Here is a 55575-nt window from a genome sequence, read left to right as displayed (position 1 = left end):
CTTGAGCTCGTCGGCCTTGTTCTGGGCCTTGTCGTCGGTCGCCATGCGTGGACCTCCTCCACGACGTCGCGCACTGGCCGTGCGCCGGACAGGGCCGGACGGGACCGCTGCGCGGTCCCGCTCACCCGGGACCTACCCGAGGGCCCCCGGGGCCAAACCCGGCGTCCGCTGTGGACGCTCACCACACGTCGGCGATCGGGTGCGCCGCCGGGTTGGTCCACCCGGAGCGCGGCACCGGTGGCAGGGCGCGCAGCAACAGCTCCCGGGTGTCGGCGGGGTCGATCACGTCGTCGATCTCCAGGTGCATCGCGGTGTTGAGCGCGCTGCCGTTCTCGTACATCGCCGCGACGAGCTCGTCGTAGCGCCGCTGGCGCCGCTCCGGGTCCTCGATGGCTTCCAGCTCCTTGCGGAACCCGAGGCGCACCGCGCCTTCCAGCCCCATCCCGCCGACCTCGCCGCTGGGCCAGGCCACGGTCAGCGCGGGCTTGACCATGCTCCCGCCCGCCATCGCCATCGCGCCCAGCCCGTAGCTCTTGCGCAGCACGACGGTGGCCATCGGCACGGTGAGGTGCGCGCCGTGCACGAACAACCGGCCGAAGTGGCGCACCGCTGCGGTCTTCTCCGATTCCGGGCCGACCATGAACCCCGGCGTGTCGCACAACGAGACCACCGGCAGCCCGAACACCTCGCACGACCGCAGCAACCGCGCCACCTTGTCGGCGCCGTCGGCGTCGATCGCCCCGCCGAGCACCACCGGGTTGTTGGCGATCAGACCCATCGGCCGACCGCCGATCCGGACCAGCGCGGTGACCGCGCACCGGCCGAACCCGGGCCGCAGCTCCAGCACCGACCCGGGATCGCAGAGCAGGTCGATCGCGGCGTGCACGTCGTAGGCGCGCTTGCGGTCCTCGGGTACCACGTGGCGCAGCAGGCGCTGGTCGGCGGCGTCGGCGCCGAGCAGGTCGCCCTGGAAGTAGCCGAGGTAGCGCCGGGCCACCGACACCGCCTCCGCCTCGTCGGCGACGGCCACGTCCACCACGCCGTTGGCGGTCTGCACGTCGATCGGACCGATGTCCTCCGGGCGGTGCACGCCGAGCCCACCGCCCTCGATCATCGCCGGACCGCCCATGCCGATGGTGGCGTCCCGCGTGGCGATCACCACGTCGCAGGTGCCCAGCAGCGCGGCGTTGCCCGCGAAGCAGCGCCCCGCGGCGATGCCGACGGTGGGCACCCGTCCGCTGAGCTCGCCCAGCGCGAGGAACGACGGGGTGTTCAGGCCGCCGCCCTTGGGGACGTCCACATCACCGGGCCGGCCCCCACCGCCCTCGGCGAACAGCACGACCGGGTAATCGCGCTGCCGGGCGACCTCCAGCACCCGGTCGGTCTTGCGGTGGTTGTAGTAGCCCTGGGTCCCGGCCAGCACCGCGTAGTCGTAGGCGAGCACCGCGCAGGTGCTGCGCTCGGGCCCGAAGTGCTCCCCGTTGACCCGGCCGACGCCGGTGACCATGCCGTCGGCGGGGGTGTTGCGGAGCAGGTCGTCGAGCTCGCGCCGGGAGCGCTGCGCCGCGACGGCGAACCGGCCGTACTCGGTGAAGCTGCCCGCATCGACGAGATCGGCGACGTTCTCCCGAGCCGTGCGCAACCCCAGCGCGTGCCGCTTGCGCACCGCCTCGGGTCTGCTGCCGTCGGCGAGCAGCTCCGCGCGGGCCCGCAACCGGGCGAGGTCGGGCCGGACGTGGTCCGGATCGGGGGTGTCGTCGACCCGCTCGGCCACCGCCGGGTCGTCGCTGCCCAGCACCAGCGCGACCGGGCACCCGGCCTCGACGAGCTCGCCCTCCCGGTGTTCGATCCGCGCCACCCGGCCACCGCGGTCGGCCCGGACCGCGTGCTGCATCTTCATCGCCTCCAGGACCAGCAGCACCTGGCCGGGCGCCACCGGGTCGCCCTCGGCGACCTCGACGGCGACCACCAATCCGCTCAGCGGGGCGGCCACCGCACCCGGTTCACCGCTCGGCACCGGTCCCGGTGCGGCGGGTACCAGCGCGGCGAGGCGCTCGTCGGCGGTCCCGGTGCGCCAACGCCCCTCCGCGAACTCGTCGGAGCCGAGGATCGCCCGCTGCACCGCGAGATTGGTGTCCACGCCCTCGATCCGGGTCTCGCCGAGGGCCCGCAGCGCCGACCGGCGGGCGGCGGCGAACCCGGTCGGCTCGTGCACCACGACCTTGGCCAGCAGCGAGTCGAACCCGGGGTGCGTGCGGTGTCCCGCGCGGGCGGCCGCCTCGACCCGGATGCCGCGCCCGGTCGGCAAGTCGAACCGGGTGAGCGCGCCGGAGCGCGGAAGGACCTCGCCGTCGGCGGTCATGGTCTCGGCGTTGACCCGGATCTGCACCGCGCTGCCCCGGGGTTCCGGCACCCGCTCCGGGGCCAGTCCGACCGCCGCGAGGCCGGCACCCGCCGCCAGTTCGAGCTGGGTGCGGACCAGGTCAAGCCCGAGCACCTCCTCGGTGACGGTGTGCTCGACCTGCAACCGCGGGTTGACCTCCAGGAAGAAGAATTCCTCGCCGGTGACGAGGAATTCCGCGGTGGCCAGGCCCCGGTAGCCGGACCCGCCGAGCAGCCGGGTCGCCGCCGCCAGCACCCGCCGCCGCACCTCGGGGTCCAGCCCCTCGGCGGGGGCCACCTCGATGAGCTTCTGGTGCCTGCGCTGGACGCTGCAATCCCGGTCCCACAGGTGCGCCACCTCGCGGCCGTCGCCGACGAGCTGCACCTCGACGTGCCTGGCGCCGGTGAGCAGCCGTTCGACGTAGAGCTCCCCGGAACCGAAGGCGGCCCGCGCCTCGGCGCCGCAGGCGCGGAACGCCGCGGCCAGCTCGTCGGCGTCGTCGACCACCCGCATCCCGCGACCGCCGCCGCCCGCCACCGCCTTGATCAGCACCGCGGCCGGCGCGACGGCGTCGAGGAAGGCGCGCGCGTCCCGCTCGGTGGCCGCGGCGGTGCCGGGCAGCACCGGCACGTCGAGCTCGGCGGCCAGGGCGCGCGCCTTCGCCTTGTCGCCGAACAGCTCCAGCAGGTCCGGCGCCGGTCCGACGAAGGTCAGCCCGGCGCGCGCGCAGGCGTCGGCGAGCGCGGCGCTCTCGGAGAGGAACCCGTAGCCCGGGTGGACCGCGTCCGCACCGGCCCGGCGGGCGGCGTCGACGACCGCCGCCACGTCGAGGTAGCCGGCCGCACCGGTGCCGGGCAGCGCCACCACCTCGTCGCAGCCGTCCAGGTGCGGGGCGTCGGCGTCGTCGGCGGTGTGCACGCCGATCGAGCGGATCTCCAGGACCTCGGCGGCCCGGCACACCCGGCGGGCGATCTCGCCACGGTTGGCGACCAGCAGTCGACGCGGCGACCTCACGCGTCCTCCTCGACGAGTCGGCGGGCGCGGTCGAGCAGGTCGCCCTTCTTGACCTTCCCGGTGGCGGTCATCGGCAGTTCGGCGACGATCTCGAACCTCGGCACCTTGTAGCGGGCCATGTTCGATTCCGCCCAGCCGCGCAGCGCCGCCGCGTCCGGCTCCGCTCCCGGGACCGGCACGACGAAGGCGAGCGGCCGCTGCCCCGTCGCCGGATCGGGCACCGGCACCACCGCCGCGCCGAGCACGTCGGGGTGCCGGGCGAGCAGCGCCTCCACCTCCGAGGGGAACACGCTCATCCCGTTCACCTTGATCATCTCCTTGTCCCGGCCCAGGTAGTGCAGGCAGCCGTCCTCGTCGACCAGCCCGATGTCACCGGTGCGCAGCCAGCCGTCGCGCAGCACTTCGGCGTCGGCGTCCGGGCGGCGCCAGTAGCCGGTCAGCAGCGACGGGGTGCGGATGGCGATCGCACCGCGCTCGCCCAGCGGCAGCGGTGCGCCGTCCTCCGGGTCGACCACCGCGAATTCCGTGCCCGGCACCGGAAGGCCGCAGAACACCGGCTCCGAGCGCAGGTCCCGATCGTCGTCGGCGAACCCGTAGGTGAAGGTGTCGGCGGTGTGCGTCTCGGTCATCCCGTAGGAGGCCTCGCGCAGCACGCTGTGCGCGCCGACCCGGTCCGACCACCGGCGACGCAGCTGCGGAGTCAGCTTGCGCACGAACGACATCGAGCGCGGGTTGTCCACGCTGGACAGATTCCGGGTGGCGAACTCCGGGTGCTCCATCAGCTCGACGTAGTTGTCCACCGTGCCCACGACGTCGGTCACCCGGTAGCGCTCGACGGCGCGCAGCACCGCGGTGGCGTCCCAGCGGTTGAGCAGCACCACCGTGGCGCCGTGCACGATCGGCACCAGGATGCCGAAGTCCTCCCCGGCGATCCAGAACACCGGCACGTAGCCGAGGTAGACGTCGGGGCCGTCGTCGCGCCGCGGCGGACGCGCGGCGCGCGCGGTCACGGCGGTGTAGAGCATGTGCCGCTGGGTGTGCTCGCAGCCCTTGGGCATCCCGGTGGTGCCGCCGGTGTAGTTCAGCGCGGCCAGGGCGTCGAGGTCGGCGTCGCGGTGCGGTGCCCGCGGCGAGGCGGACACCCGGGACCACTGCTCGCCGGGCGGAGCCCGGTGCAGCGCAGGCGGGACCGGGATCGCCGGATCGGCCGGGACGAAGTCGGCCGGGGAGGTGGCCAGCACCTCGCGCAGCGGGGTGTCGGCGCGGACCTGCTCCACGAGCGGGAGCAGCTCGGTCGCCGCGACCAGCACCTCGACCCCGGCGTCGCGGAGTTCGTGGCGCAGTTCGTGCTGCTGGAACATCGGGTTGACCGGCACGTGCACCGCGCCCGCGCGCAGGATGCCGAGCATCGCGACGGTGAACTGGGGGCAGTTCGGCAGCAGCACGCCCACCCGGTCGCCGGGGCGGACCCCGACGCCGAGCAGCCAGCCGGCGAACCGGTCGACCGCCTCGTCGAGCTCCGCGTAGGTGATCTCGGTGCCGTAGTAGACGATCGCCGGGTGCGCCGGGCGCTCCCGGGCCCAGTGCCGCAGGTGGTCGGTCACCGCGATCTCGCCGAGCGGGTGGACCACCTGCCGCGCGATGCCCTCCGGCCAGCTCCGGCGTTGCCGTTCTCGCAGGTCGTCGAGGTAGCGCTCCACGTCCATGCCGGTCTCCTCCCGCCCGCGCCGCTGCGGCATACCGACCAGTCGGTCGCACGGCACCAGCGTTGTTCCGCCAGGGCGGCGTGTCAACACACGGATGGACCAGTCCGCGCCGATCGGGAGGGGGCTCAGGGCTCCAGCGGGTAGAGCCCGGGCAGGTTCACCACGATGGCCTCCTGCGTGCTGCGGGCGATCACCACCACGGCCTGCTCGTCCGGATCCGGGTTCTCCTCCCGGTGCGGGACGAACGGCGGCACGAAGACGTAGTCGCCGGGCCCGGTGCGGAGCCGGACCTCCTCGGTGCCGTCGTGGAAGACGAACTCGGGATGGCCGCTGACCACGTGGATCGCCGTCTCCGACTCGCCGTGGTGGTGGTCGTCCGAGGCGGTCGCGGGCGCCACCCGCGTCTCGCCCATCCAGATCCGCTCCGCCCCGACGAGGTCACCGCTGATCGCGGCCAGCCGCCGCATCCCCCCGGTCTGCGCGGTGCCGGTGTCCAGGTCGGCGGCGCGCACGTGGTGCAGCCGGGAGCGCAGCGGTGCCGCTCCCGCCGCCGGGAAGTCCGGGTGGAACGCGTCGGCCATGGCATCCTCCTCGTGTGGTCCGCACCGCACCGGTAGCACAGCGGCGGGGCGCACCGGAAGTCCCGGTGAACCCGGCGCTCGCGCCGAACGGCCCTCCGGGGTGGTGCGCCGCGCTCGCGGGCTACCGTGGGACCGTGCTCCTCCCCGACCGCCGCGCGGGTGCCGCGTGATCGAACGGATCCTGCCGCCCGAGGTCCGGGTCGCCGAGGCGCGCGAGGACCCGCCGGACGTGGCGCTGTTCCCGGCCGAGGAAGCGCTGGTCCGCCGCGCCGTGGACAAGCGCAGGCGGGAGTTCGGCACCGGGCGGTGGTGCGCCCGCCGCGCGCTGCGCGAGCTCGGCGTCGCCGACGCGCCGCTGCTGCGCGACGAGCGCGGGGCACCGCGCTGGCCGGACGGCGTGCTGGGCAGCATCACGCACTGCGACGGGTACCGCGCCGCGGCGGTGGTCCGCGCCGGGCGCTGGCGGGCGCTGGGGATCGACGCCGAGCCGGACTCCCCGCTGCCCGGGGGCGTCGGCGAGGTGATCGCGCTGCCGGAGGAGCGCCGCGCGCTCGCCGCGCTGGGCACCGATCTGCCGTGGGACCGGATCCTGTTCAGCGCCAAGGAATCGGTCTACAAGGCGTGGTACCCGCTGACCCGCGCCTGGCTGGAGTTCGAGCAGGCGCGGGTCGAGCTCGACCCGGGGGCACCTTCCGGGCCGAGCTGCTCGTCCCGCCCCCGGTGGTCGACGGCGAGCCGCTGACCGGGTTCAACGGCCGCTGGCACCGGGAAGGCGGCGTCGTGGTCACCGCGGTGGTGCGCTGATCCACCGCTTCGCCAGGTCGATGGCCTCGAAGGTGATCTGGTGGCCGCCCTCGTGCCAGTGCTCGGTGACCTCGGCGCCGCGGCCGCGCAGCACCGCGACCAGGTCGCGGGCCGCCACCATCGGGGCCATCGGATCGCGCTGGCCGCCGGAGAGCAGCACCCGGCTGCCGGACAGGTCCCGCTCCGGGGAGTCCGGCAGCGGCAGCATCGCGGAGAACAGCACCGCCTCGTCGAGCACTTCGGGCCGCAGCAGGGCCAGGGCCGCCGCGATGTTGGCGCCGTTGGAGAAGCCGACCGCCACCACGCGGCGGTCGGCGACGCCGTGCTCCTGCCGCGCGGCGGTGACGAACTCCGCGAGCTGACCGGTGCGGGCGACCACGTCCTCGTGGTCGAAGACGCCCTCGGCGAGCCGGCGGAACCAGCGCGCGGCGCCGTTCTCCGACACCGGACCCAGCGGAGCCAGCAGCGGCGAACCGGGGCTGATCTCGCGCGCGAGGCGGACCAGGTCGCCGGGGCCGCCGCCGGTGCCGTGCAGCAGGAGCAGCAGCGGGGCGTCCGGGACGCCGTCGTGGAATTCGTGGGTGAGCCCGCTCATCCTCGCTCCAAGTCGTTCTCGCTCGGCAGGTCCAGCGTGGGCAGCAGGTTTTCGATCTGCTCCCGGTTCGGCTCCAGCCACGGCGGGAGCTTGAGCGCGCGGCCCAGCTCCAGCAGCGGCTCGTCGGCGGTGAAACCGGGCTCGTCGGTGGCGATCTCCAGCAGCGTGCCGCCCGGCTCCCGGAAGTAGATCGACCGGAAGTACTGGCGGTCCAGCACGGAGGTGACCTCCACCCCGTCGTCGACGAGCTCGGCGCGCCAGCGCCGCTGGGTCTCCTCGTCCGGTGCCCGCCAGGCGACGTGGTGCACGGTCCCCGCGGCGACCAGTCCGCGCGGCGCGTCCGGGGACACCTGGACGTCGACGAACGCACCAGGCCCGCCGTCGCCGGCGGCGAAGCGCAGCCGGTCGCCCTCCTCGGCGACCAGCCGCAGCCCGAGGTCCCCGAGCATCCCCGCGGTGGCCTCGTCCCGGTGCACCGAGAGGGTCACCGAGTGCAGGCCGCGGATCGCGTGCTCGGCGGGGACGTGCCCGTTGTCCCACGGCACCCGCGGGTCGCCCTGCGGGTGCGCGACCAGCGCGAGCGCGAGACCGTCGGGATCGCGGAAGCCCAGGGCCTCTTCGCCGTCGCGAGCGGCGACCTCGCCCACCTCGATGCCCAGACCGGTCAGGTGTTGCTTCCACCAGCCCAGCGAGTTCGCCGGGACCGACAGCGACGTGGTGGTCGCCTGCCCCGCGCCGCGGCGTCCGCTCGGCGCGTCCCGCCACGGGAAGAAGGTGATCAGCGAACCGGGCGCGCCCGCCTCGTCGCCGTAGTACAGGTGGTAGGTGCCGGGGTCGTCGAAGTTGACGGTCGTCTTCACCAGCCGCAGGCCCAGCGCCCGCAGGTAGAAGTCGACGTTGCGCTGCGGGTCGCCCGCGATCGCGGTGACGTGGTGCAGCCCGCTGGTGGCGATGGTCATGGTGGACTCCTGCGATCGGTCGTCGCGGACGCGCGGCCGGCCCCTCGTCGGTCGCGCACCCGGATCGGGTCGCGGCGCGGTCGGCGTTCAGTGTCGCCGCGATGACGACGAGCCGCTCGGCCCGCACCGCGGGCGATGTGGCTCCCGCCCGCCGCGCCCAATCACTTTCTAGAAAGAGATTACCCAGAATTTATCTTCCATGCAAGAGTTTCGCGTGGGAGCTGTTAGACTTCCGGGACGCACGAGACGCGGCGGAGGGAGCAACCGTGGGTGAGCCGGACGCGCGGACCGATGACGACGAGATCGTCACCTGGTGGGGTCTGGTGATCGAGGGTTACCACGTCACCCAGGACCGGCTGATGCGGGAGATCGACGCCCGCTTCGGGCTGGCCCCCGCCTCCTTCGACATCCTGATCCGGCTCGTGCGCACCCCCGAGCAGCGGATGCCGATGACCCGGCTGGCCCGCGAAGCGGCGTTGAGCAGCGGCGGGTTCACCAAGGTCGCCGACCGGTTGGCCACCGCCGGGCTGATCCGCCGCGAACCCTGCGAGACCGACCGCCGCGTCACCTACGCGGTGCTCACCCAGCGCGGGCGGGAGCGGGCCGAGGACGCGCGGCAGCTCTGCGCCCGGGTGCTGCGCGAGAGCGTGCTGGACCCGCTCGGCGAGGACCGCGCGGCGGCGCTGGCCGACGCGATGCGCACCCTGCGCGGCGCCAACGGCTGACCGGTGTCCCGACTGGACGTTGCGTCCCACCGGTGATCGGATGGTGTCCGGTCGGCGCGCGCCACTCCGCCGACCGGAGAGGACGACGATGGCGACCGAACGGATCCTGATCACCGGTGCCTCGGGCACCATCGGCCGGATGCTGCGCGAGAGGTTGCGCGCACCCGGCCGGACGCTGCGGCTGCTGGACAAGGTCGCGCCGCCGGAGGGCGGGCCCGGCGAGGACGTGGAACCGATGGCCGGCTCGGTGACCGACACCGCGCTGCTGACCGAGGCCTGCCGGGACGTCGACGCGGTGCTGCACCTGGCCGCGCTGCCGGTGGAGAACACCTGGGAACGGATCCTCGCGGTCAACGTGGACGGCACCCGCGCCCTATTGGAGGCCGCGCGCGGCGCGGGCGTGCCGCGGGTGGTGCTGGCCTCCAGCAACCACGCCGCCGGGTTCCATCCCGCGACCGGAACCGACCTGCCCGCCGAGGCCGCGCCGCGCCCGGACACCTACTACGGGTTCAGCAAGGCGGCCACCGAGGCGCTGGGCAGCCTCTACCACTCCCGGTACGGGATGGACGTGCTCTGCCTGCGCATCGGGGCCTACGGCGACCGGCCGGACGACGAGCGCGGCCTGTCGATCTGGCTGTCCCCCGAGGACGGCGGGCGGCTGTTCGAGGCGTGCCTGAGCACGCCCTCCCCCGGGTTCCGGGTCGTCTGGGGCGTCTCGGCGAACACCCGGCGCCTGGTCTCCCGGGCCGAGGGCGAGGCGATCGGCTACCACCCGCGCGACGACGCCGAGGTCTTCGCCGACCAGGTGCGGTTCTTCCCGCCCGGCACCGAGCGGGACTTCCTCGGCGGGACGTTCACCACCGCAGCCCTGGGCGAACCGATGTGATCGGCGAACCGATGTGATCCGGCCGGCTCCGGGGTTCCCGCCGGAGCCGCCGGGCACGAGCATCAAGTCCCGCGCCGACAGCGCCGCGCTGCCGACGAGGCCCACGCACGAAGCTGGAGGAACGACATGCGCGAAGCGGTCATCTGCGAACCGCTGCGGACCCCGATCGGCCGGTTCGGCGGGGTGTTCACGACGGTGCCCGCCGCCGAACTGGCCACCACCGCGATCCGGGCGCTGCTGGAGCGCACCGGGCTGCCCGGCGACGCGATCGACGAGGTGGTCCTCGGGCACTGCTACCCCACCAGCGACGCCCCCGCGATCGGCCGGGTGGCGGCGCTGGACGCCGGGCTGCCCGTCGAGGTAGGCGGAACCCAGGTGGACCGGCGGTGCGGCTCCGGGTTGCAGGCGGTGCTCGACGCCGCGATGCAGGTGCAGACCGGGGTCGGCGACGTCCTGCTGGCAGGCGGCGTGGAGAGCATGAGCACCGCGCCGCTCTACACCACCGAGGCGCGGTGGGGCGTGCGCGGCGGCGGTCTGGAGCTGCACGACTCGCTGGGGCGCGGCCGGGTGACCGCGGGCGGCGAGAACCACCCGGTGCCGGGCGGCATGATCGAGACCGCCGAGAACCTGCGGCGCGAGTACGGCATCCCCCGCGCTGAGCAGGACGAGCTCGCCGCGCGTTCCCAGCAGCGGGCGGCGGCGGCCATCGCCGACGGCCGCTTCGACGACGAGATCGTGCCGGTGGCGGTGCGCTCGCGCAAGGGCGAGACCGTGGTCGACGCCGACGAGCACCCGCGCCCGGACACCACCGCGGAGTCGCTGGCGGCGCTGCGGCCGATCATGGGCGGGCAGGACCCGGAGGCCACCGTCACGGCGGGCAACGCCAGCGGGCAGAACGACGCCGCCGCGGTCTGCGTGGTGACCACGCCGGAGCGGGCCGCGGAGCTGGGCCTGCGCCCGCTGGTCCGGCTGGTGTCCTGGGCCCGGGCCGGGGTCGCGCCGCGCACGATGGGCATCGGCCCGGTGCCCGCCACCGCGACCGCGCTGCGGCGCGCCGGGCTCGAACTGTCCGATGTGGATCTGATCGAGCTGAACGAGGCGTTCGCCGCGCAGGTCCTCGCCTGCACCCGGGAGTGGCGGCTCGCCGAAGCCGACTTCGACCGGCTCAACGTCAACGGCTCCGGCATCTCGCTGGGGCACCCGCTGGGCGCCACCGGCGGCCGCATCCTGGCCACCCTCGCGCGCGAGATGCACCGCCGCGACGCGCGGTACGGCCTGGAGACGATGTGCATCGGCGGCGGGCAGGGCCTGGCGGCGGTGTTCGAGCGGATCTGAGCCGCCGGGCCGCGCTCCGGTCCGCGGTGCGGGTGCGCCGCGGACCGGAGCGCCCGGTCAGTCGAAGAGCACGATCTGCCGGGCGACCTCACCGAGCTTGAGCTCGTCGTAGGCCTCGTTGATGCCCTCGAGCCCGACCGTGCCGCTCACCATCGAATCCAGGTCCAGCTTGCCCGCCAGGTACATGTCGACGTAGCGCGGCATGTCCACCCGGAACCGGTTCGAGCCCATCGTCGAACCCTGGATCCGCTTCTCCTGCAACAACGACGGCCCGTCGATCTCCACCTTCTCCCCCACCGGGATCATCCCGATGATGGTGGCGGTACCGCCCGGCCGCAGCATGTCGAAGCACTGCTGCGCGGCGCTGGCCACGCCGACCGCCTCGAAGGAGTGCTCCACGCCTCCCGCGGTGAGCTCGCGCACCGCCGCCACGGCGTCCACCTCGGCGGCGTTGATCACGTCGGTGGCGCCGAACCGCCGCGCCAGGTCGAGCTTGCTCGCCACCCGGTCGATCGCGATCACCCGGCCGGCGCCCGCGATCACCGCGCCCTGCAACGCGGAGAGCCCGATGCCGCCGCACCCGACCACAGCCACCGTCTCGCCCGGCCGCACCCCGGCGGTGTTGATCACCGCGCCGGCGCCGGTGGTGACCCCGCACCCGATGAGCGCGGCCTTGTCCAGCGGCATGTCCTCCCGGATCTTCACCGCGCCGTGCTGGTGGACCAGCATGTACTCGGCGAAGCTGGAGGTGAAGAGGAACTGGTGCACCGGCTGCCCGTCCCGGCTCAGCCGCGGCGGCGCGGACGAGGGACGCAGCACGCCTTCCTTCGAGCAGAGCTGCGGACGTCCGCTCAGGCAGTAGTCGCACCGCCCGCAGAACACCGACAGGCAGGTGATGACGTGGTCGCCGGGGGCGAACCCGGTGACCCGGTCGCCGACCGCCTCCACCACCCCGGCCGATTCGTGCCCGAGCACGACGGGCAGCGGGTACGGGTACTTGCCCTCCATGAAGTGCAGGTCGGAGTGGCACACCCCGGCCGCCACCGTGCGGACGAGGATTTCATCGGGAGCCGGGGAATCGACGTCGATCTCGCCGATCACGAGCGGTCCGGGGGCGGATTCCAACACTGCGGCCTTGCACTGCATGGCGGTCACTCCTGGTGCGGGAGGGCGGTGGACCGGGGTCGGCGCGAAGATGATCTCGTTTTCCCCCTTCTAGCCCGGTCCCACCCGCCCTGTCAACACGCTGCCCGCCCGCCGGATCCGTTGCGGGAGCGGGGATCCGCGGCGCTACCGGAGCACCGCCCGCGCGGCTATCCCGCCGCCGACGACGAGCAGCAGCGCCGCCAGCGCCCAACGCCGCCCGTCCCGGACGTCGTCCTGCGCCGCGGCCGCGTCGTCCTCGGCCAGCAGCGGGATCGGCGGCGGTGGGGGCCGCCGCACCGGTGTTTCCGGCGGGGCCGGCGGCGCGGTCGGCACGGCGGGTTCCGACCGGACCGGGACCGCGGGCCGCGGCGGCACGGGTGACGCGCTCTCCGGCGGCGGTTCCGGCGCGGGCGGTTCCGGCGCGGGCGGCACCGGCGTCGGCGGAGGTTCCGGCGCCGGTGCAGGTTCCGGCGGCGGTGGTTCCGGCGGCGGAGGCGGTGGACCGGGCGCCCGCGGCAGGCAGCCCGCGGCGTCGGAGTGCAGCACTCCCGCGCGGGTGGCCAGCCGCGTCGTCGTGCCGTCCGGGGCGATCCGGTGCAGCGCGGCGCGTCCCGCGCGGTGCACCACCACGTACAGCGACCGGTCCGGGCCGATCACCAGCGCGCCGTAGCCGCCGCGCGCGAGCCCGTCGAGCCGGGCGCGGACCGACACCGCGCCGTCGTCGGCCAGGCGCACCAACGCGGTCCCCGAACCGGTGCGGGCGACGCCGAGCAGGGCCCCGTCGACCGGGTCCACGGCCAGGTCGTGCAACCCGCCGACGGCGGGCCGGAGCCGGTGCGAGGCGACCACGTGCAAGTACCGCGGCGAAGCGGGATCGACGTCGACCACGTGCAGCGCGCCGCGCCCCACGAGGTACCAGCGGTCGCCGCGGATCGCGCCACCGGTGGGCACGAACGACGGAGCCGACCGCAGCGCACCGAGCTCCTCGGCGGAGCCGTCCGGCCGCCAGGCGACCACCCGGCGGCCCGGCGCGACGGCGTACACCCGGTCCTGCGCCGCGGCGTGGCCGAGCGCGGTCCAGCGCCGCGGGGACACCCGCAGCACCGCGCCGTCCCCCGCCGGCAGCTCCACCCGGGCCAGCACCGTGGTGTTCGGCGTGCCGATCGCGAACACCGCGGTGCACGGCGGTTGCGCCCGCGCGGCGCCCGGCAGGGCGCAGGTGGGCACGAGCACGGCGACGACCAGCGCGGCGCGGCTCAGCCGCCGGGGCATCAGGAGCGCCCGAGCCGGTCCAGCGCCCAGCGGAAGGCGTCCGGATCGATGCTCGACCCTCCGCTGAACGGGTTCTGGAGCTGGTGGATGGCGAACAGCATCAGCGCCAGCGCACCGGCCAACGTGGACACCAGGAGCACGTGCGGCCCCAGTCGGGTACCGCCGAAGAGGTTGGGCAGCACGACGCACACCACGCTGCCGAGGATGAGCACGAACCACACCACGGCCACCACGCCTTCGTCGAAGGCGCGGGTCAGCCGCTCCTGCCGCTCCTGGTAGACCTGCCCGAGCTGGTCGGCCGCCTCGGTCTTGCGGCCGTCCTGCCAGTCGCCCTGCGATCCGGCCGCCAGGACGGTGGCGCGGACCCGGTCGAGCTGCGCCCAACCCGGGCCGGTCACCTCACCGCCGATCCGCATCACCGGCCACTCCTGGTCGATCACGGTGCGGGCGTACCGGGCGCTGAGGTCCCGCACCTGCTGCCCGGCGCCCGGTTCCAAGGCGTCCACCGCCCACGCGACCGAGACCAGCGCCTGCGCCTCCCGGTACGTCCCGTCGCGGGCGTCGGAGACCGCGTCGAACAACTTCACCAGCACGAAGGCCAGCACCACCGCGTGCAGGCCGTTGACGATGGTGAACACCTGGCCGGCCGCGTCGTTGTTGCTGCTGCGCCCCTCGTCCTGCCCGATCCGGCGCACCAGGTAGCCGACCGCCCCGGCGATCAGGGCCGCGCCGAACACCCACAGGGCGCCGACGAGGTAGGTGCTCATCCCGACCCCCCCGCGCCGCCTTCCTCGAACGCGGGCAGCGCGCCTCCCGGCGGTTCCGGGATGAGCAGCTCGCCGATCTCGCAGCCGAGCACGGCGCAGATCACGTCGAGGTCGTCGAGCTTGATGCTGGCCGGGGTCTTGGCCCACAGCCCGGACATCTTGCCCGCCGAGATCACCAGCCCGCCGCGGGCGAGCCGGTGCTGCAGATCGGTCGCCTTCCAGATGCCCCGCTGCGCGGCCGCCAGCCGGAGGTTCCACCTCACCGCGGCCACCCCCCGCCGGCCGCCGGACCGCTCCGTTCGCGGCCCGCGCACCGCACTCCCCTGCGGACAGACAACTCGACCACCTCGTTGCGCCCCCGACAATTCACCGGCAGACCGGCAAATAGCAGTTGAATCGTTTTGCACGACACTACTGCGGCGGCGCCGCCGAGTGGATAACCCAATTCGTCGATTTCCGCGGGTCGACCAATACGCTCGAACGGACCAGCGGAGCGCGGAATATGCCGGTCCGCCCCTAAAAACCGCAGGACGAGGCACCTCGGACGGACACATGGCGTATCGTCCGCGCCGCACAAGAGGTTGTTCAGGTGAAATCCCGAGCCGCCCGGACAACCGGCTTAGACCGGCGGGGCGAACCACCACTTTCGAGTGACTGTACGGCCCCGATCACGGGTGCTAGCGTCGCTTCCGACGAACGGGAAAAGCACCCGCCGAACAATTGGCGAACAGCAGATTCCGACCATTCCCCTTTTCATTAATTGACGCGGTAGTAGCACCGCGCGCCCTCCCCTGCCTGACGACACATGATTGGTGGTATCGGCGTGACCTCGATCGACCCGCTCAACAGCACCGAAGCGGAGCAGCAGCAGTCGAGCCTGAGCACGGCGGCAGCCCGGAACCTGGCCACCACGACCAAGTCCGCACCGCAGATGCAGGGCATCACCTCGCGCTGGCTGCTGCGGATGCTGCCCTGGGTGCAGGCGGCGGGCGGCACCTACCGGGTCAACCGGCGGCTGAGCTACACCCTCGGCGACGGCCGGGTGACCTTCACCAACACCGGTGCCGACGTGCGGGTCATCCCGCAGGAACTCGGCGAGCTGCCGCTGCTGCGCGGTTTCGACGACGACGCGGCGCTGACCGCGCTGGCCGACCGGTTCGTGCAGCGGGAGTTCGAGCCGGGCCAGGTGATCGCCGAGGAGGGCCAGCCCGCCGAGCAGGTGTTCCTCATCGCGCACGGCAAGGTCAACCGGATCGGCCGCGGCGAGTACGGCGACCGGACGGTGCTCAGTGTCCTCGCCGACGGCGAGTACTTCGGCGCCGACGTGCTCACCGGCGCGGAAACCACCTGGGACCACACCTTCAAGGCCGTCACCCGGTGCACCGTGCTGACCCTGCGGTACCAGTCCTTCCAAGAGCTCAACGGGCACTCCGAGGCGCTGCGCGAGCACATCCGGCAGGCCCTCGACAGCCCGCGCCGCGCGCACAACGACCACGGTGAAGCCTCGATCGACATCTCCTCCGGGCACAGCGGCGAACCCGCGCTCAGCGCCACCTTCGTGGACTACGAGCTGGCCCCCCGGGAGTACGAGCTCAGCGTGGCCCAGACGGTGCTGCGGGTGCACAGCCGGGTCGCCGACCTCTACAACCAGCCGATGAACCAGGTCGAGCAGCAGTTGCGGCTCACCATCGAGGCGCTGCGGGAGCGCCAGGAGGACGAGCTGGTCAACAACCGGGACTTCGGGTTGCTGCACAACGCCGACCTGCGGCAACGGGTGCACACCCGCAGCGGCCCGCCCACGCCGGACGACATGGACGAGCTGCTCGCCCTGGTGTGGAAGGAACCGGGCTTCTTCCTGGCGCATCCCAAGGTGATCGCCGCCTTCGGCCGGGAGTGCAGCAAGCGCGGCCTCTACCCGCACGCCGTCGACCTCGCCGGTCACCAGGTGCCGTCCTGGCGCGGCGTGCCGATCCTGCCGTGCAACAAGCTGCACGTCAGCGACTCGCGCACCAGCTCGGTCCTGCTGGTCCGCCCCGGCGAGGAGAACCAGGGCGTCGTCGGCCTGCACCAGACCGGCATCCCGGACGAGTACCGGCCCGGCCTGTCGGTGCGGTTCATGGGCATCAACGACCAGGCGCTCATCTCCTACCTGGTCAGCGCGTACTACTCGGCCGCCATCCTGGTGCCGGACGCGGTCGGGGTGCTGGACCACGTCGAGATCGGGTTGGAGGGCTGATCGGGCCGCGAGCGACGAGCAGCCAGCGCGAACGAGCCCAGTGAGGAGTCCAGTCCAGTGACCTCGACAGAGATCGACGAAGCCGAGCAGCACGCATCCAGCCTGAGCACCGCGGCGGCGCGGAAGCTGTCCTCCACCACCAAGACGACACCGCAGATGCAGGGCGTGACCCCGCGCTGGTTGTCGGCGATGCTGCCGTGGGTGGAGGTGGAGGCGGGCACCTACCGCGTCAACCGGCGCCTGACCTACGCCGTGGGCGACGGCCGGGTGACCTTCGCCGGCGGCGCCGCCGACCTGCGGGTGGTCCCGCAGGAACTCCGGGAACTCCCGCTGCTGCGCGGCTACGACGACGACTCGGCGCTGTCGGCGCTCGCCGACCGGTTCGTGCGGCGGGAGTTCGAGCCGGGCCAGATGATCGTCGCCGAGGGGCAACCGGTGGAGCAGGTTTTCCTCGTCGTGCACGGCAAGGTCAGCCGGCTCGGGCACGGCGAGTACGGCGACCGCGCGGTGCTCGGCGTGCACGCCGACGGCGAGTACTTCGGCGCCCAGCTGCTGGCCGGCGAATCCGAGTGGGCGCACTCGTACCAAGCGGTCACGCACTGCACCGTGCTGGCGCTGGGGCGCACCGGCCTCGCCGAGGTCACCGACCAGTTCGCCGGGCTGCGCGCGCACGTCGAGCGGGTCCGCGACGCCCCGCCCGGGGCCCGCAACAAGCACGGCGAAGCGGCGATCGAGATCAGCTCCGGCCACTCCGGGGAACCGACGCTGCCGAGCACCTTCGTCGACTACGAGCTGGCCCCCCGGGAGTACGAGCTCAGCGTGGCCCAGGCCGTGCTGCGGGTGCACAGCCGCGTGGCCGACCTCTACAACCAGCCGATGAACCAGATCGAGCAGCAGCTGCGGCTGACCATCCAGGCGTTGCGGGAGCGCCAGGAGCAGGAGCTGCTCACCAACCGCGACTTCGGACTGCTGCACAACGCCGACCTGCGGCAGCGGATGCCGACCCGCACGGGTCCGCCGACGCCCGACGACATGGACGACCTGCTGTCCCGCCGACGCGGCTCGCGGTTCTTCCTCGCCCACCCCAAGGCGATCGCCGCCTTCGGGCGGGAATGCAGCAAGCGCGGGATCTACCCGGACACCACCGAGGTCGGCGGCAAGCGGGTCGCGGCGTGGCGCGGTGTCCCGCTGCTGCCCAGCGACAAGATCCCGATCAGCGAGCGGGGCACCAGCTCGATCCTGTGCATGCGCACCGGGGAGGACGACGAAGGCGTCGTGGCCCTGCACCAGACCGGCATCCCCGACGAGCACGAGCCGGGGCTCAACGTCCGGTTCATGGGGATCGACGAACAGGCGGTCATCTCCTACCTGGTCAGCACGTACCACTCCGCCGCCGTGCTGGTCCCGGACGCGCTCGGCGTGCTCGAACGCGTCGAGATCGCCCGCTGAGGTCGCGGTGCCCGCGGTGGGCCACCGCGGGCACCGCACCGATCCGGCACGCAACCCCATCGGCGAACGCAGTCCGAAAGAAGGAAGTCATGGCCACCACGCAGCAGGAAACGAACAGCGGTTCGGATGCCCACGAGGCCCTCTCCCGCAGCCGCGCGATGGTCGACCCGGCGCTGCGCTCCGCCGTGGACCGGTTGCCGACCAGGATGCAGACCATCGTCGGCTTCCACCTCGGGTGGTGGGACGAGCACGGCAACCCCATCCGGGCGGACCGGGGCAAGACCGTCCGCCCCGCGATGGTGCTGCTGTCCGCCGCCGCCGTCGGCGGCGATCCGGCGGCCGCGGTACCGGCCGCGGTGGCCGTCGAGCTGGTGCACAACTTCTCGCTCCTGCACGACGACGTGATGGACGGCGATGTCACCCGCAGGCACCGGCCGACCGCGTGGACCATGTTCGGCAGCGGACCGGCGATCCTGGCCGGGGACGCGCTGCTGAGCCTGGCCACCGACGTCCTGGCCGCCAGCGGGCACCCGGAGGCCACCAGCGCGGTGCGGATGCTCAACACCGCCGTGCTGAGCCTGATCAACGGGCAGAGCCAGGACCTGGCGTTCGAGGACCGGCGGGACGTCGAGGTCACCGAGTGCCAGCGGATGGCGCGGGACAAGACCGGCGCGCTGCTGGGCTGCGCGTGCGCCCTCGGCGCGCTGTTCGGCGGCGCCCGCAACGGGCAGGTCGCCCGGCTGCGCAGCTTCGGCGAGCGGCTCGGGCTGGCCTTCCAGCACGTCGACGACCTGCTGGGCATCTGGGGCGACCCGGCGCTGACCGGCAAGCCGGTCTTCTCCGACCTGCGGACCCGGAAGAAGACCCTGCCCGTGGTCTCGGCGCTGAACTCCGGGTCGCCCGCCGGGCAGCGGCTCGCGGCGCTGTACTTCAGCGATCAGCCGCTCTCCGGCAGCGATCTGGCGCGGGCGGCGGAACTGGTCAGCGTCGCGGGTGGTCGGCTCTGGAGCCAGAAGCAGGCCGACGAGCTGCTCACCCGGGCGCTGGGCGACCTGCGGGCGGCGGAACCGGTGGCGCGTCCCGCCGAGGAGCTCAGCGCGCTGGCCCACCTGCTCACCCACCGGGACCACTGACCCCGACGCCGTCCGGGCGCACGGCGCGCGCGGCGATCACCGGATGGGGTGAGCTTGCCAGCGGCTGATCATCCGCTGCCCCAGACTTCCGGCGGAGCACCCCCGCCGGAAGGAAGTTCCCGTGCGCCTGCGACCCGCCCACGCATTGCCGTTGACCGGGGCGTTCACCGCTCTGGTGCTGGCCGTCGGAGCCCACCCCGGCGGCGGCGCCCCGGAACGGCCGACGACGCCCACCCCGGTCGCCGCCGCGGTGGACCCGGGACGCCCGCCCGTCGACGCCGTCGCCCTCCGCTCGCAGGGATCCGAAGGCACCGCCGCGATCGACGTCGTCCGGCTCCCCGGGCCGGACGTCCCCGGGCCGGAGATCGCCGGGCCGGTCGACGTCACCGGCGGAAAGACCTCCGCGGTGCCGCCAGGCAACACACCGGGGCCGACCGGCACGCCGCCCGCCGGGGAGGGCGACCCGAGCACGCCGCTGGCGCGGACGGGCAGCGCGACGGGCGGCTGGCTGCCGCTGGGCATCGCGCTGCTCGGGCTCGGCGGTGCGATCGTGGCCGTGCTGCGCCCGCCCCGGGACCGGGACGTCGACCACCGCTGATCCACTCCCCGCCCGATGGCCCCCGCCGGAATCGTCGCCGAGGACGACCTTGGTCCGGCGTGGCCGAAGGGCTAAGGTTCGGTCAGACCATTTGACGGCCGAACCGGTGAGGACGAACATGCGGTCGCAGAACCACGCCGACGCCGGACCGCGCCCGGTGCGCGGCGCGGCACCGAGCTCCGCGGCGGACGGCGGTCGTCGGGATGGCTGAACCGGTTCCGGTGCGACTGGCCTACGGCGAGACCGGGCTGGACGTCGAGTTCCCCGCCGACCGCACCACGGTCGTGCGCCCCGAGTACCACCCGGGGCTCGCCGACGAGGCCGCCGCGCTGCGGGCCGCGCTGCGCGAGCCGGTGGCCGGTCCGCCGCTGCGGGACCGGGTCCGCCCGGGGCAGACCGTGGCCGTGTCGGTGTGCGACAGCACCCGGCCGCAGCCCCGCCACCTGATGATCCCGGCGCTGCTGGCCGAACTGGACGGCATCGTGGACCTCGCCGACGTCGTGCTGCTGGTGGCCACCGGCACGCACCGGGCGAACACCGAGGCCGAACTGCGCGCGATGTTCGGCGACGAGGTGGTGGACGCCGTGCGGATCGTCAACCACGACGCCCGGGACCGGGAGTCGCTGGTGTGGTGCGGCCGCCACGGCAAGGACGTGCCGGTGTGGCTGCACCGCGAGTGGGTCGAGGCCGACGTGCGGATCACCACCGGGTTCGTCGAGCCGCACTTCTTCGCCGGGTTCAGCGGTGGCCCGAAGCTCGTCGCGCCGGGGCTGGCCGCCTTGGAGACGGTGCTGACCCTGCACGACGCGGCGCGCATCGCCCACCCCTCCGCGACCTGGGGCGTCACCGAGGGCAACCCGGTGCACGACGACGTCCGCGCCATCGCCGAGGGCACCGGCGTGGACCTCGCCTTCGACGTCCTGCTCAACCGGGAGCACCGGATCGTCGAGGCGTTCGCCGGGGACCTGCTGCCGATGCACCGGGCGGCCTGCCGGGCCGCGCAGCGGCTGGCGATGCGCCCGGTCCCGGCCGCGTTCGACGTCGTGGTGACCACCAACTCCGGCTACCCGCTGGACCAGAACCTCTACCAGGCGGTGAAGGGGATGTCGGCGGCGGCCGAGGTGGTGCGCCCCGGCGGGCTCATCGTCTGCGCCGCGGAATGCCGCGACGGGTTCCCGGATCACGGCTCGTTCCGGGAGGTGCTGGCTTCGGCGGCCGCACCGGAGGAGCTGCTCGCCGACATCGAGGCGCGCGAGCGCACCGTGCCGGACCAGTGGCAGGTGCAGATCCAGGCCAAGATCCAGAGCCGGGCCCGCGTCGCCGTGCACAGCGCGCACCTGGGCCCGGCGGAGCTGCGCTCGGCGCACCTGGAGCACTGCGCGGACGTGGAGGCCACCGTGCGCGACGCGCTGGCCGCCGATCCCGCCGCCCGGGTCTGCGTGCTGCCGGAAGGACCGCAGACGATCCCCTACCTCGCGACGGAAAGGAAGTGACCGTGGCACAGCAGCAGCCGCTGGAGCGCCTCAGGTCCCGGCTCGGCCGGGAGGACGCGCTCGTCGTCGCCTTCTCCGGCGGTGTGGATTCGGCGCTGGTCGCCGCCACCGCGCACGCGGTGCTCGGGGAGCGGATGCTCGCCGTCACCGCCGTCTCACCGAGCCTGGCCGCCGCCGAGCGCGCAGAGGCCAAGCGATTCGCCCGCGAGCGCGGCATCCCGCACGTGGAGGTGTGCACCGACGAAGCCGAGCGCCCGGAGTACGCGGCCAACGACGCGAACCGCTGCTACCACTGCAAATCGGCGCTGTTCGACGCGATCGAACCGCTGGCCGGGATGCTCGGCGCCCGGGTCGCGCTGGGCACCAACCTCGACGACCTCGGCGATCACCGGCCCGGTCAGCGGGCGGCGGCCCAGCGCGGCGCGATCGCCCCGATGGTCGACGCCGAGCTGACCAAGCAGGACGTCCGGGCCGCGAGCCGGGAGCTGGGGCTGGTCACCGCGGACAAGCCCGCGGCCGCCTGCTTGGCCTCCCGCGTCGCCTACGGCGAGCAGGTCACCCCGGAGGTGCTCGGCCGGATCGAGCGCGCCGAGGAGCAGGTCAAGGCGCTGGGTTTCGCGGTCTGCCGGGTCCGCTCCCACGGCGACGGCACCGTGGCCCGATTGGAGGTGCCCGCCGAGGACTGGGACCGGGCGGCCGCGCTGCGCGAGGAGCTGGACCGGGCCGCGCGCGCGGCCGGGTTCGAGTTCTGCGCCCTGGACCTGGCGGGGTTCCGCAGCGGCCGGATGAACGCGCTGCTGCCGCTGCTGCCCGCCCGGAGCGCGTCATGACCGGCTTCGCCGACCTCGGCTACGCGCGGGTGGACACCGACCGCGAGGACCGGCAGGGCCTGCCCGAGATCGTCTACGGACCCGGCAAGCAGCCCGACGAGATCGTCGGCATCGTCTCCGAGCTGCTGCGCCGCAGCACCGGCCCGGTGCTGGTCACCCGGGTCGAGCCGGAGGTGGCCGAGCACGTCGCCGAGCGGGTCGACGGGGCCGTGCACCACCCGGCGGCGCGCCTGCTGACCTGGCGACCGGCGCCCGCGGGAACCTTCGAGGTCTGCGTGGTCACCGCGGGCACCGCCGACGGGCCGGTGGCCGCCGAGGCCGAGGCCGTCGCGGCGGCGATCGGGTTGTCGACCCGGCTGGTGCGCGATGTCGGGGTGGCCGGCATCCACCGGCTGCTCGCGGTGCGCGAGGACCTGGCGCGGGCGGACGCGGTGATCGTGGTCGCGGGCATGGAGGCGGCGCTGGCCAGCGCGGTCGGCGGCCTGGTCGGTTCTCCGGTGGTCGCGGTGCCGACCTCCACCGGCTACGGCGCCGCGCTGGACGGGGTGACCGCGCTGCTGTCCATGATGACCTCCTGCGCGGCCGGGCTCACCGTGGTCAACATCGACTCCGGGTTCTCCGCGGCGATGGCCGTGCACCGGCTCGCCCGCACCGCCGCGAGGCCGCGGTGATCCTCTGGCTCAACCCGGTGACCGGCGCTTCCGGGGACATGCTGCTCGGCGCGCTGCTCGGGCTCGGCGCACCGCTGGAGCGGGTCCGCGACGCCGTCGCCGGGACCGGCCTGACCGGCTGGCGGCTGGTGGCCGAACCGGTGCAGGTGGCGGGCGTCGCGGCGACGAAGGCGGTGGTGGAGGTCCACGACCACGCGCCGGAGCGCCGCGCCGCCGAGCTGCTGGAGCGGGTGGGGCGCGCCGCGCCGGAACCGGTCGCGGCGCTGGCCTCGGCGGCGGTGCGGGCGATCGCCGAGGCGGAGGCGGCGCTGCACGACCGGCATCCCGACGACGTGCACCTGCACGAGATCGGCGGGCTGGACACGGTGGTCGACACCGTGGGGGTGGCCGCCGCGCTGCACGCCCTGGACATCACCGCCGTGCACTCGGCCCCGCTGGCGCTGGGCAGCGGCACGGTCCGCTGCGCGCACGGCGTGCTGCCCGCCCCGGCCCCGGCGACCCTGGCCCTGCTGCGCGGCGCGGCGGTCGTCGGCACCGACCTCGACGGCGAGACGGTCACCCCCACCGGCGCGGCGCTGCTGGGCGCGGTGGGCACCAGCTACGCCCCGCCGCCCGCGATGACGGTGCTGGCCACCGCGTTCGGCGCGGGCACCAAGCGGTTCGCGCAGCGGCCCAACGTGCTGTCGGCGACGCTGGGCGAGCCGCGCGTCGCCGCCACCACCGAACCGATGGTCGTGCTGGAGTCCAATGTGGATGACGTGTCGGCCGAAGTGCTCGGGCACGTCGTCGACCGCGCGCTGCGCGCCGGGGCCGCCGACGCCTGGACCTCACCGGCGACCATGAAGAAGTCCCGGCCCGCCAGCACCGTGCACGTGCTGTGCGCGCCGGACCGGGAGGCCGAGCTGACCCGGCTGCTGCTCGCCGAGACCGGCAGTCTGGGCCTGCGCCGACACCAGGTCGACCGGCGCGCCGTGCCGCGCAGCACCACCACGGTCGAGGTCGAGGGCCACCCGGTGCGGATCAAGCAGGGTCCGTGGCACGCCAAGCCCGAACACGACGACGTCGCCGCCGCGGCCGAGGCCCTCGACCGGCCGCTGCGCACCGTCGCCGCCCAGGCCCTCGCCGCCCACCAGGAGCACCGGCTCACCCGCACGAGCCACGGGTGCGGGGCACCTTCCTCCGGCACAGTCGGATGAAGGTGCCCCGCACCTGGTTTTGACCACCCGGTCGGGTCAGAGGAACTTGTCCAGCGTGATCGGCAGATCGCGCACCCGGACTCCGGTGGCGTGCCAGGCGGCGTTGACCACGGCCGCCGCCGTGCCCACGATCCCGATCTCGCCGATCCCCTTGGCCCCCAACGCGTTGACGTACGGGTCGTCCTCGTCGATCCAGTCCGCGTCCACCGATCCCACGTCGGCGTTGGCGGCGATGTGGTACTCGGCGAGGTCGTGGTTGACCACGTGCCCCTGGACCGGGTCGAGGTAGCTGTGCTCGTGCAGCGCCATCGACAGGCCCATCGTCATGCCGCCGATGAGCTGCGAGCGCCCGGTCTTGGCGTTCATCATGCGCCCGACGGCGAACATGCCGAACAGCCGCGGCACCCGGATCTCGCCGGTCATGGCGTGCACCCGGACCTCGGCGAACTGGGCGCCGAAGGCGTGCATGGCGTACTGGTCGCGGTGCGGGTTGTCCGGCACCCGCCCGACGACCTCGATCCCCTCGTCGGGAACCGGGCCCCCGGCGGGGAGTTCGTCGCGCAGCCGGCGCGCGGCGTCGACGATCGCCGAACCCCAGGACATCGTCCCGGTAGACCCGCCCGCGCCGCTGGCATAGGGCAGATCGGTGTCGCCGATGCTGAGCACCACGTCGTCCAGCCCCACCCCGAGCGCGTCGGCGGCGATCTGGCTCAGCGCGGTCCACGCCCCGGTGCCGATGTCGGCGGCGCCGACGCGCACCCGGTACCGGCCGTCGGGCCCCACCCGGATGGCCGCCTGGGAACCGCCGTGCGGCAGCACCGGGTAGCTGGAGGCGGCGACCCCGGTGCCGACGAGCCACTCCCCGTCGCGCCGCGCCCCCGGCGTGGGATCGCGGTCGTCCCAGCCGAAGCGGCGGGCGCCTTCGCGCAGACAGGCCTCCAGGTTCCGGCTGGAGAACGGCAGCCCGGTCTCCGGGTCGGTCCGCGGGTCGTTGCGGACGCGGAACTCGATCGGGTCCATCCCGCACGCCAGCGCCATCTCGTCCATCGCGACTTCCAGCGCGTGGGTGCCGGGGCACTCGCCGGGCGCCCGCATCCACGAGGGCACCGGGACGTCGAGCGCGGCGATCCGGTGCGTCGACCGCCGGTTCGGCGCGGCGTAGAACATCCGGCTGGGCACCGCGGTCTGCTCGGCGAACTCCTTGATCCGGGAAGTCTGCTCCACCACGTCGTGCCCGATCGCGGTGAGCGAACCGGCGGGGTCGGCGCCGAGCTGGATCCGCTGGATGGTGCCGGTGCGGTAGCCGGCGAGGCTGAACATCTGCTGGCGGGTGAGGGCCAGCTTCACCGGCCGCGGCGTCACCAGCCGGGCCGCCATCGCGGCCAGCACCGTCGGCGCGTGCGGCTGGCCCTTGGAGCCGAAACCGCCGCCCACGTGCGGGCACACCACGTGCACGTGCTCGGAGTCCATCCCGAACACCGCGCAGATCGCGTCCCGCACCCAGTGCACGCCCTGCGTGGAGTCGTACAGGGTGAGGTCGTCGCCTTCCCAGCACGCGATGGTGGTGTGCGGTTCCAGCGGGTTGTTGTGCTCCAGCGGCGTGGTGTAGACGGCCTCGTGGGTGACCGCCGCGTCGGTCATCGCCCGGTCGAGGTCGCCCTGTGCGGTGTCGGTGGTGAACCCGCCGTTGACCGCGTCGGGCTTGTAGAGGTCCGTGCGGTCGGCCGAGAGCCGCGTGTCGTGCTCCCGCCGCTGGTACTCGACGTGGACGAGCCCGGCGGCGTAGCGGGCCACCTCGGGCGTCTCGGCGAGCACGCCGCCGATGAACTGGCCCCGGAAGGCGACCTCGCCGGACTGCAGGATCGCCAGCTCCCGGTCCTCCGCCGAGGCCACGCCGGGCGCGTTGTGGTGGGTGAGCACGCCCACCACGCCGGGTTCGGCCAGCGCCGCGCTGGAATCGATGGCCACCACCCGCCCGGCCGCGACGTCGGCCTGCAGCGGGTGCAGGTACACCGGCCGGTCGACCGGGTGCTCGAAGGAGTAGCGGGCGAGCCCGCGGACCTTGTCGGCGCCTTCGACCCGGTTGACCGGCGCGCCGAGAGGTGTCTTGGTGGTGGCCGTCATCGCTGATCACCCGCCAGTTCGAGGAGTGCGCCGAGGATCATGTTGCGGGCCAGCGGCACCTTGAACTCGTTCTCGGGCAGGGTGCGCGCCTCCGCGAGTTCGGCGTCCGCGGCGGCCCGGAAGTTCTCGGCGTCCGCGGCTGCCCCGCGCAACCGGTCCTCGGCGAGGCTGGCCCGCCACGGCTTGTGCGCGACGCCGCCCAGCGCCAGCCGGACGTCGCGCACCACACCGTCCTGGACGTCGAGCGCCGCCGCCACCGACACGAGCGCGAACGCGAACGAGGCGCGGTCCCGGGCCTTGCGGTACCGGGAGCGCACCGCCCAGTCGGAGGGCGGTAGGTCCACCGCGGTGATCAGCTCGCCGTGCTCCAGCACCGTGTCGTCCTGCGGCACGTCGCCGGGCAGCCGGTGCAGCTCGGCCAGCGGGATCCGCCGCTGGCCGGCGGGCCCGCGCACGTGCACCACGGCGTCCAGCGCGGCCAGCGCCACCGCCATGTCCGACGGGTGGGTGGCGATGCACGAACGGGACGCGCCGAAGATGGCGTGCTCCCGGTGGAACCCCTCCAGCGCGGCGCAACCGCTGCCGGGCTCGCGCTTGTTGCACGGCGTGGTGACGTCCTGGAAGTAGACGCAGCGGGTGCGCTGCAGCAGGTTCCCGCCGGTGGTCGCGAGGTTGCGGAGCTGACCGGACGCCCCGGCCAGCAGGGCCTGGGACAGCACCGGGTAGCGCTCGCGGACCAGCGGGTGCCCGGCGAGCGCGCTGTTGGTCACCGCGGCGCCGATCCGCAGGCCGCCGTCGGGCAGCTCCTCGACGCGGTCGGAGGTCAGCTTGCGGACGTCGACCAGCAGGTCCGGCTCGGTGACCTCCAGCTTCATCAGGTCGACCAGGTTGGTGCCCCCGGCCAGGTAGGCCCCGGCCGGGTGCTCGGCCACCGTGGCCACCGCCCCCTCGACGTCCGCCGCGGATTCGAATCGGAAGGGCCTCATCGACGCGCCACCTCCTCGATGGCCGGGACGATGTTGGCGTAGGCGCCGCAGCGGCACAGGTTGCCGCTCATCCGCTCCCGCACCTCGTCGCCGAGGTCGGCGCCGTCGTCGGTCACCTTGCTGGGCCAGCCGTCGGCGAGCTCGTCGAGCATCCCGACCGCCGAGACGACCTGCCCGGGCGTGCAGTAGCCGCACTGGAACGCGTCGTGCTCGACGAACGACTCCTGGACCGGGTGCAGTTCCCCGGCCTCCTCGGCCAGCCCGGCGGCGGTGGTGACGGTCGCCCCGTCGAACGCCACGGCGAGCATCAGGCAGCTGTTGACCCGGCGGCCGTCGCACAGCACCGTGCACGCGCCGCACTGCCCGTGGTCGCAGCCCTTCTTGGGGCTGGTGATGCCCAGCCGGTCGCGCAGGGCGTCCAGCACGGTGGTCCGGGTGTCGATCGTGACCCGGTGCGTGGTCCCGTCCACCACGAGGGAGATATCGGCGTCCACATTCGCCTCCATTCACAGGCGTTCGCCTTCCGGGCTTACCCCGCCGCACCCCGCCTCACGCCCCGGCGGCCGACTATTGTCGGGCAGCGCAGACCACGACGAAGGAGCTCCGGTGAGCAACCACGGCTACGGTCCCCGCGAACTCGATCTGGACGCACCGAGCGCCGCCCGCGCCTACGACTACTACCTCGGCGGGGCGCACAACTTCGAACCCGACCGCCGCTTCGCCGACGAGGTGCGCGCGATGGTCCCGTGGGTGGCCAACGTGGCGAAGCTGAACCGGTCGTTCCTGCAGCGGGTGGTGCGGTTCTACCTGGACCGGGGCATCACCCAGTTCATCGATCTCGGGTCGGGCATCCCGACCGTGGGCAACGTGCACGAGGTCGCCCAGGCGCGGGACCCGGAGGCCGCGGTGGTCTACGTCGACTTCGAACCGGTGGCCTGGCACTCGGCCCAGACGATGCTCGCGGACAACCCGCGCGCGACGATCATCCAGGCCGACGTCCGCGATCCGGCGGGGATCCTGGGCCACCCGGACACCCGGCGGCTCATCGACTTCAGCCGCCCGGTCGGCCTGCTGGTGGTCGGCGTGCTGCTGTTCGTCGGCCCGGAGGACCGGCCGGCCGAGCTGGTGGCGGCCTACCGGCGGGAACTGCCGCCGGGCAGCTACCTGGCCCTGTCGCACCTGACCGACGAGGACGCCGACCCGGCGCTGCGCGCCGACGTGGAACGCCTGATCGCGCTGTACCGGTCGGCCAACGAGCACGTCCACTCCCGCACCCGGGAGGAGTTCGCCTCCTGGTTCGAGGGCACCGAACTGGTCTCGCCCGGGGTGACGTTCCTGCCCGACTGGCGGCCCGACTCGGCGGAGGAGCGCGACGACGTCGCCCGACCGCTCGGGTACGGCGGCGTCGGCCGCGTCTAGCACCCGAACGGGCTACCGCCGGGCGACGCTGCGCCGCCCGAACGGACCAGCGGCACCCGTCCGGTCGAGCGACACGCCCAACCTGATCGTGTGCAAACGCCTCCGGTGCGTTGGCCGCCGGCGAACGGCCTGGTTTCGTGCAGGACGTCGGCGATCACCCGAGCGGAAGGACCGGTGCGCACCATGCAGAGCTTTCAACCGCCGGAGTACTACATGCCCTACCCGGCGCGGTTGAACCCGAACCTGGAGCGGGCGCGGGAGCACACGAAGGCGTGGGCGTACCGGATGGACATGATCGACGTGCCGCAGGAGGGCGTGCCGATCTGGGACGAGCACGACCTGGACTCCCACGACTACGCCCTGCTGTGCGCCTACACCCACCCCGACGTCGACGGGCCGGAACTCGACCTGATCACCGACTGGTACGTGTGGGTGTTCTACTTCGACGACCACTTCGTCGAGCTCTACAAGCGGCGCCCCGACCTCACCGCCGCCCGAGCCCACCTGGACCGGCTGCGGGCGTTCATGCCCGTCGAGGGCGACATCACCGAGACCCCCACCAATCCCGTGGAGCGCGGGCTGGCCGACCTGTGGGCGCGCACGGTGCCGGGGACCGGGCTGGACTGGCGGCAGCGGTTCGCCGAGAACACCAAGCACCTGCTCGACGAATCCCTGTGGGAGCTGCTCAACATCAGCGAGGACCGGGTGTCCAACCCGATCGAGTACGTCGAGATGCGCCGGAAGGTCGGCGGCGCGCCCTGGTCGGCGAACCTGGTGGAACACGCGGTGGGCACCGAACTGCCCGCCGCCATCGCCGAATCGCGGCCGATCGGGGTGCTGCGGGACACCTTCGCCGACGGGGTGCACCTGCGCAACGACCTGTTCTCCTACGACCGCGAGGTGCTCGACGAGGGCGAGCTGAGCAACGGCGTGCTGGTCTTCGAGCGGTTCCTGGGCTGCTCCACGCAGGAGGCCGCCGACACCGTCAACGACCTGCTCACCTCCCGGCTGCACCAGTTCGAGCACACCGCGCTGACCGAGGTCCCGGCGCTGCTCGACGAGCACGGCATCGACCCGGCGGGGCGGCTGGCCGTGATCGGCTACGTCAAGGGCCTGCAGGACTGGCAGGCGGGCGGGCACGAGTGGCACATGCGCTCCAGCCGGTACGTGCACGAGGGCGGCAGCACCGAGACCCCGTTCCTGGACGGGCCGCAGGGCCTGGGCACCTCCGCGGCGCGCATCGCGTCCTCGCTGCTGGCCACCGCACCGCAGCGGTTGCGCGCGTTCAGCCACCGGCCGTTCGAGCCGGTCGGCCCCCGCACGGTGCCCGAGGTGCACGTGCCCTTCCAGGTCAGCCTCAGCCCGCACCTGGACAGCGCCCGGGAGCACCACGTCGAGTGGGCGCACCGGATGGGCATCCTCGACGACGTCCCCCGGGTGTGGGACGAGGAGCAGCTCCGCGGGATGGACCTGCCGCTGTGCTCGGCCGGGCTGGACCCCGACGCCACCGAGGAGCAGCTGCACCTCTCCGCGGACTGGCTGGCGTTCGGCACCTACGGGGACGACTACTACCCGATCGTCTTCGGCCGCTCCGCCGACCTGGTCGGCGCCAAGGTCTGCACCGAACGGCTCAAGGAGCTGATGCCGGTCGACGGACCGGCCGCGGTGGTGCCGGTGTCCCCGCTGGAGCGGAGCCTGGCCGACCTCTGGGAGCGCACCGCCGGGCCGATGCCGGTGGAGTACCGCCGCGAGTTCCGCCGCTCCGTCGAGGCGATGGTCGACGCGTGGTTGTGGGAGCTGCACAACCAGCTGCTCAACCACGTCCCGGACCCCATCGATTACGTGGAGATGCGGCGCGGCACCTTCGGCTCCGAGATGACGATGAGCCTGTGCCGCCTCAACCACGGCAGCGCGGTGCCGCCGGAGATCTACCGGACCCGCACCATCCGGAACATGGAGAACTCCGCGATGGACTGCGCCTGGATGATCAACGACCTGTTCTCCTACCGCAAGGAGATCGAGTTCGAGGGCGAGGTGCACAACCTCGTGCTGGTGGCGCAGAACTTCCTGGACTGCGACCTGGCCACCGGCTACCGGCTCGTCCACGACCTGCTGGACGCGCGGATGCAGCAGTTCCAGCACGTCGTCGACATCGAGCTGCCCGCCCTGTGCGAGGAGGAGGACCTCGGCGCCGAGACCCGCGCGGCGCTCGCGCAGTACGCCACCGAGCTGCAGGACTGGCTGGCCGGAATCCTGCTCTGGCACCAGCGCACCGATCGCTACCGGGACGAGAACCTGCGGTACAACCTCCCGCACGCCCCGGCGGCGGCCGAGGAGCCCGCGTTCGTGCAGCGCCCGACCGGCCTGGGCACCTCCGCGGCCCGGCTGAGCCTGGGCTGAAGACCCCGGGGGCGGTGCCGACCGCCCCCGGGCTCCGGCTAGCGCTCGTCGCCGGCCTGCTGCTCGGCGTCCTGGTCCACGCTCTCGTCCAGCTCGTGCTCCCGCCGCTCGGCGATGGGCCGGTCCTCGACCGGTTCGTTCGGGGTGTCCGGCCGCTCCTGGGCCAGGTACTCGTCGACCGAACCGCGTTCGCGCTGCTCGCGTTCGGTCGGCGGGTCCGCCGCGACCGGGGACCAGCCCTCGGCGGGCTCGATGCCCCCTTCCAACGGGTCGGTGCCCAGCTCTTCCTCGTCCGTGCCCTCGGACTGGTCCAGGGTGGTGCCCGGTTCTTCGGGGGCGTCCGGGTTCGGCTCGGTCATCGTCACTCCTCCCTCGGGTCGGGTCAGCGGGCTCCGTAGTCGCTGCCACCGAAATCGCTGCCCTGGGCTTCGTCGATCCCGGCCCACGGATCGGCCTTGCGCGCCAGCCGCCTGGCCAGGTTCGCCAGCCCGTAGGACCGCGGCTCGACCCGGGACAGCTCCCCCGGGTCGATCGGGGTCGCCGCCGGTGCTCCCGGGCGGGCCCGCAGCGAGTACGGCGCGATCATGGTCTGCCCGTAGGCGTTGCGGTTGATGTCCAGGAAGATCCGGTCACCCCGCTTGTCCTTGCGCTGCTCGGTGGTCAGCCGGTCCGGTTCGGCCTCGGCGGCGGACTCGGCGAGCTCGCGCACCGCGGCCCGCACCTGCTCGAAGTCCCGCCGTGCGCGCAGCGGGGCGACCACGTGGAACCCCTTGCCGCCGGTGGTCTGCACGTGCGGATCGAGCCCGGCGTCGCGGAACCGCCGCGCGATGGTCCGCACCGCGCGGCGCACCTCCGGGATCCCCGTCCCCTCCGGCGGGTCCAGGTCCACCACCACCAGCCGCGGCCGCTCCAGGTCGTCCACCCGGGAAAGTCCGATGTGGAATTCCAGGCAAGCCTGGTTGGCCAGGTACAGCAGCACGGCGGGATCGTCGACGACGACGTGGTGCACGCTGTCCTGTTTGCCCCGCTGCGGCACCTCCGTCACCGGCACCCAGTCCGGGAAGTGCCGCGAGACCTCCTTCTGGAAGAAACCCCCGGCGTCGATGCCGTCCGGGTAGCGGCGCAGCGTGAGCGGCTTGCCCCGCAGGTGCGGCACCATCACCTCGGCCACCGCGCGGTAGTGCTCCACCACGTCGGCCTTGGTGATGCCCTCCGCCGGGTACATCGCCTTGTCGCCCCGGGAGACCTCGATCCGCCGCCCCGCGACCTCCAGCACGCCCGTCACCGCACACCTCCCGGTCGGCCCGGCCGCACCGGGCGCACGACGTCCTTCGGCCCCGACTTACCCGATCGCCCCGCTCGGCAATCCCCCGCCCGGCGGCCCGCTCGCTCGCCTGTTCGCCCCCGGTACCGGCGTCGCGGGACCGCCGGACGGGTGGTCGCGCACCCTCGTCAGCGCTGTGACCAGCGGCGGACCCGAACAGGCGATGCGTGCGCCGACGTCGGTGCCGGGGTGGGTGATGGTGCCGGTCCCGGGGCCGGGGAATCCTCGCTGGTACCGGCCCGGCGCGGCCGCTGGGACGAACGGGTGACCAGCGGAACCAACGGGCCCCGAAAAAGGTCGATCATCGTGGAGGAGCACTCGGAGCCGAACCAGGAGCGACATGGAACAGCACGTGTACGCCGAACTCGTCGGAGGCCCGGAGGACGGCCGGAGCTTCATCATCCCCACCGCCGACGCCGCGCTGCCCCTCGGGCAGTTCACCTTCCCCGCGCCGTGCGACGGCGAGGACGACGACAGCCGCTACGACCGCAGCGACCAGCGGGCGGACGGCGTCTGGCGCTACCAGTACGCCGGGCTGGCGCGCAGCCTGGGCTGATCCCGCGCGCCGGCCGCCTGCGCGTCGAGGCGCTCCCCGCGGGGCCCGGCTGCGCACCGGACCGGCCTCGGCGCCCGGCGGCGGACCGCAGGGGTGCGGATGGGCACCGTTGACCAACCGCACCGCGGCCATCATCGCCGATGCCGCCCGCGCCGCGCCAGGCTCCCGTCACCCGCGATCCGCCGCGGTGGCGTGGTCGTAGTAGGCGAGCACGCCCTCCGCGGCGTGCAGGGCGAATCCGGCGTCCGCGTCGGCGGGTCCGGCCGCCAGCGCGAGGACCCGGCGCAGCGACCCGTCGACCAGTTCGTCCAGCGCGAGCCAGCGCGCCGCCGGGTCGTCCCCTTCCGCCGCCTCGGGCGCGAAGTCCCGGGTGCAGCGGGCGAGCCCGGCGCGCAGCGCCGCCACCGCGTCGTCGAACCCGGCGCTGTCGGCCGGACGCGCACGCGGGGCGCGCTCGGCGACCAGACCGGCGACGTGGTGGATGTCGTCCACGTGGTCGGCCAACCACTTGCGCTTGCGGTGCACCTGCCCGAGCTGCGGCCAGCGCTTGCGCGCGGCCTGGCGGGAGCGTCCGGTCACCGCGCTGAGGTCGGCCAAGCTCGCGCCCAGCCAGATCGCCCGTCGCGCCGCGTCGGCGGTGACCTCCGCCGCCGCGACACCGATCAGCTCCTCCGCCTCCAGGGCGGCGCCGAACCCGCGCAGGGCCTCCGACCGGCGCCGCCGCTCGTCTCCGATGTCGTTCTGCTTGCCGCCGGGATCGACGGGCTCGACCTCGACCCCGGCGACCACCTCGTCGACCGCCTGCCGCGCGCTGCGCACGCCCACCACCTCCTGTGAACCTTGGGTTCACGTTAGCGCGTAAACCCCCGGTTCACAACCGGATGAGTCCCCCGGCGACCGGGAGGCGCATAGCCGCGGCCTCACGGACCGTTCGGCCCGAGGCACTTGCCCCCGCCGCACCGACTGGAGTTCGATCGGAGGTGCCGTCGACCTCGACCGTCCGCTGTGGACGGCCGCTTCCGGCCGGAGGAGGCCCGCGTGCCCGCAGACGACCACCGCGCAGAACCACCGGGAACCCCGTTCGCCGTCCGCTGGGCCGAACTCGCGGACGCTGACCCGGACCGTCCCGCGTTGACCTGCGAGGGCACCACCCTGACCCGGCGCGAGCTGGAGCACCGGAGCAACCGGCTGGCCCGGGAGCTGGCCGGGCGCGGGCTCGGACGCGGGGATTTCGCCTGCATCGTGCTGCCCAACGGGATCGGTTTCGCGCTCGCCGAACTGGCCGCCTGGAAGGTGGGGGCGATCCCGCAGCCGCTGAGCCCGAAACTGCCTCCGGGCGAGCTGGCCGAGATCGTGGCGCTGACCGACCCGGCCGTGCTGATCGGCGACGTGGAACCGGTCGTCTCCGGTCACCGACCGGTGCTGCCCGCGCGGTTCACCCCGCCCGAGGAGCAGGACCCGGGCCCGCTGCCGCCCGCGGTCTCGCCGTCGTGGAAGGCGCCGGTCTCCGGTGGCAGCACCGGGCGGCCGAAGGTCATCGTGGCGGGACGGCCCGCGCTGGTGGAGGAGGTCGAGGCTTCCGCCGACGCGTTCGGCATCGAACCGGACGGGGTGGCCCTGGTGCCGTCGCCGCTCTCGCACAACGGGCCGAACATGGCGGTGGCGCTGGGCCTGCTGCGCGGCAACCACGTGGTGCTGATGCGCCGCTGGGACGCCGCCGAGGCGCTGCGGCTGATCGACGAGCACCGGGTGAGCTGGCTGTACGCGGTGTCGACCATCCTGCACCGGATCGCCAAGCTGCCCGAGGGGACCCGGGCGGCGGCCGAGCTGTCGTCGCTGCGCACCGTCTTCCACACCGCCGCGCCGGTGCCGGTGTGGCTGAAGCGGGCGTGGATCGACTGGGTCGGACCCGTGCTGCGCGAGCTCTACGCCGGGACGGAGGCGCAGGCCTCGACGCTCATCACCGCCGAGGAGTGGCTGGCGCGCCCCGGATCGGTGGGCCGGGTGCAGCGCGGGCGGATGCAGGTCCGCGACGAGGCCGGGCACGTCCTGCCGCCCGGACGGGAGGGCAAGGTTTGGATGCGCCCCGATCCGGGCGTCGAGCCGACCTACCACTTGCTCGGCGCCGAGCCGGAGTCCGATGCGGCCGGGTGGGAGACCCTCGGCGACATCGGTTGGTTCGACGAGGACGGCTACCTCTACCTCGGCGACCGGGAGGCGGACATGATCCTGGTCGGCGGCGCCAACGTCTACCCGACCGAGATCGAGGCCGCGCTCGGCCTGCACGAGTCGGTGCTGGACAGCTGCGTGATCGGACTGCCCGACGAGGACCTCGGCAACGCACCGCACGCGATCGTGCACCCGCGCGGACCGGTGACCGAGGAAGCGCTGCTGTCCCACCTGCGCGGCCACGTCGCGGCCTACCGGATGCCGCGCAGCGTCGAATTCGTCGGCACCCCGCTGCGCGACGAGGCGGGCAAGGTCCGCCGCTCCCGGCTCCGCGCCGAACGCCTGCCCTGACCGGCGAAGGGCCGGCAACGGCTCAGGACAACGACCGCAGCACGTGCTCGCAGTCGTCGATGATCTCCCGCGCGATGTCCTCGGCCGGTCGCAGCCGCCGGAAGCCGCCGACGACCTGGCCGACGTAGAACGACTCCAGCTCCCGAGCCCCGGCGTGCCCGGCTCCGGCGGCGGCGTCGATCCGCCGCCACGCCTCGTTGACCAGCACCGGTTGCAGCGGCATCGGCAGCGCGGCCGGTCCGGCGGCCCACTCGTCGTGCCAGGCGCTGCGCAACTGCCGCGCGGGCTTGCCGGTGCGGGTCGGCGAGCGCAGGGTGTCGCCGCTGCCCGCCGCGAGGAACTTCTCCTTGACCACCGGCGAGGTGATGTCCTCGTGGCTGGACAGCCACACCGAGCCGCACCACACCCCGGCGGCGCCGAGCGCCAGCGAGGCCGCCATCTGCCGCCCGGAGGCGATCCCGCCCGCGGCCAGCACCGGGACGTCCCCGGCGAGGTCGACGACCTCGGGCACCAGCACCATGGTGGCGATCGTGCCGGTGTGCCCACCGGCCTCGGTGCCCTGCGCCACCAGCAGATCGACGCCGAGGTCGAGCTGCCTGCGGGCGTGCTCCGGTGCGCCGACCAGCGAGGCGACCACGACGCCTGCGGACTTGCCCCGCTCGACCAGCCCCGGCGGCGGCGTGCCCAGCGCGTTGGCGACCAGCGAGATGCTGTGCGAGAAGGCCACGTCGAGCAGCGGCTGCACGATCTCGGCCCCCACGCTGGCCGCGAAGCGGTCCCCGCCCAGCGCCGAGCGGTCGATCGGTTCGAGGTCGTAGCGCTCCAGCAGCCCGTTGAGGAACGCGTAGTGCTCGTCGGGGATCCGAGCGCGCAGGCTCGCGATGTCCTCGTGCGGGTCGGATCCGGCGATGCGCCCCGGGACCAGCACGTCGATGCCGTACGGCTTGCCCCCGACCTGCTCCTCGATCCAGGTGAGCTGGACGTCGAGCTCCTCGGGCGTGTAGCCGGTGGCGGCCAGCACGCCGAACCCGCCGGCGTTGGTGACGGCGGCGACCACGCCCGGGGACCGGTTGAACCCGACCAGGGGGTGCCGCACGCCCAGCATTTCGGTGACAGCGGTGCGCATCGCGCGCTCCTCCCCGTCCGCGGTCCCGTCGCCGTCCCGGGACCTCCGGGCATGATGGCCGATCGACGAGCCGCCGCACCACCACGCACGCACCGCCCGGCCGCGCAAGCCGCCACCCGGGTGGCATCCATACGGGGTTCACTGTGGACGGACGATCGCGCGGATTTCCGTCCACTGGGCGGGATCAACGCAGGTGGCGTATTGCGACGCGGGGTGAACAAGTGTTTACTCCAGGTCCGGAACACATCCGCAGCCCAGCCCGAGGAGCCCGAGTGCGCACCGCGCTGCACATTTCCGGCCCACCCCTGCGGCGTTCGCGCACCGTCATCGGCGTGCTCGCGTCGTGCGGTATCGCGGTGTCGCTGATGCAGACCCTGGTCGTCCCGCTGCTCCCGGAGTTCCCCCGGCTGCTGGACACGACGCCGGGCAACGCGGCCTGGCTGGTGACCGCGGCGCTGATCTCCGGCGCGGTGTTCAGCCCGGTGCTGGGGCGGCTCGGCGACATGTACGGCAAGCGCCGGATGCTGCTGGTGGCGCTCGGGCTCATGGCGCTGGGCAGCGCGATCGGCGCGGTCACCGACGACTTCGCCGCCGTGCTCGTCGGCCGGGTGCTGCAGGGCACCGCCGTCGGGGTCGTACCGCTGGGCATCAGCATCATGCGGGACCTGCTGCCCGAGGACAAGGTGGCCTCCGGCGTCGCGCTGATGAGCGCCACCCTCGGCATCGGCGGGGCGATCGGGCTGCCGATCACCGGAGTGGTCGCCCAGCACCTGAGCTGGCACTGGCTGTTCGCCGGAGCGGTGGCGTTCGCGCTGCTGGAGATGCTGCTGGTGCGGCGGATCGTGCCGGAGTCCGCGCTGCGCACCGGCGGGCGGTTCGACCTGCTCGGCGCCGTGGGCCTCAGCGCCGCGCTGACCTGCCTGCTGCTGGCGACCTCGAAGGGCAACGACTGGGGCTGGTCCAGCGCCCTCGTGCTGGGCCTGTTCGGCGGCGCGGCCGTGCTCTTCGCGGCGTGGGGCTGGTACGAGCTGCGCACGCCCGCCCCGCTGGTGAACCTGCGGGTGTCGGCGCGACCCGTGGTGCTGCTGACCAACATCAACTCGGTGCTGGTCGGGATGGCGATGTTCGCCGGTTTCCTGGTCGGCGCCCAGCTCATGCAGGCGCCGGAGGCCACCGGCTACGGCTTCGGCATGTCGCTGGTGCTCTCCGGGGTCGTGCTGCTGCCGATCGGCTCGGCGATGGGGGTGTTCTCCCCGCTGTCGGCCCGGATCACCCGCCGGTGGGGTCCGCGCACCACGCTGATCACCGGCAGCCTGGTGCTGGTGGCGGGACACCTGGCGAGTTCGGCGCTGCACGGCCCGCTGCCGGTGGTGGTGGGCGGGCTGACGGTGGTCGCCATCGGTGGCGCGCTGGTCTACGGGGCGTTGCCCACCACGATCATGCGGGCGGTGCCCTCGACCGAGACCGCCGCGGCCAACAGCCTGAACACCCTCGCCCGCTCGATCGGCACCTCCGGGTGCAGCGCCGTCGTGGCCGCGCTGACGACCGGATCGGTGGTCCACGTCGCCGGGGTCGAATACCCCTCCGGTGCCGCCTACTCCGCCGTCTTCCTGGTCGCGGGCGGGGCCGCGGCGCTGGCCGTGCTGCTCGCCGCGCTCACCCCGGCGCTGCCCGCGCCCGGCAGCACGACCGCGTCCGATACCGCCGCCGAACCGGTCCGGTCGCGCTAGCCTGGTGCCCATGCCCACGGTCGGCGATCAGCGGCGCGCCACCTGCGCCACCCGCGACGCACTGCTCCGGGCCGCCCGCAGGCGCTTCTCGCTGCACGGCTACGCCGACGTGACCCTGCGCGACATCGCGGCCGATGCCGAGGTCAGCGCCGCGCTGGTGGTCAAGTACTTCGGCAGCAAGGAGAACCTGTTCGCCGAAGCGTCCGGCTTCGAGCAGGACGCGGCCCGGCTGCTGGACTGCCCGCTGCCGGAGCTCGGCGAACACTTGGTCCGGACGCTGCTGGACTACCACGACCGCACCCAGGGCGATCCGCTGCTGCGCGCCCTGTTCACCTCCGCTCGCCCCGCCGGTGCCCAGTTCCGCACCAACTTCGAGCACCAGCTCGTCGAACGCCTGGCCCAGCGGCTGACCGGCCCGGACGCCCGGCTGCGCGCCGAGCTGGTCTGCTCGCACCTGCTCGGTCTCAGCGCCGCGCGGCTCGTGCTGCGCACCGGAGCGATCAGCGCCGAGCCGCGCGATCGACTCGTCGCCTTCACCGCACCGCTGCTGCAGCGCTGGCTCGACGGCCGCTGACCCGGCGCGCCCGGATCGGCCCCGTCAGTCGGTGAGCACGTCCGGCAGCGGGCGCTTCCCGCTGCGCGGCACGCCGTCCGCGGCCGGATACCCCAGCCGCAGCACCAGGTGCGGTTCGCCGGACATCCCCAGCGCCGCACGCACCCCGGAGCGGACCTCCGGCAACCGCAGCGGTTGGGTCATCACCGACCCGACCAGGCCGAGCCGGGTGGCCTCCACCCAGGCGCGTTCGGCCGACTCCCCGACCTGGAGCTGCTCGCGCGGGCCGTCTCCCCCGGCGCCGAAGACCAGGACCAGTTCCGCGGACAGCCGCTCGGCCAGGCGGTGCTCGTCGGGCACCCGGGCCGCCGGTCCGGCGAGCCCCGCGGCGGGCGCTCCGGAGGCGGCCAGCGCCCCCGGAGCCAGTCCCGCGTCCCGGGAGCGCCCGGTCCACTCCGCCAGCTCCCGCTGGTAGCCCGCGTCGTCGCGGTGCACCCGGGCGGCGTAGCCGAGCAGCTCCGCGACCTCCCGGGCGGTTTCCCGGCCTTCCAACCAGGCCACCGGGGCGGTCGCCGCGGCCAGCACGGCGGTGCGGGTCAGCGCGGGCACCGGCCGCGCGGCGAACGCCCGCCGGTGGCTGGACCGGCGGGCCAGCGCGCGCAGCCGCTCCCGGTCCAGCGGGGTGACGGGCTGGCGCCCCCGGGCGGTGACCGTCGCGGTGCTCGCCGCCGACGGGCGCCACCGGATCTCCGGCGACCAGCCCAGCGCCCGGACCGCGATCGCGAGGTTGGCCACCGCCGCCCCGCAGGAGAGCCGGGCGTCGCGGCCGTGCGGATCGTGCTCCCGCAGCGGTGCCTCGTCGCGCTGCTCCAGGACCGCGCGGCGGCCCTCGACCCGCAGCGACCACGGCTGGGTGTTGTGCACCGAGGGCGCCCGGCTCACCGCATCGGCGAGCACCGCCGTCTCCTCGGCCGACCAGCTCGCGTCCTCGCCCGGCCCCGGGAACCGGTGCCGGGCAGCGGTGTGCCACGCCATCGTTCGTCGACCTCCCGTGCGGCGGATGTCCCAGCGCCACGGTGCCGGGCGGCCACCGCGCGGGCCAGGGGCGGAAGACCCGGCCGGAATCGCCGAGCGGCCGCGGCGGCGGCACCCTTCCACTAGGCGCGGCCGGGCCGGTGGACGCGGTCCGGCCGGCGAAGACCGGACCGGCACTGGCGGGGTGATCGCCTCAGCGGCGAAGCTGGACCACCGAGACCGCAGAGGAGGACCGAACGAATGACGACAGCACCGCACGGCACCGCGCTGTGGCACCCGTTCGCGGACATGTCCGAGGTCAAGGCCGAGCAGTTCTGCGTGACGAGGGCGGAGGGCGTCTGGATCTACGACGACCGGGGGCGGCGCTACCTCGACGGCACCGCGAGCCTCTGGTACGCCAACGCCGGGCACGGGCGCACCGAGATCATCGAGGCCGCCGCCGCGCAGATGCGCGAGCTGGCGGCGTACTCGGTGTTCAACGACTTCACCAATCCCCGGGCCGAGGAGCTCGCCACCCGGCTGGCCGGACTCGCCCCGGTGGACGACGCGAAGATCTTCCTCACCACCGGTGGCGGTGAGGCGATCGACACCGCGGCCAAGCTCGCCCGGCTGTACTGGGCGCGACGGGGGCATCCGGAGCGCACCCACATCCTCAGCCGCGGGTCGGCCTACCACGGCACCAACGGCCTGGGCACCGGCATCGGCGGCATCGAGGCCAACCGCACCGGCTTCGGCGCACTGCTGCCCGACGCGGTGCGGGTGGCCCGCGACGACGCCGACGCCCTGCGCGAGACCGTCGAACGGCTCGGCGCCGAGCGCGTCGCTGCCTTCTTCGCCGAGCCCGTGCTGGGCGCGGGCGGCCTGCACCCGCCGGAGCCGGGCTACCTGGAAGCGGTGGCCAAGATCTGCGCCGAGCACGACGTCCTGTTCGTCGCCGATTCGGTGATCTGCGGCTTCGGCCGGGTCGGTACCTGGTTCGGCGTGGAGCGGTGGGGCCTGCGCCCCGACATGATCACCTTCGCCAAGGGTGTGACCAGCGGTTATCTCCCGCTCGGCGGGGTGGTCGTCGGCGATCGGGTGGCCGAACCGTTCTGGCGCGGCACCGGCGGCGCGTTCCGGCACGGCGCGACCTACTCCGGGCACCCGACGGTCGCCGCCGCCGCGCTGGCCAACCTCGACGTCCTGGAGCGGGAGTCGCTGCTGCGGCGGGCCGACGAGCTGGAAGGACCGCTGCACGAGGCGCTGCGCTCGCTGGCCGGGCACCCGGCCGTCGGCGAGGTCCGCGGCGGCACCGGGCTGCTGGGGGCCGTCGAACTGGCCCCCGACCTGCTGGCCGAGGACCCGGGCGCGGTGCCGCGCGCGCAGCGCGCCGTCCGGGACCGCGGGGTGGTGGTGCGCCCGCTGGGCACGGCGCTTGCGGTCTCCCCGCCGCTGACCATCACCGAGTCCGAGATCGGCCTGATCACCGACGCCCTCCGGGAGGGCCTGGACGCGATGCTGCGCTGACCGCGACCGCAAGCGGCATCCGGGCCCGCCGGCCCGGATGCCGCTCGGCGCGCAACGGCGCCCCTGTTGAGGTGGACGGCGGACCACTTGGCAAGATACGACTTCCGGGTGATCCACACGCGCAGGCGGACGGAGGACAGAGCCAGGTGAACACCCCAACCGCACAGGTCGACGACCTACGGCTGATCGCACTCCCGAGCGCGGTGAACTGCACCGAGCTGTTCGTGCGGTTCTCGCTCACGGAATGGTCCCTGCGGTCGATGATCGACGAGGCGTGCACGCTCGCCGCCCAGTTCGTCACCGCCGCCGTCGACAGCGCCGACCAGGAATCGCCCGGTTTCATCACGGTCCGGCTGCGGCTGTCCGGCGAATCGCTGGTCGTCGAGGTCGAGGACGAGAGCGCCACCGAAGCCCCCGCCGTCTCGCCGAACCTGGCCAACGGCCGCTGCGACTCCACCGCGCTCAGCGGCGGCGGCTCCCTGGTGTGGTGCGAGCTGCCGCTGCCCGGTGGGGTGTCGGCCGATTCGGTGCCGCTGCCGCGCCGCTCGCCCAAGCGCTCCGCGCCCGCCGAAGGAGCCGCCGAGGTCACCGCCGAGATCGATCCCGAGGTGATCAAGCGGCTGCTGACCGGGCTCAACCGCGGCGTCGGGGACTGATCGCCGGACGTTTCAACCAGCGCCGCACCGGGCATGTCCGGTGCATGGACGACTTGAGCTTCCGCACCGATCTGGCCCAGCAACTCCGCGTGGACTCCGTGCGGGCCAGCGACGCCGCCGGCTCCGGTCACCCGACGTCGTCGATGTCGGCGGCCGACCTGCTGGCCGCGCTGCTCGACGGCCACCTCCGGCTGGACTTCGGCAAGCCGGACGACCCGCGCAACGATCACCTGATCTTCTCCAAGGGGCACGCCTCGCCCCTGTACTACTCGGTGCTCAAGGCGGCAGGCGCCATCGATGACGAGGAGCTGCTGACCTTCCGCAAGTTCGGCAGCAGGCTCGAAGGCCATCCCACACCCCGGGTGCCGTGGACGGACGTGGCCACCGGCTCGCTCGGGCAGGGGCTGCCCATCGGCGTGGGCGTCGCGCTCGCCGCCCGCGACCTCGACCGGCTGCGCAACCGGGTCTGGGTGCTCTGCGGCGACAGCGAGATGACCGAGGGATCGGTCTGGGAGGCCCTGGAGCACGCCGGGCACGCCGGGCTGGACAACCTGGTGGCGCTGGTCGACGTCAACCGCCTCGGCCAGACCGGCGAGACCATGCACGGCTGGGACCTGGAGGTCTACTCCGCCCGGTTCCACGCCGCGGGCTGGCGGACGCTGCTCGTCGACGGCCACGAGCCGGAGCAGATCGAGACGGCGATGCAGGAGGCCACCACCCCGGACGGGCGGCCGGTGGCGATCCTGGCGGCCACCAAGAAGGGCAAGGGCGTGGCCGCGGTCGAGGACCAGCCGGGCAAGCACGGCAAACCGCTGCCCGACGCCGCCGAGGCCATCGAGGAGCTCGGCGGGGCCCGCGACCTGCGCGTCGAGGTCGCCAAACCCACCGAGGACGCCGTGCCGCACACCTTCTCGGCCACCGGGGGCGCCGCACCGGAGTTCGAGCTCGGCAGCGAGGTCGCCACCCGCAAGGCCTACGGCCAGGCGCTGACCGCGCTGGGCGGCCGGCGCGGCGACGTGGTGGCGCTGGACGGCGAGGTGTCCAACTCGACGTTCTCCGAGGTGTTCCGCGAGGCGCACCCGGAGCGCTACTTCGAGATGTACATCGCCGAGCAGCAGATGCTGGCCACCGCCGTGGGCATGCAGGTCCGGGGGTGGACGCCGTTCGCCTCGACCTTCGCGGCGTTCCTCAGCCGCGCCTACGACTTCGTCCGGATGGCCGCCGTCAGCCGGGCGACCCTGAACCTGATGGGCTCGCACGCGGGCGTCGCCATCGGCGAGGACGGCCCGTCGCAGATGGGTCTGGAGGACCTCGCCGCGTTCCGCGCCGTGCACGGCAGCACGGTGCTCTACCCCAGCGACGCCAACCAGACGGTGCGGCTGGTGGAGCTGATGGCCGAGCAGGAGGGGATCAGCTACCTGCGCACCAGCCGGGGCGCCCTGCCGGTGCTCTACGCCCCGGACGACGCCGACTTCCGCATCGGCGGCTCCCGGACGCTGCGCGAGGGCGACGACATCACGCTGATCGGGGCCGGGGTGACGCTGCACGAGGCGCTGCGCGCCGCCGAGCAGCTCTCGGTCGCCGGCATCCAGGCCCGGGTCATCGACCTGTACTCGATCAAACCGGTGGACGTGGACGCGGTGCGCGGTGCGGCCGTCGAGACGCAGGCCATCATCACCGCCGAGGACCACTGGCCCGAGGGCGGTCTCGGCGAGGCGGTGCTCAGCGCGCTGGCCGGGTCCGGCATCGCCACCCCGGTGCGCCAGCTCGCGGTGCGCGAGATGCCGGGATCCGGCTCCCCCGCCCAGCTCCTGCACCAGGCGGGGATCGATGCCGAGGCCATCGCCGGCGCGGCCCGCAAGGTGCTGGGCCGATGAGCCGCCCAGCAGCAACAGGCCCGGCGCACGGCTCGTGCGCCGGGCCAAAGCACGGAGGAGGATGCGATGTCGTCGGGACCCGAGCACGGTGAACTGCTGCCCTACCTCGCGCACGTCCGATTCCCCGCCGACGCGCAGCAGATCCGCAGGCTCTGCGAGGAGCAGGGCGCGCCCGCGGAATGCCTCCGGCGGCTGGAGGACCTGCCGGCGGGCGTGTACGTGGAGCCGGACACGGTGCTGCAGGCGCTGCGCTGAGCGCGGCGCCTGCCCGCCGGCGTGGCCGCGCTAGCCGGGTGCCGATCCGCGTCGGTTCCGCCTGGCCTGCGCGCAGCACAGCGCGCCGCCCAGCAGGGTGGCCACCGCCAGCACCACGGCGCTCACCATCAGGCCGCTCAGCAGGCACATCACCGCGAGCACCGCGAGCAGCGCCAGGGCCAGACCGGCCAGCGCGTGGCGCAGGCCGCGCCAGCGCGGCCCGGGATCGAACCGTTCGAACTGCTCCGCGAGTCGCGGATCGGCTCCGACGAGACCGGCTTCGATCTCGGCCAACCTGTCCCGCTCGTGTCTGCTCAACATGGCGAGCTCCTAGCGACGTGTGGTCCGACACCAAGGAAGTACCCGCTCCCCGTCGCCCCCAATACCGGGAGTTTTTCCCAGCGTGCCATGGGAAGGCCGGTCACCGCGTGCGGCGAGCCGGGTGAATTCCCGTCACTCCGGGCGACGGCCCGGCGCCCGGCGAACACGGTGCGTCGCCGCGGCCTCCGGACGACCGCACGGGGCGGGACGGGCGTCAGGCCGGCGCGTAGTGCCGCACCCCGTCGATCTCCTCGGCGCGCAACCGCCCCTGGAGCACCAGCACGTCGAGGTGCGCCTTGGTTTCGAGCACCGCGAGCATCTGGTTGTAGGGGTCCAGGTCGTCGAGGGCGCGTTCGCGGCGGGTCCAGGTCAGGCCCCGGGCCGCCGCGTAGGCGGTGTCGGCGCCGCGCTCGACGACGCCGGCGCTGACGGCCAGCCGGCCGTCGTGGTGGTCGAGCAGCTCGTCGACCCGGGCGTGCACGCTGCCGGTCACCGGCCCGTGCGCGGGCAGCAGCCGCATGTCCGGCAGCGCCCGGACCAGCCGCAGCGAGTCCAGGTAGTCGCGCAGCGGCAGCGGGCCGGGCGCCTGCTCGAAGCCGATGGACGGGGTGATGTGCGGCAGCACGTGGTCCCCGGCGAACATCAGCCCGTGGGCCTCGTCGAGGAAGACCAGGTGCCCCCTGGTGTGGCCCGGGGTCGCCAGGGCCCGCAACGGCCGGTCGGGCAGCCCCACGTCGGTGGTCTCCCCGATCCACTCGTCGGGTTCCTCCCAGGAGTGCCCGGCGCGAGGGCCCCCGCTCGCGGCCCGCACCGCCTCCAGCACCGGTTTCGCACCGCATTCGGCGAGCAGGGCGAGCTGGGCGCGGTTGGACCGGTGCTCGGGGTCCCGCAAGGCGCGGAGGGTGGCCCGTTCGCCCTCGCCGAGGCGCACCGCCGAGCCGTACTCGCGGCGCACCGCGACGGCCTGCGTGTAGTGGTCGCGGTGGGCGTGGGTGACCAGGAACTGCCGGATGTCGCCGAGCCCGGCGCCGAGGGTGCGCAGGGCGCGGTCGAGCCGGTCGCGCGATTCCTCCAGCGCCCATCCGCCGTCGACCAGGGTGAGCGCGTCGCCATCGGCGATCGCGTAGACGTTCACCGCGCGCAAGCCGTCGTTGGGCAGCGGCAGCGGGATCCGGTGCACCCCGGCAGCGACCTCGAACGCGCCGGGCTCCATCCACTCGTGCCGCGAGCCGTCCATCGAACCCCACCTCCACGTGCGCCGTTCATCAGGACCGCTTCCAGAATGAGCTGCGTAGCGGTGCGGGTAGCGGAACCTCGGCGGCCTCCTCGCTCCGGGATCCGCTCCTGATGTACCCACTTCGTACACGGCGTCGCGGCGGTCCTCGCGAGAAGACCGCCGAGAACCCGCGGCGGTGCAAGCTGCGTGCCCACCGCATGCGGCTCCGCCGCATTCTGAAAGGACACATCAGGAGTACCACACGCATACCGACCGGTCCGCACGTGATCGATGAAGTCCGCCGCCGCAGTGGCGCGCATCACCCCGAACCCCTCCCGCGTTCGTCCACAGTGGACTAAAAAAGGTGTTGACCTCCGCGCGGCGACCGCTCTAAGGTCACCGCGCCGGACATCAGACGTCTGATGGGAGAGGCGATGTCGCTGCCCGACGCGCTCGCCGAGCGCCTGCTCGCCTCGATCATCGACGGGAGCTGCCCGCCGGGTTCGGCGCTGCCCGCCGAAGCCGAGCTGGCCGAGCGGTTCGCGGTGAGCAGGCTGACGGTGCGCGAAGCGGTCACCGCGCTGCGGGTGCAGGGCGTCGTCCGCATCGAGCGCGGGCGCGGCACCTACGTCAACCCGCCGGACCGGTGGACCGCGCTGGACCCGATGATCCGCGCGGCCACCGCCGCCCGGCCCAGCGGGATCGTCTCGGAGAGCCTCATCGACGCCCGGCGGCTGCTGGAGACCGGCGCCGCCGAACTCGCCGCCGCGCACCGGACCGAACACCACCTGCGGCGGTTGCGCGAGTCGCTGCGCCGGATGCGCGAGGCCGACGCGGCCGCCGACGTCGCGGCGTTCGTGGCCGCCGACATCGACTTCCACGGCACCATCATGCTGGCCACCGGCAACGCCTTCATCCCGCTGATGTTCGAGCCGTTCGAGCGGCTGCTCGTCGACGGCCGCCGGGAGACCTCCGCGGTGCCGGAGATCCGCGCGCACGCCCTCGCCGAGCACGGCAAGGTCCTGCGCGCGCTGGAGGACGCCGACCCCGGCGCCGCGCGCAGCGCGATGCACGACCACCTCGACCAGACCGCGACCGACCTGCGCACCCACGTCCTCGGGGTGCGCGGCGCGACACCGGAGGCGCCGATGCCGCACGGACCGATGCCGCTGGAGGAGCTGATGGCGGGGCTCCCGCCGGTCCGCGAGACCGCTCCCGCCGCGATCGCCGAACAGCTCGCCGGCGGACCCCGCCTGGTGCTGCTGGACGACGACCCGACCGGAACCCAGGCGGTGTCCGGCATCCCGGTGCTCACCAGCTGGGCCGCCGAGGACCTGCGGTGGGCGCTGCGGCAACCGGGTGGCGCGTTCTTCGTGCTCACCAACACCCGCAGCCTGTCCGCCGCCGACGCGGTGGCCCGCAACCGCGACGTGGTCGACGCGCTGGCGGCCGCCGCGGCGGCCGAGGACGTCGACTTCGTGCTGGCCAGCCGCAGCGATTCGACGCTGCGCGGGCACTACCCGGCCGAGACCGACGGGCTCGCCGCCGCGCTGGCCGAGCACGGCCGCCCGGTGGACGCCGCGGTGATCGTGCCCGCCTTCCCGGACGCCGGCCGGGTCACGCTCGGCTCGGTGCACTGGGCCCGGACCGCGGCGGGGATGCTCCCGGCCGGGCGCACCGAGTTCGCCGCCGACGCGTCGTTCGGCTACCGCAGCTCGGACCTGCGCGCCTGGGTCGAGGAGAAGACCGGCGGCCGGATCGCCGCCGCCGACGTGCGGTCGATCGACGTGCACGACCTGCGCACCGGCGGGCCGGAACGGGTCGCCGAGGTGCTGCGCGGGTCGCGCGACCAGCAGCCGGTGGTGGTCGACGCCGCCTGCGACGACGACCTGCGGGTGCTGGCCCTCGGCGCCCTGGCGGCGGAATCGGCGGGCACCCGGCTGCTGTACCGGTGCGGGCCCGGATTCGTCCGCGCCCGCACCGGGCAAGCACCCAGCGCCCCGCTGGACGCGGCGACCCTGGCGCGCTACCCCGCCGGGCACGGTCTGATCGCGGTGGGCTCGCACGTCGGCCTGACCACCCGCCAGCTCGACGAACTCCGCGCGGCGCACCACCCCGCCGAGTTCGAGCTGGACGTGCCGACGTTGCTGGACCCGGCCGCGGGTGCCGAGCACCTCTCCGACGTCGCCGCCCGCGCCGCCGCCGCGCTGGCGGACTCCGACGTGGTGCTGCGGACCAGCCGCACCCTGGTGACCGGCGCGGACGCCGACGACAGCCTCGCCATCGCCCGCACCGTCTCGGCCGCCCTGGTGCGCGCCGTCGGCGAAGCGGTGCGCGCGCGCCGCCCCGCGTTCGTCGTGGCCAAGGGCGGCATCACCTCGAGCGACATCGCCACGGGTGGCCTCGACGTCCGCCGCGCCATCGCCCGGGGCACCCTGCTGCCCGGCATGGTGTCGCTCTGGGAACCGGTCGCCGGGGAGTTCGCGGGCGTGCCGTACGTGGTGTTCCCCGGCAACGTCGGCGACGAACGCGCGCTCGCCGACGTGGTCACCGCCCTGCACCGCTGATCCCCGCACCGATCGACGAGGAGCTGCCATGCCCGAAACCACCCAGCAGGTCGCGGTGATCGGCCTCGGCGCGATGGGGCTGCCGATGGCCGGCCGCCTGGCGCCGGAGTTCCCGGTCTCGGCGTTCGACGTCGCCGAGCAGCGGCGCGAGGCCGCCGCGGCGCAGGGGGCCGTCCCCGCCGCGACACCCGCCGAGGCGGCCGAGGGGGCCGACGTGCTGCTGCTGGCGGTGCGCGACCAGGAACAGGCCGAAGCCGCGCTGTTCGGCCCCGACGGCGCCGCGAACACCCTGCCGCCCGGGGCGGCCGTGGTGCTCACCAGCACCGTGGGCCCGCCCGGGGCGCGCGCGCTGGCCGCGGCGCTGCCGCGGCAGCGGTTCGTCGACGCCCCGGTCAGCGGCGGGCCGCTGCGCGCGGGCAAGGGTGACCTGCTCATCGTGGTCGGCGCCGACGACGCGGCACTGGCGGCGGCCCGACCGGTGCTCGACCGGCTGGCCGGGACGCTGACCGTGATCGGACCGCGCCCCGGCGACGGGCAGGCGCTCAAGGCGATCAACCAGCTGCTCGCCGGGGTGCACATCGCGGCGGCGGCCGAGGCCGTGGCGCTGGCCCGGGGCATCGGCCTGGACCCGTCGGTCGTGGTGGAAGCGCTGAGCCAGGGCGCGGCGAGCTCATTCATGCTCGCCGATCGCGGCCCCCGGATGCTGGACGCCTACGCCGACGGCGCGGAGGTCCGCTCCCGCCTGGACATCTTCGTCAAGGACATGGGCATCGTCACCGACCTGGCCCGCGACGCCCACGTCCCGACACCGCTGGCCGGTGCGGCGCAGCAGCTCTACCTGCTCGGCGAACGCGCGGGCTTGGCCGCGGCCGACGATTCCAGCGTCGTCACGGTGCTCTCGCCCAAGGACGAACCGTCCGGCGAGGACCGCTCCCCGACCGCCTGAGCCACCGCGGGCCAGCGCCGCCGCGCGGACCACCGGTGGGCGCAGCCCTCAGAAGCCGAGCCGGTCGGCGAGCCGGTCCCGCGCCTGCCCCGGGGTGCCGAACAGCACCTCGGCGCTCTTGGCCCGCTTGTACAGCAGGTGCGCGTCGTCCTCCCAGGTGTAGCCGATGCCGCCCTTGAGCTGGACGCCGTCGGCCGCGGCCTGGAAGCAGGCCGGGGCGAGGTGGACCTGCGCCAGGGCCGCGGCCTCGGCGAGCCGGTCCGGATCGTGGTCGGCGGTCCACGCCGCGTACCGGACCAGCGCGGTGGCCTGCTCCCGGGTGCACAGCACGTCCGCCAGCCGGTGCTTGACCGCCTGGTAGGAACCGATCGCCCGGCCGAACTGCACCCGCGCGGTGGCGTAGTCGGTGGTGTCGGCCAGCACCCGCTCCACGACGCCGAGCTGTTCGGCGGCCAGCGACACCACCGCGAGGTCGCGCACCCGCTCCAGCACTCCGGTGGAACCGGCGCCGTCGACCGCGCGCGCCGGGGTGCCCGCGAAGTCCAGCCGCGCCATCCGGCGGGTCGGGTCCAGCCCGACCAGCGCGGTGCGCGCCAAGCCTTCGGCGCCGCCGTCGACGACGAACCAACGCGCGCCGCCGGTGGTCCCGGCGAGCACCAGCAGCACGTCGGCGAGGTCCCCCGCGAGCACCGGGGAGACCCGCCCGGTCAACGACCACCCGCCACCCCGGTGCTCGGCGGTGACGCTCGTCGCGGCACCGCCCCAGGTGCCGTCGGCACCGGCCGCGGCCACCGCGCCGATCCGCTCCCCGGTGGCCAGACCGGGCAGCAGCTCGGCGCTGACCGACTCGTCGCCGAGGGCCTGCACGGCGTCGACCGCGAGGACCGCCGAGGCGAGGTAGGGCACCGGCGCGGGCACCCGGCCCAGCTCCTGCTGCACGACGGCGCGCTCGACGTGCCCGGCACCCGCACCGCCGTGGTGCTCGCCGACCACCAGACCCGCCGCGCCGAGGTCTCCCGCGAGGCGCCGCCACAGCGCGCGGTCGTAGCCCTCGTCGCCCTCCATCGCCGCGCGCACGGCGGCGGACGGGGCGTGGTCGGCCAGCAGATCGCGGACCGAGGACCGGAGTTGTTCCTGCTCGCTGTCCAGCACCAGCCGCATGGTCGGTGCGCTCCTCTCGACTCAGCCCTGCTGTTGGGTTCCGACGCGCAGCTCGCGGAACGGCACGTCGCGGTCGACCTGCGGTTCCTTGGGCAGCCCGAGGATGCGTTCCCCGATGATGGACCGCTGGATCTGGTTGGTGCCGCCCGCGATGCTCGACGCCGGGGTCGCGTTGATCGCCAGCGCCAGCTCGGCGGCGTCCTCGTCGTCCCGGTCCCAGGCCAGCAGCCCGGGCCCGGCGATCCGCCCGGCCAGCTCCACCCCGCGCCACAGCAGCTCGGCGCCGGTCAGCTTGGCCACCGAACCGCGCGCCCCGGGCGCGACGCCCGCGTCGGCCTCTTGGCGCAGCCGGGTGTTGAACAGCTCCAGGGTCCGGCTCGCCGCGTGGTAGGCGGCGAGTTCGCGGCGGATCTCCGGGTCGCCGAGCCGCCCGGCCCGGCGGGCCAGCGCGACCAGGTTCTCCGGGTTCAGCGGCGCGTCCCGGCGGCGCGCCGAACCGCCGATGGACACGCGCTCGTGACCGAGCATCGTCACTGCGGCGGTCCAACCCGCGTCGACCTCGCCGAGCACCGCGTCGGCGGGCAGCCGCAGGTCGTCGAAGTACACCTCGTTGAACGGCGCGCGCCCGGTCATGTCCCGCAGCGGGCGCACCACCACGCCCGGGGCGCGCATGTCCACGATGAACATGGTCAGCCCGCGGTGCTTGGGCAGGTCCGGGTTCGTCCGGGCCAGCAGCGCGCCGAAGTCGGCGTGCTGCGCCCCGGAGGTCCACACCTTCTGGCCGTTGACCAGCCAGCCCTCGCCGTCGCGGACCGCGCGGGTCTGCAGGCTCGCCACGTCCGATCCGGCACCGGGCTCGGAGAACAACTGGCACCACACCTCCTCGCCGCGCAGCAGCGGCGGGAGGTGCCGGGCCTTCTGCTCCGGGGTGCCGAGGTCGACCACGGTGGGACCGCACATGCCCATGCCGATCATGAACAGCGAGGTCGGCAGGTCGTGGTCGGCGGCCTCCTCGTCGAAGGCCTGCTGGTGCGCGGCGGTCAGCCCCCGGCCGCCGAACTCGGCGGGCCAGGTGATCCCGGCCAGTCCCGCGTCCGCCAACGCGGCCTGGAACCGCTTGGCCACCGCGATCTGCTCCGCTTCGTCGAGCTCCACATCGGACGGTGGCACGTGCGCGGCCAGCCAGTCCCGCGCCTCGTTCCGGAACTCCTCGGGGAGATCTCCACCTGGGTCATCTCGCGTCTCCTCCGGCGATCACCGGGCGCGGGGGCGCGCTCGGCACCGACGTCGTGGGTGTTGAACCGGCGCTCACAGCAGTTCGAGCACCGTCGCGTTGGCCTGCCCGCCGCCCTCGCACATGGTCTGCAGCCCGTAGCGGATGCCCGCCGAGCGCATGTGGTGCACCAGCGTGGTCATCAGCCGCGCGCCGCTGCCGCCGAGCGGGTGGCCCAGCGCGACCGCACCGCCGTGCGGGTTGAGCGCCTTGGCGTCGGCGCCGAGCTCGGCGAGCCAGGCCAGCGGGACCGTCGCGAACGCCTCGTTGACCTCGAACACCCCGATGTCGCGCACCGACAACCCGCTGCGCGCCAGCGCCTTGCGGGTGGCCGGGATCGGTGCGGTGAGCATGATGACCGGGTCGTCGCCGGCCAGCGCCGCGGTGTGCACCCGGGCGATCGGGCGCAGACCGAGCCGGGCCGCCTTCTCCGAGGTCATCATGAGCAATCCGGCCGCGCCGTCGCTGATCTGCGAGCTGTTGCCCGCGGTGACCACGCCGTCGGCCTTGAACGCGGGCTTGAGCCCGCCGAGCTTGTCGAGGGTGCCGCCGCGCCGCACGCCCTCGTCGGCGCGGACCACGGTGCCCCCGGGCGTGGTGATCGGCAGGATCTGGTCGTCGAACGCACCGGAGTCCTGCGCCGCCGCGGCCTTCTCGTGCGATCCGAGGCTGAACTCGTCGACCTGGGTGCGGCTGAACCCCCAGCGCTCGGCGATCATCTCGGCGCCGAGGCCCTGGTTCGGCCGGACCCCGCCGTAGCGGGCCAGCACCTGCTCGCCCAGCGGGTCGTGCCCCTGCGCCGAGAAGCCCATCGGCACCCGGCTCATCGATTCCACGCCGCCGGCGACCACGACGTCGTGGTGCCCGGCGATGAGCCCGGCGGCGGCGAAGTGCACCGACTGCTGGGAGGAGCCGCACTGGCGGTCCACGGTCACGCCGGTGACGGTCTCCGGCCACCCGGCGGCCAGCACCGCGTTGCGGGCGATGTCGAGCGTCTGCTCACCCGCCTGGCTGACGCAGCCCCAGATCACGTCCTCGATCTCGGCGGGGTCCAGGCCGGTGCGCTCCACGAGACCGCGCAGCACGTGCGCGGAGAGGTCGACCGGGTGGACCCCGGACAGCGCGCCGTCGCGCTTGCCGACCGGGGTGCGGACTGCTTCCACGATCACCGCGTCTGGCACGGTTCCTCCTCGATTGCCCCTCGGGTCCGCGGTCCGCCGCGGCGGGTCCCTTCGAGATTGACGACTCCGGCGCTTCCAGTCAATGCCGACTGTTTCGGTTCCGCACCCCGGCCCCGGCCCGGTACCCTCGTGCGGTGGCACGAACACCGACGAAGGGACCACGCAGCCGCCAGGAGCGCACCGCTGACAGCCGCGCCCTGATCCTGGACGCGGCGGTGGCCTGCCTCGTCGAGCACGGGTACGCGGGGGCGTCCACAGTGGTCATCCAGGACCGCGCGGGCGTCTCCCGGGGCAGGCTGCTGCACCACTTCCCGTCCCGGGACGAACTGCTCGTCGCCGCGGCCCAGCACCTCGCGGTGGCCCGGATCGGGCAGAGCGAGCAGCGGGTCGCCGAAGCGCTGGGCACCGAACCCGACGGGCCGGAACGGGTGGACCGCTGCATCGAGCTGCTGTGGGAGACCTTCCAGGAACCGCACTTCTGGGCCGCGATGGAGCTGTGGACGGCGGCGCGCACCCACCCGGCGCTGGCCGCCGCGCTGCGCCCGCAGGAGCGGGCGCTGCGCGACTCCATCCGCTCGGTCTCGGACCGGATCTGGGGCCCCGCGGTGTGCGCCCACCCGAACTACCCGCGGTTGCGGGAGCTGCTGTTCACCAGCATGCGCGGCGCCGCGCTGCCGTACGCGTTCGAAGACCGCCCGGCGGCGACGGATCCGCACCTGGCGCTGTGGAAGTCGCTGGCCCGCGAGCTGCTGTTCGACGGCGAGGTCAGCGCGGCGCCATCCGGATCGAGCCGTCCAACCTGATCACCTCACCGTTGAGCATCGGGTTGTCCACGACGTGCGCGGCCAGCGAACCGAATTCGTCGGGGTGGCCGAGCCGCTGCGGGTGCGGCACCTGGGCGCCGAGCGAATTCCGGGTCTCCTCGGAGGCCCCGGCCATCAGCGGTGTGTCGAACAGCCCCGGCGCGATGGTCACCACCCGGATCAGGTGGCGGGCCAGGTCGCGCGCGATCGGCAACGTCATGCCCACCACGCCGCCCTTGGACGCCGAGTACGCGGCCTGCCCGATCTGACCGTCGAAGGCCGCCGCCGAGGCGGTGTTGACGATGACGCCGCGCTCCTCGCCGACGGGTTCGCAGGCCAGCATCCGCTCGGCGCCCAACCGCAGCACGTTGAAGGTGCCGACCAGGTTGATCTCGACGATCCGGCTGAACTCGGCCAGCGGGAACGGCCCCTTCCTGCCGACCACCCGGATCGCGTTGCCGGTGCCCGCGCAGTTGACCACCACGCGCAGCGGACCGGACTCGGCTGCGACGTCCAGGGCCGCGGCGACCTGGGCTTCGTCGCGGACGTCCGCCGCGGCGAACCGCGCCCGGTCGCCGAGCTCACCGGCCACCCGCTCCCCCGCCGACTCCGGCAGGTCCAGCAGCACCACCGAACCGCCCGCCGCCAGCAGCCGCTTGGCGGTGGCCAGACCGAGACCGGAAGCGCCGCCGGTGATCAGCGCCACGCCGCCTGAGATGTCCATGCGCTCCTCCTCGACCGAGGGCGGCCCGCGGTGACCGCCGCCAGCGGCACATGCAAGCGCACCCCACCGCGGACAGTCAAGGTTGACTGCTCGCCCCGGTGCGGGCCAGCATGAGGCACTCCGCAGCCACCGAGTCATCGTCGAGGTAGCCGATGTCCAGCACTGGCCCGCAGCTCTCCGCCGACGTTCCACCGATTCCCGCGCTGCTCGGGCGCGGCATGACGATGGGCGACCAGCTCGCCCGGCACGCCCGCACCCGCGGCGACGACGTCGCCTTCTGCTTCGGCACGACGCGCCGGACCTACCGGCAGCTCGACGAGCGGGTCAGCAGGCTGGCGAACGCGTTGCGCGACCGGGGCCTCGGCCCGGGAGACCGGATCGCCGTCCTGGGCACCAACGCGCTGGAGGTCGTCGAGGCCTTCCTCGCCTCGACGCGTCTCGGCGCGATCTGCGTCCCGCTGAACTTCCGGTTGGTCGCCAACGAGATCGCCTACCTGCTGGCCGACAGCGGGGCGCGCGCGGTCGTCGTGGAAGCCGCGCTGGCCGACGTGCTGGCCGAAGCGGCCGGGCAGGCCGGCACCGCACCCGACGCGCTCGCCTTCGGCGGCCCGGCCGCCGGGTGCGCGGACTACGAGTCCGCGCTGGCCGCGGCGTCACCGGAGTTCCCCGAGCGCACCGTCGCCGAGCAGGACGCGGCGTTCATCATGTACACCTCGGGCACCACCGGGCGGCCGAAGGGCGCCGTGCTCACCCACCAGAACCTGCTGATGCACGCGTTCAGCAACATCGCGCACCTGGGCGCGCCGCCGGACGACTCGGTGTGGCTGGCCGCCGCCCCGCTGTTCCACATCGCCGGGCTGGCCGGCATGCTGCCCACCCTGCTGCGCGGCGGACGCGTCGTGCTGCTGCCCTCCGGACGCTTCGACCCGGTCGCGACCCTGGACCTGATGGAGCGCGAACAGGTTTCGAGCGTGTTCCTGGTCCCGGCGCAGTGGCAGGCGATCTGCGCGGTGCCCGGCATCGGCGACCGCGACCTGTCCGCGCTGCGCCGGCTCTCCTGGGGCGCCGCCCCGGCGTCCACCACCCTGCTGCGCACCCTGATCGACACCTTCCCGCAGGCGGAGGTCGCCACCTCGTTCGGCCAGACCGAGTGCAGCCCGGTCACCACGCTGCTGCGCGGGGAGGACTCGATCCGCAAGATCGGCTCGGTCGGCACGCCGCTGCTCAACGTCGAGGTCCGGGTGGTGGACGACGAGATGGCCGACGTCCCGCGCGGCGAGGTCGGCGAGATCGTCTACCGCAGCCCGATGGTGATGCGGGAGTACTGGGGCAAGCCCGAGGCCACCGCGGAGGCGTTCCGGGGCGGCTGGTTCCACTCCGGCGACCTGGTCCGGGAGGACGAGGACGGCTACTACTACGTCGTCGACCGCAAGAAGGACGTGATCATCTCCGGTGGCGAGAACATCTACTGCGCGGAGGTCGAGGACGTCCTCGCGGGCCACCCGCAGATCGGGGAGGTGGCGCTGATCGGCGTGCC

50 protein-coding genes and 1 pseudogene (2 of these 51 cut by a window edge) are annotated in these 55575 nt (G+C 74.0%); 26 read left to right on the top strand and 25 right to left on the bottom strand.

Going from position 1 to position 55575, the window contains the following annotated elements; all coding sequences use genetic code 11:
• The 4 genes from ACQP0T_RS12995 to ACQP0T_RS12980 all read right to left on the bottom strand — a co-directional run.
• Positions 1-45, bottom strand: the start of a protein-coding gene (locus tag ACQP0T_RS12995) for a CsbD family protein (protein ID WP_433873289.1). 141 nt of this gene lie to the left of the window's left edge; only the first 45 of its 186 coding nucleotides appear in the window; it begins with the start codon at positions 43-45; its stop codon lies beyond the left edge, outside the window.
• 133 nt (positions 46-178) lie between these two features.
• Positions 179-3397: a carboxyl transferase domain-containing protein gene (locus ACQP0T_RS12990; RefSeq protein ID WP_433873288.1), complete on the bottom strand. Its 3219-nt coding sequence runs from the start codon at positions 3395-3397 to the stop codon at positions 179-181.
• Positions 3394-5103 carry an AMP-binding protein gene (locus tag ACQP0T_RS12985; protein ID WP_433873286.1) on the bottom strand — a complete coding sequence of 570 codons (1710 nt, stop codon included), beginning with the start codon at positions 5101-5103 and terminating at the stop codon, positions 3394-3396. The genes ACQP0T_RS12990 and ACQP0T_RS12985 overlap by 4 nt, the downstream gene beginning before the upstream one ends.
• Positions 5104-5228: 125 nt before the next feature.
• Positions 5229-5684 (bottom strand): cupin domain-containing protein, encoded by a 456-nt coding sequence (locus ACQP0T_RS12980; RefSeq protein WP_433873284.1) that lies wholly within the window; start codon positions 5682-5684, stop codon positions 5229-5231.
• Between the two features lie 166 nt (positions 5685-5850).
• Here ACQP0T_RS12980 and ACQP0T_RS12975 point away from each other — a divergent pair, with 166 nt between their 5' ends.
• On the top strand, positions 5851-6426 hold the full coding sequence (locus tag ACQP0T_RS12975; RefSeq protein WP_433873282.1) for a 4'-phosphopantetheinyl transferase family protein: 576 nt from the start codon (positions 5851-5853) through the stop codon (positions 6424-6426).
• Positions 6427-6468: 42 nt separating this feature from the next.
• Here ACQP0T_RS12975 and ACQP0T_RS12970 read toward each other — a convergent pair whose 3' ends face one another.
• Both ACQP0T_RS12970 and ACQP0T_RS12965 read right to left on the bottom strand, forming a co-directional pair.
• Positions 6469-7083, bottom strand: a complete 615-nt coding sequence (locus tag ACQP0T_RS12970) for an alpha/beta hydrolase (RefSeq protein ID WP_433873280.1) — start codon at positions 7081-7083, stop codon at positions 6469-6471.
• Positions 7080-8042 carry a ring-cleaving dioxygenase gene (locus ACQP0T_RS12965; protein WP_433873279.1) on the bottom strand — a complete coding sequence of 321 codons (963 nt, stop codon included), beginning with the start codon at positions 8040-8042 and terminating at the stop codon, positions 7080-7082. Before ACQP0T_RS12965 ends, ACQP0T_RS12970 begins: the two co-directional genes overlap by 4 nt.
• A gap of 266 nt (positions 8043-8308) precedes the next feature.
• On the opposite strand from ACQP0T_RS12965, the gene ACQP0T_RS12960 reads away from it, so the two are divergent.
• The 3 genes from ACQP0T_RS12960 to ACQP0T_RS12950 all read left to right on the top strand — a co-directional run bounded on the left by ACQP0T_RS12960 (position 8309) and on the right by ACQP0T_RS12950 (position 10988).
• On the top strand, positions 8309-8767 hold the full coding sequence (locus ACQP0T_RS12960) for a MarR family winged helix-turn-helix transcriptional regulator (RefSeq protein ID WP_433873278.1): 459 nt from the start codon (positions 8309-8311) through the stop codon (positions 8765-8767).
• A gap of 88 nt (positions 8768-8855) precedes the next feature.
• Complete coding sequence (locus ACQP0T_RS12955; protein ID WP_433873276.1) at positions 8856-9653, top strand: NAD-dependent epimerase/dehydratase family protein; 798 nt, start codon at positions 8856-8858, stop codon at positions 9651-9653.
• Between the two features lie 126 nt (positions 9654-9779).
• Positions 9780-10988 carry an acetyl-CoA C-acetyltransferase gene (locus tag ACQP0T_RS12950; protein ID WP_433873274.1) on the top strand — a complete coding sequence of 403 codons (1209 nt, stop codon included), beginning with the start codon at positions 9780-9782 and terminating at the stop codon, positions 10986-10988.
• A gap of 57 nt (positions 10989-11045) precedes the next feature.
• Here ACQP0T_RS12950 and ACQP0T_RS12945 read toward each other — a convergent pair whose 3' ends face one another.
• The 4 genes from ACQP0T_RS12945 to ACQP0T_RS12930 form a co-directional block, all read right to left on the bottom strand.
• Entirely contained in the window at positions 11046-12134 is a 1089-nt protein-coding gene (locus tag ACQP0T_RS12945) for a Zn-dependent alcohol dehydrogenase (protein ID WP_433873272.1), read from the bottom strand.
• A gap of 144 nt (positions 12135-12278) precedes the next feature.
• Positions 12279-13406 carry a DUF6923 family protein gene (locus ACQP0T_RS12940; protein WP_433873271.1) on the bottom strand — a complete coding sequence of 376 codons (1128 nt, stop codon included), beginning with the start codon at positions 13404-13406 and terminating at the stop codon, positions 12279-12281.
• Positions 13406-14173, bottom strand: coding sequence for a hypothetical protein (locus ACQP0T_RS12935; RefSeq protein WP_433873269.1), 768 nt, complete (start codon positions 14171-14173; stop codon positions 13406-13408). The genes ACQP0T_RS12940 and ACQP0T_RS12935 overlap by 1 nt, the downstream gene beginning before the upstream one ends.
• Positions 14170-14436, bottom strand: coding sequence for a helix-turn-helix domain-containing protein (locus tag ACQP0T_RS12930; RefSeq protein WP_433873267.1), 267 nt, complete (start codon positions 14434-14436; stop codon positions 14170-14172). Before ACQP0T_RS12930 ends, ACQP0T_RS12935 begins: the two co-directional genes overlap by 4 nt.
• A gap of 542 nt (positions 14437-14978) precedes the next feature.
• On the opposite strand from ACQP0T_RS12930, the gene ACQP0T_RS12925 reads away from it, so the two are divergent.
• The 8 genes from ACQP0T_RS12925 to larC all read left to right on the top strand — a co-directional run bounded on the left by ACQP0T_RS12925 (position 14979) and on the right by larC (position 23779).
• Entirely contained in the window at positions 14979-16409 is a 1431-nt protein-coding gene (locus ACQP0T_RS12925) for a family 2B encapsulin nanocompartment shell protein (protein WP_433873266.1), read from the top strand.
• A gap of 57 nt (positions 16410-16466) precedes the next feature.
• A complete protein-coding gene (locus tag ACQP0T_RS12920) occupies positions 16467-17858 on the top strand; it encodes a family 2B encapsulin nanocompartment shell protein (protein WP_433873264.1) in 1392 nt (463 codons plus the stop codon).
• A gap of 89 nt (positions 17859-17947) precedes the next feature.
• Complete coding sequence (locus ACQP0T_RS12915; RefSeq protein ID WP_433873262.1) at positions 17948-18991, top strand: family 2 encapsulin nanocompartment cargo protein polyprenyl transferase; 1044 nt, start codon at positions 17948-17950, stop codon at positions 18989-18991.
• A gap of 121 nt (positions 18992-19112) precedes the next feature.
• Positions 19113-19589 (top strand): hypothetical protein, encoded by a 477-nt coding sequence (locus ACQP0T_RS12910; RefSeq protein ID WP_433873260.1) that lies wholly within the window; start codon positions 19113-19115, stop codon positions 19587-19589.
• Between the two features lie 203 nt (positions 19590-19792).
• Entirely contained in the window at positions 19793-21082 is a 1290-nt protein-coding gene (gene larA / locus ACQP0T_RS12905) for a nickel-dependent lactate racemase (protein ID WP_433873258.1), read from the top strand.
• A 2-nt stretch (positions 21083-21084) separates the two neighbouring features.
• Positions 21085-21912 (top strand): ATP-dependent sacrificial sulfur transferase LarE, encoded by an 828-nt coding sequence (larE, locus tag ACQP0T_RS12900; RefSeq protein WP_433873256.1) that lies wholly within the window; start codon positions 21085-21087, stop codon positions 21910-21912.
• Positions 21909-22583 (top strand): nickel pincer cofactor biosynthesis protein LarB, encoded by a 675-nt coding sequence (gene larB, locus ACQP0T_RS12895; protein WP_433873254.1) that lies wholly within the window; start codon positions 21909-21911, stop codon positions 22581-22583. The genes larE and larB overlap by 4 nt, the downstream gene beginning before the upstream one ends.
• Positions 22580-23779 carry a nickel pincer cofactor biosynthesis protein LarC gene (gene larC, locus ACQP0T_RS12890; RefSeq protein ID WP_433873252.1) on the top strand — a complete coding sequence of 400 codons (1200 nt, stop codon included), beginning with the start codon at positions 22580-22582 and terminating at the stop codon, positions 23777-23779. Before larB ends, larC begins: the two co-directional genes overlap by 4 nt.
• Before the next feature lie 36 nt (positions 23780-23815).
• Here the strand turns inward: larC and ACQP0T_RS12885 are convergent, their stop codons facing one another.
• The 3 genes from ACQP0T_RS12885 to ACQP0T_RS12875 are packed head-to-tail and all read right to left on the bottom strand — an operon-like array spanning position 23816 to position 27383.
• Positions 23816-25903, bottom strand: coding sequence for a xanthine dehydrogenase family protein molybdopterin-binding subunit (locus tag ACQP0T_RS12885; RefSeq protein ID WP_433873250.1), 2088 nt, complete (start codon positions 25901-25903; stop codon positions 23816-23818).
• Positions 25900-26889 carry an FAD binding domain-containing protein gene (locus ACQP0T_RS12880; RefSeq protein ID WP_433873248.1) on the bottom strand — a complete coding sequence of 330 codons (990 nt, stop codon included), beginning with the start codon at positions 26887-26889 and terminating at the stop codon, positions 25900-25902. The genes ACQP0T_RS12885 and ACQP0T_RS12880 overlap by 4 nt, the downstream gene beginning before the upstream one ends.
• Entirely contained in the window at positions 26886-27383 is a 498-nt protein-coding gene (locus ACQP0T_RS12875; protein WP_345366752.1) for a (2Fe-2S)-binding protein, read from the bottom strand. Before ACQP0T_RS12875 ends, ACQP0T_RS12880 begins: the two co-directional genes overlap by 4 nt.
• A 112-nt stretch (positions 27384-27495) precedes the next feature.
• Between ACQP0T_RS12875 and ACQP0T_RS12870 the strand changes: the two genes are divergently transcribed.
• Complete coding sequence (locus ACQP0T_RS12870; protein ID WP_433873247.1) at positions 27496-28308, top strand: SAM-dependent methyltransferase; 813 nt, start codon at positions 27496-27498, stop codon at positions 28306-28308.
• Between the two features lie 183 nt (positions 28309-28491).
• Complete coding sequence (locus tag ACQP0T_RS12865) at positions 28492-30708, top strand: terpene synthase family protein (protein WP_433873246.1); 2217 nt, start codon at positions 28492-28494, stop codon at positions 30706-30708.
• A gap of 38 nt (positions 30709-30746) precedes the next feature.
• On the opposite strand, the gene ACQP0T_RS12860 is transcribed toward ACQP0T_RS12865, so the two are convergent.
• A complete protein-coding gene (locus tag ACQP0T_RS12860) occupies positions 30747-31067 on the bottom strand; it encodes a hypothetical protein (protein WP_433873245.1) in 321 nt (106 codons plus the stop codon).
• Between the two features lie 23 nt (positions 31068-31090).
• On the bottom strand, positions 31091-31993 hold the full coding sequence (gene ligD, locus ACQP0T_RS12855) for a non-homologous end-joining DNA ligase (RefSeq protein WP_433873243.1): 903 nt from the start codon (positions 31991-31993) through the stop codon (positions 31091-31093).
• Between the two features lie 379 nt (positions 31994-32372).
• Between ligD and ACQP0T_RS12850 the strand changes: the two genes are divergently transcribed.
• Positions 32373-32588, top strand: a complete 216-nt coding sequence (locus ACQP0T_RS12850) for a hypothetical protein (RefSeq protein WP_345366761.1) — start codon at positions 32373-32375, stop codon at positions 32586-32588.
• Between the two features lie 168 nt (positions 32589-32756).
• Here ACQP0T_RS12850 and ACQP0T_RS12845 read toward each other — a convergent pair whose 3' ends face one another.
• Positions 32757-33407, bottom strand: a complete 651-nt coding sequence (locus tag ACQP0T_RS12845; protein ID WP_433873241.1) for a hypothetical protein — start codon at positions 33405-33407, stop codon at positions 32757-32759.
• Positions 33408-33626: 219 nt separating this feature from the next.
• On the opposite strand from ACQP0T_RS12845, the gene ACQP0T_RS12840 reads away from it, so the two are divergent.
• Positions 33627-35108, top strand: a complete 1482-nt coding sequence (locus tag ACQP0T_RS12840; protein ID WP_433873239.1) for an AMP-binding protein — start codon at positions 33627-33629, stop codon at positions 35106-35108.
• 22 nt (positions 35109-35130) lie between these two features.
• On the opposite strand, the gene ACQP0T_RS12835 is transcribed toward ACQP0T_RS12840, so the two are convergent.
• Positions 35131-36234, bottom strand: coding sequence for a nitronate monooxygenase (locus ACQP0T_RS12835; protein ID WP_433873238.1), 1104 nt, complete (start codon positions 36232-36234; stop codon positions 35131-35133).
• Positions 36235-36506: 272 nt separating this feature from the next.
• Between ACQP0T_RS12835 and ACQP0T_RS12830 the strand changes: the two genes are divergently transcribed.
• Positions 36507-37964 (top strand): MFS transporter, encoded by a 1458-nt coding sequence (locus ACQP0T_RS12830; protein ID WP_433873236.1) that lies wholly within the window; start codon positions 36507-36509, stop codon positions 37962-37964.
• Between the two features lie 10 nt (positions 37965-37974).
• Positions 37975-38538, top strand: coding sequence for a TetR/AcrR family transcriptional regulator (locus tag ACQP0T_RS12825; RefSeq protein WP_345366771.1), 564 nt, complete (start codon positions 37975-37977; stop codon positions 38536-38538).
• A 24-nt stretch (positions 38539-38562) separates the two neighbouring features.
• Here the strand turns inward: ACQP0T_RS12825 and ACQP0T_RS12820 are convergent, their stop codons facing one another.
• Positions 38563-39552, bottom strand: a complete 990-nt coding sequence (locus ACQP0T_RS12820) for an Acg family FMN-binding oxidoreductase (protein ID WP_433873234.1) — start codon at positions 39550-39552, stop codon at positions 38563-38565.
• Positions 39553-39792: 240 nt separating this feature from the next.
• Between ACQP0T_RS12820 and ACQP0T_RS12815 the strand changes: the two genes are divergently transcribed.
• The 4 genes from ACQP0T_RS12815 to ACQP0T_RS12800 all read left to right on the top strand — a co-directional run bounded on the left by ACQP0T_RS12815 (position 39793) and on the right by ACQP0T_RS12800 (position 43846).
• Positions 39793-41058, top strand: a complete 1266-nt coding sequence (locus ACQP0T_RS12815; protein ID WP_433873233.1) for an aspartate aminotransferase family protein — start codon at positions 39793-39795, stop codon at positions 41056-41058.
• A gap of 146 nt (positions 41059-41204) precedes the next feature.
• Entirely contained in the window at positions 41205-41714 is a 510-nt protein-coding gene (locus ACQP0T_RS12810; RefSeq protein ID WP_345366777.1) for an ATP-binding protein, read from the top strand.
• Positions 41715-41758: 44 nt separating this feature from the next.
• On the top strand, positions 41759-43591 hold the full coding sequence (locus ACQP0T_RS12805) for a transketolase (protein ID WP_433873231.1): 1833 nt from the start codon (positions 41759-41761) through the stop codon (positions 43589-43591).
• Positions 43592-43657: 66 nt separating this feature from the next.
• The gene (locus ACQP0T_RS12800; RefSeq protein WP_433873230.1) at positions 43658-43846 is read left to right on the top strand and encodes a DUF2795 domain-containing protein; all 189 of its coding nucleotides are present in this window, start codon (positions 43658-43660) and stop codon (positions 43844-43846) included.
• A 30-nt stretch (positions 43847-43876) separates the two neighbouring features.
• On the opposite strand, the gene ACQP0T_RS12795 is transcribed toward ACQP0T_RS12800, so the two are convergent.
• Together ACQP0T_RS12795 and ACQP0T_RS12790 are read right to left on the bottom strand one after the other, a co-directional pair.
• Positions 43877-44167: a DUF3040 domain-containing protein gene (locus tag ACQP0T_RS12795; RefSeq protein WP_433873229.1), complete on the bottom strand. Its 291-nt coding sequence runs from the start codon at positions 44165-44167 to the stop codon at positions 43877-43879.
• A gap of 214 nt (positions 44168-44381) precedes the next feature.
• Positions 44382-45404, bottom strand: coding sequence for an MBL fold metallo-hydrolase (locus ACQP0T_RS12790; protein WP_433873228.1), 1023 nt, complete (start codon positions 45402-45404; stop codon positions 44382-44384).
• A 413-nt stretch (positions 45405-45817) separates the two neighbouring features.
• On the opposite strand from ACQP0T_RS12790, the gene ACQP0T_RS12785 reads away from it, so the two are divergent.
• Together ACQP0T_RS12785 and ACQP0T_RS12780 are read left to right on the top strand one after the other, a co-directional pair.
• Positions 45818-47950: a four-carbon acid sugar kinase family protein gene (locus ACQP0T_RS12785; protein ID WP_433873226.1), complete on the top strand. Its 2133-nt coding sequence runs from the start codon at positions 45818-45820 to the stop codon at positions 47948-47950.
• Positions 47951-47978: 28 nt separating this feature from the next.
• Positions 47979-48896 (top strand): NAD(P)-dependent oxidoreductase, encoded by a 918-nt coding sequence (locus ACQP0T_RS12780; protein WP_433873225.1) that lies wholly within the window; start codon positions 47979-47981, stop codon positions 48894-48896.
• Positions 48897-48944: 48 nt separating this feature from the next.
• Here ACQP0T_RS12780 and ACQP0T_RS12775 read toward each other — a convergent pair whose 3' ends face one another.
• The 4 genes and pseudogenes from ACQP0T_RS12775 to ACQP0T_RS12760 all read right to left on the bottom strand — a co-directional run bounded on the left by ACQP0T_RS12775 (position 48945) and on the right by ACQP0T_RS12760 (position 52511).
• Entirely contained in the window at positions 48945-50057 is a 1113-nt protein-coding gene (locus ACQP0T_RS12775) for an acyl-CoA dehydrogenase family protein (protein ID WP_433873223.1), read from the bottom strand.
• 21 nt (positions 50058-50078) lie between these two features.
• A complete protein-coding gene (locus ACQP0T_RS12770) occupies positions 50079-50936 on the bottom strand; it encodes an acyl-CoA dehydrogenase family protein (RefSeq protein WP_433873703.1) in 858 nt (285 codons plus the stop codon).
• Between the two features lie 15 nt (positions 50937-50951).
• Positions 50952-51257: pseudogene (locus ACQP0T_RS12765) on the bottom strand (acyl-CoA dehydrogenase family protein); the annotation flags it as partial.
• A 108-nt stretch (positions 51258-51365) separates the two neighbouring features.
• Positions 51366-52511, bottom strand: coding sequence for a thiolase family protein (locus ACQP0T_RS12760; RefSeq protein WP_433873222.1), 1146 nt, complete (start codon positions 52509-52511; stop codon positions 51366-51368).
• Between the two features lie 134 nt (positions 52512-52645).
• Between ACQP0T_RS12760 and ACQP0T_RS12755 the strand changes: the two genes are divergently transcribed.
• Positions 52646-53314, top strand: coding sequence for a TetR/AcrR family transcriptional regulator (locus tag ACQP0T_RS12755; RefSeq protein ID WP_345366801.1), 669 nt, complete (start codon positions 52646-52648; stop codon positions 53312-53314).
• Here the strand turns inward: ACQP0T_RS12755 and ACQP0T_RS12750 are convergent.
• A complete protein-coding gene (locus tag ACQP0T_RS12750) occupies positions 53277-54038 on the bottom strand; it encodes a 3-hydroxyacyl-CoA dehydrogenase (RefSeq protein ID WP_345366803.1) in 762 nt (253 codons plus the stop codon). The genes ACQP0T_RS12755 and ACQP0T_RS12750 overlap by 38 nt on opposite strands.
• Positions 54039-54256: 218 nt before the next feature.
• Here ACQP0T_RS12750 and ACQP0T_RS12745 point away from each other — a divergent pair, with 218 nt between their 5' ends.
• Positions 54257-55575, top strand: the 5' portion of a protein-coding gene (locus tag ACQP0T_RS12745; RefSeq protein ID WP_433873701.1) for a long-chain-fatty-acid--CoA ligase. Its footprint extends 232 nt past the window's final position; only the first 1319 of its 1551 coding nucleotides appear in the window; the start codon lies at positions 54257-54259; its stop codon lies off the right edge, out of view.

Source organism: Saccharopolyspora sp. CA-218241 (assembly GCF_050954615.1).
GTDB lineage: Bacteria > Actinomycetota > Actinomycetes > Mycobacteriales > Pseudonocardiaceae > Saccharopolyspora > Saccharopolyspora cebuensis.
Note: the sequence above shows the minus strand (reverse complement) of the source record. Positions and strands in the feature narration are given on the sequence as shown.

Bases quoted from the DNA above. Each gene is read 5' to 3' on its own strand.
- ACQP0T_RS12985 (WP_433873286.1), bottom strand. From the start codon at position 5,103: ATGGACGTGGAGCGCTACCTCGACGACCTGCGAGAACGGCAACGCCGG.
- ACQP0T_RS12980 (WP_433873284.1), bottom strand. From the start codon at position 5,684: ATGGCCGACGCGTTCCACCCGGACTTCCCGGCGGCGGGAGCGGCACCG.
- ACQP0T_RS12970 (WP_433873280.1), bottom strand. From the start codon at position 7,083: ATGAGCGGGCTCACCCACGAATTCCACGACGGCGTCCCGGACGCCCCG.
- ACQP0T_RS12965 (WP_433873279.1), bottom strand. From the start codon at position 8,042: ATGACCATCGCCACCAGCGGGCTGCACCACGTCACCGCGATCGCGGGC.
- ACQP0T_RS12955 (WP_433873276.1), top strand. From the start codon at position 8,856: ATGGCGACCGAACGGATCCTGATCACCGGTGCCTCGGGCACCATCGGC.
- ACQP0T_RS12950 (WP_433873274.1), top strand. From the start codon at position 9,780: ATGCGCGAAGCGGTCATCTGCGAACCGCTGCGGACCCCGATCGGCCGG.
- ACQP0T_RS12945 (WP_433873272.1), bottom strand. From the start codon at position 12,134: ATGCAGTGCAAGGCCGCAGTGTTGGAATCCGCCCCCGGACCGCTCGTG.
- ACQP0T_RS12940 (WP_433873271.1), bottom strand. From the start codon at position 13,406: ATGCCCCGGCGGCTGAGCCGCGCCGCGCTGGTCGTCGCCGTGCTCGTG.
- ACQP0T_RS12935 (WP_433873269.1), bottom strand. From the start codon at position 14,173: ATGAGCACCTACCTCGTCGGCGCCCTGTGGGTGTTCGGCGCGGCCCTG.
- ACQP0T_RS12925 (WP_433873266.1), top strand. From the start codon at position 14,979: ATGATTGGTGGTATCGGCGTGACCTCGATCGACCCGCTCAACAGCACC.
- ACQP0T_RS12915 (WP_433873262.1), top strand. From the start codon at position 17,948: ATGGCCACCACGCAGCAGGAAACGAACAGCGGTTCGGATGCCCACGAG.
- larA (WP_433873258.1), top strand. From the start codon at position 19,793: ATGGCTGAACCGGTTCCGGTGCGACTGGCCTACGGCGAGACCGGGCTG.
- larB (WP_433873254.1), top strand. From the start codon at position 21,909: ATGACCGGCTTCGCCGACCTCGGCTACGCGCGGGTGGACACCGACCGC.
- ACQP0T_RS12885 (WP_433873250.1), bottom strand. From the start codon at position 25,903: ATGACGGCCACCACCAAGACACCTCTCGGCGCGCCGGTCAACCGGGTC.
- ACQP0T_RS12880 (WP_433873248.1), bottom strand. From the start codon at position 26,889: ATGAGGCCCTTCCGATTCGAATCCGCGGCGGACGTCGAGGGGGCGGTG.
- ACQP0T_RS12865 (WP_433873246.1), top strand. From the start codon at position 28,492: ATGCAGAGCTTTCAACCGCCGGAGTACTACATGCCCTACCCGGCGCGG.
- ACQP0T_RS12860 (WP_433873245.1), bottom strand. From the start codon at position 31,067: ATGACCGAGCCGAACCCGGACGCCCCCGAAGAACCGGGCACCACCCTG.
- ACQP0T_RS12850 (WP_345366761.1), top strand. From the start codon at position 32,373: ATGGAACAGCACGTGTACGCCGAACTCGTCGGAGGCCCGGAGGACGGC.
- ACQP0T_RS12835 (WP_433873238.1), bottom strand. From the start codon at position 36,234: ATGCGCACCGCTGTCACCGAAATGCTGGGCGTGCGGCACCCCCTGGTC.
- ACQP0T_RS12825 (WP_345366771.1), top strand. From the start codon at position 37,975: ATGCCCACGGTCGGCGATCAGCGGCGCGCCACCTGCGCCACCCGCGAC.
- ACQP0T_RS12820 (WP_433873234.1), bottom strand. From the start codon at position 39,552: ATGGCGTGGCACACCGCTGCCCGGCACCGGTTCCCGGGGCCGGGCGAG.
- ACQP0T_RS12815 (WP_433873233.1), top strand. From the start codon at position 39,793: ATGACGACAGCACCGCACGGCACCGCGCTGTGGCACCCGTTCGCGGAC.
- ACQP0T_RS12805 (WP_433873231.1), top strand. From the start codon at position 41,759: ATGGACGACTTGAGCTTCCGCACCGATCTGGCCCAGCAACTCCGCGTG.
- ACQP0T_RS12800 (WP_433873230.1), top strand. From the start codon at position 43,658: ATGTCGTCGGGACCCGAGCACGGTGAACTGCTGCCCTACCTCGCGCAC.
- ACQP0T_RS12795 (WP_433873229.1), bottom strand. From the start codon at position 44,167: ATGTTGAGCAGACACGAGCGGGACAGGTTGGCCGAGATCGAAGCCGGT.
- ACQP0T_RS12790 (WP_433873228.1), bottom strand. From the start codon at position 45,404: ATGGACGGCTCGCGGCACGAGTGGATGGAGCCCGGCGCGTTCGAGGTC.
- ACQP0T_RS12785 (WP_433873226.1), top strand. From the start codon at position 45,818: ATGTCGCTGCCCGACGCGCTCGCCGAGCGCCTGCTCGCCTCGATCATC.
- ACQP0T_RS12780 (WP_433873225.1), top strand. From the start codon at position 47,979: ATGCCCGAAACCACCCAGCAGGTCGCGGTGATCGGCCTCGGCGCGATG.
- ACQP0T_RS12775 (WP_433873223.1), bottom strand. From the start codon at position 50,057: ATGCGGCTGGTGCTGGACAGCGAGCAGGAACAACTCCGGTCCTCGGTC.
- ACQP0T_RS12750 (WP_345366803.1), bottom strand. From the start codon at position 54,038: ATGGACATCTCAGGCGGCGTGGCGCTGATCACCGGCGGCGCTTCCGGT.